This is a genomic window from Halorubrum californiense DSM 19288, assembly GCF_000336875.1.
Taxonomy (GTDB): domain Archaea; phylum Halobacteriota; class Halobacteria; order Halobacteriales; family Haloferacaceae; genus Halorubrum; species Halorubrum californiense.
This window is the reverse complement of record NZ_AOJK01000063.1, coordinates 1-57,671: the sequence shown is the minus strand read 5'-3', so window position 1 is coordinate 57,671 and position 57,671 is coordinate 1. Positions and strand designations below refer to the sequence as shown.

48 protein-coding genes, 1 tRNA gene and 1 pseudogene (1 of these 50 running past the window's edge) are annotated in these 57,671 nt (G+C 52.7%); 28 read left to right on the top strand and 22 right to left on the bottom strand.

Annotated elements, in window-relative coordinates; genetic code table 11:
* From C463_RS18750 to C463_RS20180, 8 genes are all read left to right on the top strand, one after another.
* Nucleotides 1–588 carry the 3' portion of a hypothetical protein gene (locus tag C463_RS18750; RefSeq protein ID WP_152422413.1) on the top strand. 198 nt of this gene lie to the left of the window's left edge, so the window shows 588 of its 786 coding nt (coding positions 199–786); its start codon lies off the left edge, out of view; it ends in the stop codon at nt 586–588.
* Nucleotides 588–3,563, top strand: a complete 2,976-nt coding sequence (locus C463_RS18745) for a hypothetical protein (RefSeq protein WP_152422412.1) — start codon at nt 588–590, stop codon at nt 3,561–3,563. The genes C463_RS18750 and C463_RS18745 overlap by 1 nt, the downstream gene beginning before the upstream one ends.
* Nucleotides 3,563–4,348 (top strand): hypothetical protein, encoded by a 786-nt coding sequence (locus C463_RS12040; protein ID WP_008444122.1) that lies wholly within the window; start codon nt 3,563–3,565, stop codon nt 4,346–4,348. The genes C463_RS18745 and C463_RS12040 overlap by 1 nt, the downstream gene beginning before the upstream one ends.
* Complete coding sequence (locus tag C463_RS17985) at nt 4,345–9,915, top strand: DEAD/DEAH box helicase (protein WP_080510843.1); 5,571 nt, start codon at nt 4,345–4,347, stop codon at nt 9,913–9,915. Before C463_RS12040 ends, C463_RS17985 begins: the two co-directional genes overlap by 4 nt.
* A 1,432-nt stretch (nt 9,916–11,347) precedes the next feature.
* On the top strand, nt 11,348–12,001 hold the full coding sequence (locus tag C463_RS20185; protein WP_080510842.1) for a phospholipase D-like domain-containing protein: 654 nt from the start codon (nt 11,348–11,350) through the stop codon (nt 11,999–12,001).
* Nucleotides 12,002–12,153: 152 nt separating this feature from the next.
* Nucleotides 12,154–14,334, top strand: a complete 2,181-nt coding sequence (locus C463_RS12020) for a hypothetical protein (protein ID WP_008444118.1) — start codon at nt 12,154–12,156, stop codon at nt 14,332–14,334.
* Nucleotides 14,335–15,045: a DUF6884 domain-containing protein gene (locus tag C463_RS18735; RefSeq protein WP_152422410.1), complete on the top strand. Its 711-nt coding sequence runs from the start codon at nt 14,335–14,337 to the stop codon at nt 15,043–15,045.
* Between the two features lie 45 nt (nt 15,046–15,090).
* The gene (locus C463_RS20180) at nt 15,091–15,330 is read left to right on the top strand and encodes an endonuclease NucS domain-containing protein (RefSeq protein WP_080510841.1); all 240 of its coding nucleotides are present in this window, start codon (nt 15,091–15,093) and stop codon (nt 15,328–15,330) included.
* Nucleotides 15,331–15,375: 45 nt separating this feature from the next.
* On the opposite strand, the gene C463_RS18730 is transcribed toward C463_RS20180, so the two are convergent.
* The 5 genes from C463_RS18730 to C463_RS12000 form a co-directional block, all read right to left on the bottom strand.
* Entirely contained in the window at nt 15,376–16,602 is a 1,227-nt protein-coding gene (locus C463_RS18730; RefSeq protein WP_152422409.1) for a hypothetical protein, read from the bottom strand.
* A 68-nt stretch (nt 16,603–16,670) separates the two neighbouring features.
* Nucleotides 16,671–17,828: a BREX system ATP-binding domain-containing protein gene (locus tag C463_RS12015; protein ID WP_049905883.1), complete on the bottom strand. Its 1,158-nt coding sequence runs from the start codon at nt 17,826–17,828 to the stop codon at nt 16,671–16,673.
* The gene (locus C463_RS12010; protein WP_008444115.1) at nt 17,818–18,714 is read right to left on the bottom strand and encodes a hypothetical protein; all 897 of its coding nucleotides are present in this window, start codon (nt 18,712–18,714) and stop codon (nt 17,818–17,820) included. Before C463_RS12010 ends, C463_RS12015 begins: the two co-directional genes overlap by 11 nt.
* Entirely contained in the window at nt 18,711–19,745 is a 1,035-nt protein-coding gene (locus C463_RS17970) for a tRNA-guanine transglycosylase (protein ID WP_080510839.1), read from the bottom strand. The genes C463_RS12010 and C463_RS17970 overlap by 4 nt, the downstream gene beginning before the upstream one ends.
* A 253-nt stretch (nt 19,746–19,998) precedes the next feature.
* Nucleotides 19,999–20,658 (bottom strand): queuosine precursor transporter, encoded by a 660-nt coding sequence (locus tag C463_RS12000; RefSeq protein WP_008444113.1) that lies wholly within the window; start codon nt 20,656–20,658, stop codon nt 19,999–20,001.
* Between the two features lie 180 nt (nt 20,659–20,838).
* Here C463_RS12000 and C463_RS11995 point away from each other — a divergent pair, with 180 nt between their 5' ends.
* The 3 genes from C463_RS11995 (at nt 20,839) to queC (ending at nt 22,860) form a co-directional block, all read left to right on the top strand.
* Nucleotides 20,839–21,300: a 6-pyruvoyl trahydropterin synthase family protein gene (locus tag C463_RS11995; protein ID WP_049905882.1), complete on the top strand. Its 462-nt coding sequence runs from the start codon at nt 20,839–20,841 to the stop codon at nt 21,298–21,300.
* A complete protein-coding gene (locus C463_RS11990; RefSeq protein ID WP_008444111.1) occupies nt 21,300–22,076 on the top strand; it encodes a 7-carboxy-7-deazaguanine synthase QueE in 777 nt (258 codons plus the stop codon). Before C463_RS11995 ends, C463_RS11990 begins: the two co-directional genes overlap by 1 nt.
* A gap of 94 nt (nt 22,077–22,170) precedes the next feature.
* Nucleotides 22,171–22,860, top strand: a complete 690-nt coding sequence (gene queC, locus C463_RS11985) for a 7-cyano-7-deazaguanine synthase QueC (protein WP_008444108.1) — start codon at nt 22,171–22,173, stop codon at nt 22,858–22,860.
* A 320-nt stretch (nt 22,861–23,180) separates the two neighbouring features.
* On the opposite strand, the gene C463_RS11980 is transcribed toward queC, so the two are convergent.
* The 3 genes from C463_RS11980 to C463_RS11975 form a co-directional block, all read right to left on the bottom strand.
* Entirely contained in the window at nt 23,181–23,492 is a 312-nt protein-coding gene (locus C463_RS11980) for a hypothetical protein (RefSeq protein WP_008444106.1), read from the bottom strand.
* On the bottom strand, nt 23,489–23,875 hold the full coding sequence (locus C463_RS18725) for a hypothetical protein (RefSeq protein ID WP_152422408.1): 387 nt from the start codon (nt 23,873–23,875) through the stop codon (nt 23,489–23,491). Before C463_RS18725 ends, C463_RS11980 begins: the two co-directional genes overlap by 4 nt.
* A 559-nt stretch (nt 23,876–24,434) precedes the next feature.
* Nucleotides 24,435–25,115, bottom strand: coding sequence for a DNA-directed RNA polymerase subunit epsilon (locus tag C463_RS11975; RefSeq protein WP_193365867.1), 681 nt, complete (start codon nt 25,113–25,115; stop codon nt 24,435–24,437).
* Nucleotides 25,116–25,306: 191 nt separating this feature from the next.
* Here C463_RS11975 and C463_RS17965 point away from each other — a divergent pair.
* Nucleotides 25,307–25,450: pseudogene (locus C463_RS17965) on the top strand (7-cyano-7-deazaguanine synthase); the annotation flags it as partial.
* 38 nt (nt 25,451–25,488) lie between these two features.
* On the opposite strand, the gene C463_RS11970 reads toward C463_RS17965, so the two are convergent.
* Nucleotides 25,489–25,818 carry a hypothetical protein gene (locus tag C463_RS11970; protein WP_008444103.1) on the bottom strand — a complete coding sequence of 110 codons (330 nt, stop codon included), beginning with the start codon at nt 25,816–25,818 and terminating at the stop codon, nt 25,489–25,491.
* A 124-nt stretch (nt 25,819–25,942) separates the two neighbouring features.
* On the bottom strand, nt 25,943–26,296 hold the full coding sequence (locus tag C463_RS11965) for a hypothetical protein (protein WP_049905880.1): 354 nt from the start codon (nt 26,294–26,296) through the stop codon (nt 25,943–25,945).
* 156 nt (nt 26,297–26,452) lie between these two features.
* Between C463_RS11965 and C463_RS11960 the strand changes: the two genes are divergently transcribed.
* Together C463_RS11960 and C463_RS18720 are read left to right on the top strand one after the other, a co-directional pair.
* A complete protein-coding gene (locus tag C463_RS11960) occupies nt 26,453–27,832 on the top strand; it encodes a PD-(D/E)XK nuclease family protein (RefSeq protein ID WP_008444101.1) in 1,380 nt (459 codons plus the stop codon).
* Between the two features lie 194 nt (nt 27,833–28,026).
* Nucleotides 28,027–28,899 carry a hypothetical protein gene (locus C463_RS18720; RefSeq protein WP_152422407.1) on the top strand — a complete coding sequence of 291 codons (873 nt, stop codon included), beginning with the start codon at nt 28,027–28,029 and terminating at the stop codon, nt 28,897–28,899.
* Nucleotides 28,900–29,022: 123 nt separating this feature from the next.
* Here C463_RS18720 and C463_RS17960 read toward each other — a convergent pair whose 3' ends face one another.
* Both C463_RS17960 and C463_RS11955 read right to left on the bottom strand, forming a co-directional pair.
* Complete coding sequence (locus C463_RS17960; protein WP_008444100.1) at nt 29,023–30,258, bottom strand: competence protein CoiA family protein; 1,236 nt, start codon at nt 30,256–30,258, stop codon at nt 29,023–29,025.
* A 102-nt stretch (nt 30,259–30,360) separates the two neighbouring features.
* Nucleotides 30,361–31,077 (bottom strand): hypothetical protein, encoded by a 717-nt coding sequence (locus C463_RS11955; protein ID WP_049905879.1) that lies wholly within the window; start codon nt 31,075–31,077, stop codon nt 30,361–30,363.
* 142 nt (nt 31,078–31,219) lie between these two features.
* On the opposite strand from C463_RS11955, the gene C463_RS11950 reads away from it, so the two are divergent.
* Nucleotides 31,220–32,584 carry a hypothetical protein gene (locus C463_RS11950; RefSeq protein WP_152422406.1) on the top strand — a complete coding sequence of 455 codons (1,365 nt, stop codon included), beginning with the start codon at nt 31,220–31,222 and terminating at the stop codon, nt 32,582–32,584.
* Nucleotides 32,585–32,662: 78 nt separating this feature from the next.
* Here C463_RS11950 and C463_RS17955 read toward each other — a convergent pair whose 3' ends face one another.
* Nucleotides 32,663–35,056, bottom strand: coding sequence for an MBL fold metallo-hydrolase (locus C463_RS17955; protein WP_008444096.1), 2,394 nt, complete (start codon nt 35,054–35,056; stop codon nt 32,663–32,665).
* A 265-nt stretch (nt 35,057–35,321) separates the two neighbouring features.
* Between C463_RS17955 and C463_RS11945 the strand changes: the two genes are divergently transcribed.
* The 4 genes from C463_RS11945 to C463_RS11930 all read left to right on the top strand — a co-directional run bounded on the left by C463_RS11945 (nt 35,322) and on the right by C463_RS11930 (nt 43,070).
* Nucleotides 35,322–36,515, top strand: a complete 1,194-nt coding sequence (locus C463_RS11945) for a DNA repair exonuclease (protein WP_049905878.1) — start codon at nt 35,322–35,324, stop codon at nt 36,513–36,515.
* Nucleotides 36,512–39,820 (top strand): AAA family ATPase, encoded by a 3,309-nt coding sequence (locus tag C463_RS11940; RefSeq protein ID WP_008444090.1) that lies wholly within the window; start codon nt 36,512–36,514, stop codon nt 39,818–39,820. Before C463_RS11945 ends, C463_RS11940 begins: the two co-directional genes overlap by 4 nt.
* A complete protein-coding gene (locus C463_RS11935; protein ID WP_008444088.1) occupies nt 39,821–41,191 on the top strand; it encodes a DNA double-strand break repair nuclease NurA in 1,371 nt (456 codons plus the stop codon).
* The gene (locus tag C463_RS11930) at nt 41,184–43,070 is read left to right on the top strand and encodes an ATP-binding protein (protein ID WP_008444086.1); all 1,887 of its coding nucleotides are present in this window, start codon (nt 41,184–41,186) and stop codon (nt 43,068–43,070) included. The genes C463_RS11935 and C463_RS11930 overlap by 8 nt, the downstream gene beginning before the upstream one ends.
* A gap of 117 nt (nt 43,071–43,187) precedes the next feature.
* On the opposite strand, the gene C463_RS18710 is transcribed toward C463_RS11930, so the two are convergent.
* On the bottom strand, nt 43,188–43,781 hold the full coding sequence (locus C463_RS18710) for a hypothetical protein (protein WP_152422405.1): 594 nt from the start codon (nt 43,779–43,781) through the stop codon (nt 43,188–43,190).
* 116 nt (nt 43,782–43,897) lie between these two features.
* Between C463_RS18710 and C463_RS18705 the strand changes: the two genes are divergently transcribed.
* From C463_RS18705 to C463_RS17945, 3 genes are all read left to right on the top strand, one after another.
* The gene (locus C463_RS18705; RefSeq protein WP_152422404.1) at nt 43,898–44,650 is read left to right on the top strand and encodes a hypothetical protein; all 753 of its coding nucleotides are present in this window, start codon (nt 43,898–43,900) and stop codon (nt 44,648–44,650) included.
* Between the two features lie 368 nt (nt 44,651–45,018).
* Nucleotides 45,019–45,300 carry a helix-turn-helix transcriptional regulator gene (locus C463_RS17950; protein ID WP_008444082.1) on the top strand — a complete coding sequence of 94 codons (282 nt, stop codon included), beginning with the start codon at nt 45,019–45,021 and terminating at the stop codon, nt 45,298–45,300.
* Nucleotides 45,301–45,667: 367 nt separating this feature from the next.
* Complete coding sequence (locus tag C463_RS17945) at nt 45,668–46,648, top strand: restriction endonuclease (protein ID WP_080510837.1); 981 nt, start codon at nt 45,668–45,670, stop codon at nt 46,646–46,648.
* Between the two features lie 363 nt (nt 46,649–47,011).
* Here C463_RS17945 and C463_RS18700 read toward each other — a convergent pair whose 3' ends face one another.
* Together C463_RS18700 and C463_RS11915 are read right to left on the bottom strand one after the other, a co-directional pair.
* Nucleotides 47,012–47,593, bottom strand: coding sequence for a hypothetical protein (locus tag C463_RS18700; RefSeq protein ID WP_152422403.1), 582 nt, complete (start codon nt 47,591–47,593; stop codon nt 47,012–47,014).
* Between the two features lie 160 nt (nt 47,594–47,753).
* Nucleotides 47,754–48,167: a TRAM domain-containing protein gene (locus C463_RS11915; RefSeq protein WP_008444080.1), complete on the bottom strand. Its 414-nt coding sequence runs from the start codon at nt 48,165–48,167 to the stop codon at nt 47,754–47,756.
* A gap of 336 nt (nt 48,168–48,503) precedes the next feature.
* Between C463_RS11915 and C463_RS11910 the strand changes: the two genes are divergently transcribed.
* Nucleotides 48,504–49,868, top strand: coding sequence for a restriction endonuclease (locus tag C463_RS11910; protein ID WP_008444079.1), 1,365 nt, complete (start codon nt 48,504–48,506; stop codon nt 49,866–49,868).
* A 134-nt stretch (nt 49,869–50,002) separates the two neighbouring features.
* Nucleotides 50,003–50,194, top strand: coding sequence for a ribbon-helix-helix domain-containing protein (locus C463_RS11905; protein ID WP_049905903.1), 192 nt, complete (start codon nt 50,003–50,005; stop codon nt 50,192–50,194).
* Nucleotides 50,195–50,300: 106 nt separating this feature from the next.
* On the opposite strand, the gene C463_RS11900 is transcribed toward C463_RS11905, so the two are convergent.
* The 4 genes from C463_RS11900 to C463_RS11885 form a co-directional block, all read right to left on the bottom strand.
* Nucleotides 50,301–51,188 carry an SDR family NAD(P)-dependent oxidoreductase gene (locus C463_RS11900; RefSeq protein WP_008444077.1) on the bottom strand — a complete coding sequence of 296 codons (888 nt, stop codon included), beginning with the start codon at nt 51,186–51,188 and terminating at the stop codon, nt 50,301–50,303.
* Nucleotides 51,185–51,577 (bottom strand): hypothetical protein, encoded by a 393-nt coding sequence (locus C463_RS11895; RefSeq protein WP_008444076.1) that lies wholly within the window; start codon nt 51,575–51,577, stop codon nt 51,185–51,187. The genes C463_RS11900 and C463_RS11895 overlap by 4 nt, the downstream gene beginning before the upstream one ends.
* Nucleotides 51,578–51,776: 199 nt before the next feature.
* Nucleotides 51,777–52,412 carry an SOUL family heme-binding protein gene (locus tag C463_RS11890; protein ID WP_239638906.1) on the bottom strand — a complete coding sequence of 212 codons (636 nt, stop codon included), beginning with the start codon at nt 52,410–52,412 and terminating at the stop codon, nt 51,777–51,779.
* Nucleotides 52,413–52,492: 80 nt separating this feature from the next.
* On the bottom strand, nt 52,493–52,822 hold the full coding sequence (locus C463_RS11885) for a hypothetical protein (RefSeq protein WP_008444070.1): 330 nt from the start codon (nt 52,820–52,822) through the stop codon (nt 52,493–52,495).
* A gap of 191 nt (nt 52,823–53,013) precedes the next feature.
* On the opposite strand from C463_RS11885, the gene C463_RS11880 reads away from it, so the two are divergent.
* Both C463_RS11880 and C463_RS11875 read left to right on the top strand, forming a co-directional pair.
* Nucleotides 53,014–53,484, top strand: coding sequence for an FKBP-type peptidyl-prolyl cis-trans isomerase (locus C463_RS11880; protein WP_080510836.1), 471 nt, complete (start codon nt 53,014–53,016; stop codon nt 53,482–53,484).
* A gap of 605 nt (nt 53,485–54,089) precedes the next feature.
* On the top strand, nt 54,090–55,031 hold the full coding sequence (locus C463_RS11875) for a carbohydrate kinase family protein (protein ID WP_008444059.1): 942 nt from the start codon (nt 54,090–54,092) through the stop codon (nt 55,029–55,031).
* A gap of 29 nt (nt 55,032–55,060) precedes the next feature.
* Here C463_RS11875 and C463_RS11870 read toward each other — a convergent pair whose 3' ends face one another.
* Nucleotides 55,061–55,918: a transcriptional regulator gene (locus tag C463_RS11870; protein ID WP_008444058.1), complete on the bottom strand. Its 858-nt coding sequence runs from the start codon at nt 55,916–55,918 to the stop codon at nt 55,061–55,063.
* Nucleotides 55,919–56,035: 117 nt separating this feature from the next.
* Between C463_RS11870 and C463_RS11865 the strand changes: the two genes are divergently transcribed.
* Both C463_RS11865 and C463_RS11860 read left to right on the top strand, forming a co-directional pair.
* Nucleotides 56,036–56,392, top strand: a complete 357-nt coding sequence (locus C463_RS11865) for a hypothetical protein (RefSeq protein WP_008444055.1) — start codon at nt 56,036–56,038, stop codon at nt 56,390–56,392.
* A gap of 54 nt (nt 56,393–56,446) precedes the next feature.
* Complete coding sequence (locus tag C463_RS11860; protein WP_008444049.1) at nt 56,447–56,716, top strand: hypothetical protein; 270 nt, start codon at nt 56,447–56,449, stop codon at nt 56,714–56,716.
* 750 nt (nt 56,717–57,466) lie between these two features.
* Here the strand turns inward: C463_RS11860 and C463_RS11855 are convergent.
* Nucleotides 57,467–57,542: transfer RNA gene (locus C463_RS11855), tRNA-Cys, on the bottom strand.
* Between the last annotated feature and the right edge of the window lie 129 nt (nt 57,543–57,671).

Genomic DNA, 57,671 nt, shown 5'->3' with positions numbered 1-57,671 from the left:
CAGAAACAAGATGGGTATATCATTAAAGACAAACACTTGGAAGCTGTTTCTCCCCGAGTAGCACTTTTAAAAGGCCTGCGTGCGCAGACCGGAGAAGACGCCGCATATCTCGGTATCCTTGATACCCTCACTGAAGAAGATGAACGGTACTTCGATACTAAAAATCAGTTAGAGGACCTGCTGAGCACAAAATGGAGTTCGATCAGCTGGACAAAGAACAAAATCAATTACTGGGCACGAACTATGTCCATGTTGGGAGTAATTTCACCCGTCAATAGCGATTCTGACGAGAATTACACCCACCTACTGTCGATTTCCCAATCGTTGCTTTTGGATCTACTAAAAGATAGTTTTGCTCCAAACACACCAATCAAGATAGAGTCAATGATGAAGAAAATCGAGAAGACGTATCTACCGGTATATGCCACAACGAACAGAAATACAATGGCTCAATACTTCGAGCAGGCTCTGAAACAGGCAGAGTTGAACCATTCTATTGAACTTGATCAGGCAAGTGACTTTGGAGGAGTAGTCGAAATTAACGGGCAGAAATATAATGAGCTGACACTCCGAGTGAGTGATAATTGATGAGTACTATATATCCGAAAAACTGGGATGCAGAGGTTGTTGACAAATATATCACACAGGAGGCCCAACAAAAGAATCGAGACGAGTTTGAAAAAACTCACGTCCCGATCAATCGAATCCGAGTTAAGGAGAACAAAGCCTTCGATACTTGGTCTAATGAAGCCGAGAGTCTCGTATCAGAGGATATTGTTCTAGAGACAGTCACAAAATCAACAAAAAAGGACACAAACAGACTATTCTTTGTCGTCGGAGAAAGTGGGAGCGGGAAATCTGAACTCTGCCAGTGGCTAGATTATCAGATACAAGATGAAACCGCGACAGCCGATGATGATGAGTTCGCGCATAAACCGATACTCATTCCACGACACATCCGTGAACCACGGGAGGTCGTCGAACTTCTCACCGAAGATCTTGAGGGATGGGACTTTGAGGACGCAAAGTATTTGCGAGATCTCCCGATGGAGGGTATTTATCGAGAGGTAACAGGAAAGATTATCAATCGGTTCAAAGGAAGTCAGGAAGCGACCGTTAATTTCCTGAAAGACGACGCGTTTGAGTCGAAAGTTCGATCCAACTTAGAGACATATGTCGATGCGTTCGACGATCCTGACGCAAGTGTTAGTTTCGAACCGATTGAGCAGGATGAACTCGGTTCCCTGTTAGAAAAATTCCCAGATGTAACAAGAGAACACGAACACCATCAGGTTGAACCATCAGAGTATCTCTACCGCGAAATCAAGACGGGGGCTACCGAAGCTGTTTCAGACATGCTCTCCGCAGGTGACATCCGAGATATCCTTAGGGATATTGACGAGGCTTTTAAATCTCAAAATCGCCGACCGGTACTGATCATTGAGGACCTAACTGGTTTCACAGTTTACGACCATCAAGTACTATCATTCTTTTCTGATCTAGGAACTGCCCATTTTGATGTGGTCATTGGAGTAACGACTGGCGTCCATCAAAACGTAATTGACCAGCGTCGAGCGGATGTCGCTTCACAGGATACCATCGATGACCGAATACAGGCCCGGTTGGAACTTACTGAGGACGCCGAAGACGGTTCTGGCTCTCGGACACTCTTTTTACAACAGGAGAACGTCCATATCGATCTCGCAAGAAATTATCTCAAAGCAATTAAGGAAGATTCAGATATTGAGTATCAGCCGTCTCTACCCCGAGGACAATCTGAAGATGACATTGAAGAATCATTCGGCAACTGGCTGTATCCGTTCAACCGGGAATTCCTTGACCGAATTTATCACAATCTACAATCGAAGAACGTTACCAAGCAGACACCAAGAATATATCTCAATTTCGTAATTAGCGAGTTGCTAGATAATCAAAACCCACCATTTGAACATGCTGAGAAACTCAAACAGCGACTCGGAAACATCGACAATAGGCTAGATCCTAATTATAACGGCCCAGACGAACAGGTTTTGAAGTGGTACGGAACCGACGAAGGTGAACAGTACACAGTTAACGCAGAAATACCCCATTCGTTCGATATTGATAGCGATGGTCGGGCACCCACTATTGGTGGATTTGAGGAAATTTGTCCCGAGTGTAGCGCAGGGATCAACGTAACCGGAGAGAAGTGGACCTTCCCAGAATGCGGGTATGAACATGAAGATGGGCCTTCGTTGAGCGGTACCTTCACCGAGCAACGAAACGAGTTATTAGCATGGGTTCGAGGTGAGTCAGATTTCAATCAGACATCAAATATTGAGGATGGGGCTCAACGAATTATTACTTACTTCTTTGACAAGCCCAATAGCCTACGCATTCCTGGATGCCGGTCGAGCGACGCGGCATATCTCCGTTGGACAAAAGGATCTGACCGGGTTCCGATACACGTTCGTAATGCGGATCAGCCCAGTTACACCCAGATCGAACTCACGAGAGATATGAATCAGTCCATTCTCTTAGATCTGCTTCGTATCGGAGTTTGGGAGGATACCGACCTCAGAAGTCTCGAACGGAAAGACAACATCAACCTCGAACAGTTGAGAGAATGGGCCAATAATGCCGTCACTGACCTACGAAAAGATCTTGAAATGGACATCAAAGAGACATATGGTGTGACATTAGACGAAGTCGCTCTCTTTGGAAAATATCTCCTCAACGTATTCTCGGGCAACGGAACCGAATTTAACGCAGAAACGCTCGCAAGGCCCGTGTCACAGAGAGCCATCTCACAAGTATACACACGAACAGACTTCGGTGGAAATGTTAAATCACTCAAAGATAATCTAGAATTATATAATGGCCTGTTCCATGCGCGGTTCCACCTTCGCCGAAACATGGTGGAACACGATCGCCTCGAAGACGCAATAGCCTCACTTGATCTGGAACAGTTGATGATCAAAATCAGAAATATAGAAGGAAAAACTACTGGGTTCAAAATCGGTGAAACCCGGAGAGAAAGCACAGACTTGGACGGGTTCTTAAAATCGAATTCATATAATATTCGAGGCCTGGCACGAGATATCAATGAGTACGATGAGGTATATGCCGACGACCTATCTGCTGCGAGATCCGACCTTACAAAACTTCATGACTCTTTACAGGGTATGAATAGCTCTCTCGATTTGTCTGGGCTTGAAGACGCGTATAAGCCTCTTGGAAGGCCAAAACCAGATGTGTTGGATGAGATTAGCGCGTTGGACGACGAGGAATTAGATGACTATCTTGAAGATCTCTCTTCTGTGGTTAATCGTGCCAGAGACTGTGAAAGTGTCTGGGAGTTCCTAGATATTCAACGAGATGTTGGGAGAATGAAATACAGCCAGTGGTCAGAGATCCACTCGGCACTGAGTGATTTTGTTGACGAGTTAGACACAGTTGAACAGGATCTAAAGAATACAATTAAAGAGTTAGAAGAAGAAGCGTTTGACCCAGATAAAACGCCGTATGAGGGTGTACGGACGGAAAGTCAGAAACTAGTCAGCGAACTTGGTGAGGATCTCTAATGGGGCAGAAGCACGCCAAAGATTCCGAGTTAGTACAAAGTCGGATAGAGACGCTGGTCAATAAAAGCAAAGAAGCGCAAGACCTGAACGAAGACCTCGCGGATATTGAGAAGAAACGCGAACGCGCATCAAATAAAAACGATGCATTTCGTGATCTAAAAAACAAAATTTCTGAGACACGCGAACAGCACCAAAAACTCGATACTTGGTCAGACTATGCAAGCAGAATGGACCTTGAGATCCCGAAAGACAATATCTCGAACTTGGAATCTGATGTCGAACGTGAGCTCCGGTCACTGACAAGCAAGGGTTGGGATGATTTTGACGATGCTACTGCCGTTCGAGATGTCATCACGAAGTTTGAGAACCATCGAGAAAGATTTCGTGAACTTACCAGTACAGTTCGAGAGACTGTTCAGGATGATGTTACCGAAGAGTTGGATTCGGTAGATCGAACTTTGACGCTACTTCAAATACCGGATATCGGGGATAACGAAGCCTACGAAACGTGCCGTAATTACCAGTATTTTCTGAACAAACTAGCAGATGGCAAACCAAGAGATGATATTACACCTGAGAAGTGGGAGTCACATCATGACAAGTTTCATGAATTGAGTATTGATCTTGGCGACGACCTGACCGGCGATGCAAAGGATGTCATCTGGTCACTGTTAGAAGATGAGACGGTGACGCTCGCAGAAATAGACGAAGCTGTGTTGGACGATCTTAAGACATTCAAAGAATTCAGCAGGCGGCTTTCGATCCAATTCACAACCAACCCATGAGTACTTTCGACCCAATCGAACTCGGTGAGCATGCACAGGATAGCTACGCAAAATACCTCATTGGGGGGAATCAGCGGGGCTATCAGGGTCTCCTTGATCAGTTCGTAGCCGATGAGGAGCGATCGAAAGAACAACAGCTGATCCGATCGAAGGGCCCGTATTTAGAGGGAGTACCAGCCGCTGCTTGGAGTGATACCCCGTGGACGGAGTTCGCTCGCAATGTAAGCGGCGCATTTGCACCCAACGGGCTAGATAAGCCTATTATCGACGCGTTCACGGAAGAGAACTTCAAATATCTACAGCGTCATCAAGAAGAGGCTATCGAGTGGCTTTCCGACGATAAGCACGCCCTCATCGCAGCTGGGACAGGCCGAGGAAAAACTGAGTCTTGGTTCATTCCGATTCTACAGTACGCACTACGGGCCAAACGAAACAAGCTAGACGGCGTCCCAGTCAACGGAATCAAGGCTGTCCTAACCTACCCAACGAAGGCGCTGGCACAGGACCAACTCAAGCGCTTCATCGAGTATCTCTGGCTAGTCAACGAGAAAGCCGATTTGCCTGCAGACCAAGAGATTACTATAGGAGTCTACGATGGTGATACCCCTTACAGTAATTATGTACCAGGAAGCAATAAGGACACTTTCACGTACCTTATCGACGCCTTCGAGCACTTCGAACTTCCGAGTACAATAGCTGAAAAAACGGCCCTCGATAAGGAAACACTCGAAGAAGTTCCACCGAACGTCTACGTTGAGAGCGAGAAAAACGAGTATCGGCTCAAACTTATCGAAGAGTATGGCGGGCACACCCTAGACTTTGTACACTTGACTAGGGACAAGATGCATAAATCTCCGCCGGACATTATTTTGACAAACCCGGATACGATTAATTATCGGCTTTTCAATGTCAATGACGAGCAGGCCCATCGAATGTTTGTGGACCAGCCGAAGTTCTTAGTCTTCGACGAGGTCCATACGTACGAGGGGTTGTTCGGAGCTCATGTGTCGATGCTCGTCAAACGTCTCCGTCGACTCCGTGAGGAGCGAGGTATCGACGATCCGTTGCGGATGGTCGCGTCTAGTGCGACGATCGACGAGAGAGAGGAACTCTTCCAACGTCTACTCTCGATTCCAACTAACGAACGTGATAAGTCATACACACTCATTGAAGAGGTCACACCAGACGAAGTTCTCACGGATCCGGGTCGATTACCCGAACCGCTGACGAAACAGCCCTACACCGCTGCGGAATTTGCGGGAAATGCCACACATGACCGTAGTGGGGAAACCAACCAGATTCGATCCCGACTGGGATTGGACTCCGATACGGACATTGAGACGGCTCTCGAAGAAGAAATTACAGAAGGATCGTTGTATTGCCTAGAGCATCTGCATCGTGTTCTCCAAGATTCAGACAATGAAGCGTACGACATCCCTGCCGCTCCTACTCCTGAAGACTTTACGGAGTATATTGAGAGAACCTATGGTATCTCTTCAGACGCAGCAGAAGTGGCTGCCAGCAATGTCCTGACATTGTTCGAACTCGCAGATTATGAAGTCCGGATTCACCTGTTCAACTGGCCTGTCGACGGCTACTACAAGTGTGTTCACTGCCACCGAATTTACTCGAAACCGCAAGCATGTGACTGTCAGGGCCATGAGAAACAGACGTCTTTCGTCACAAAAATACGACTCTGTCAGAACTGCGGCGAGCAGGTCTATGAGGCGTGGTACTGCCCAGACTGCGCCACAGTACGGCCAGTAACTCAAGAGACAGAGGGTGAGTATCTCTACGCATCAAAACCGGAGTGTAACCATCCCGATCACGGAGATCTCACTCGAATCTATTGGACTCCGGAATACACCTGTGAAGATTGTGGGCAGACAGAACACCCGACGGAGGGCCTGAATAATTGTAAGTGTGGTGGCGTACTGACCCGAACATCAGAGGGTACCGTATGTAAGAACCCGACATGTGATATTGAACAACCACAGGCCGATAGCGGTTGCTCATATTGCGGTGGCTCTCTAACTTTGGGCGAAGATATCGCTCGAGAGTGTAGTGACCCAAAATGTGACCACCACAACGAGAATCAGGATGGCCTCAATTGTAGTGGCTGTGACGCTCCCCTGATCCCAAAATATTCGCTATCCTGGGTTTGTACGAACGAGAACCACTCAAAGCGCCTCAGACCTCGTGATCTACAAGACGGCTGTGAATGCGGACGGAACACCTTCGTACTCCCTGCCTATATTGATACTCAAGAGGCAGATTTTTGTGAGGCTTGTAACGAGGATCGCTCGACAGACCTCTATTATTTAGCAGGAACCGGGTGTAATATCGAAGAGCACTCTGATTCAGATATCGTTCGGATAAACAAATCCTTCGGACTCAAGTCTGCCTACCGCGATTCGAACGGGAATGTTCGGCTTGATTCAACGGGGAAGGCCTCACACGCACTACCCTGCTATCACGGCCGGAGCCGCAACTATGACTCACTCATGCGGTCTCCCAATAACGCAGGGGTGACCATGAGTCAGTTCATGCTCCGAGAACTGGCTGACACGAACGACTCTCAGTACCAGTCAAAGATGATGTCTTTTGCAGATTCTTACCGCGATATGGAGCGGATGGCTAACGACTTCGAAGAACCAGAGCGGGAACTCTTCATTCAGCAACAAATCCTTAGTCATGTAGAAGACCACGGACCAGTCTCGCTAGAGGAACTCCTTGAAGGGACGATAAATGAAGCCCGAAGCTATTGGGATGAGATGGATGCCAGCGACGATATCATCAATGACGTAATCGGCTACGGGAGATGGAGAGGATCGCTACTCGGTGAACTCATCCCCGGAAACTACTTACTTGTAAACGGGAATATCGGGCGGAAGTATGGTCGCCTAGTGAACGAGGGTATGATTGATATCTCGTTCAACATAGTTCCCGAAACACCAGCACAGCGATCCCTTTGTCGCCATCTTTTAGAAGACAATCGCCAGCCGCGACAGAACCTGCTGAAAGCACTCCGTAAAGATGAGACGATCGAAAATCCGGTCGGTGTACTCAATCGACTGAAAGAACGCGGAGTAGTTACCGAGGATAGCCAATTTGATCGAGTCGAACTTTCTCTTGATGCGGTGAATGTACACTTTGTTGGGTCTGACCATAGCATCCACTATGATTATCATAGAGACTCGTTTGTGAGCACTGCTGGGATACAGGTCAGAAATAATTCCAAGAGTGGGCTCGTCGACTACCATTCAAGCTATCACGATCGAGCCACTATGGAGTCGCCGTTTTTTAATCGGACCGCATACCGGGCTTCGACAACGAACCCACGACTACTCACCAGCCAGGTCTACAAAGGTGATGTCCCAGCTGACGAACGACGCCGGATCGAACACGAATTCAAACATGACTCAGTTCCGAACTTCCTCTCTACGGGACCGGCGATGGAGATCGGGATTGATATTGGTGACCTAAACACGTTGTTGCTTGTTGGGACGCCACCAAACACTAACGCATATCTTCAGCGGATCGGACGTGCAGGGCGTGATGCTGGCAAATCACTGGTCACAACAGTTAGCAAGCGGAATCCAATTGACTTCTACTACCATAAGAAACCAAGCCAACTCATTAGTTCAGGAGAAAAGCCCATTCCACTTGACCAGCATAACGAATACGTTCTGAGTGTCTCACTAACTTGGGCAATCATGGACTATATCGCTGCCCGGTATCATATACCGTGGCAGCAGGTAGACAAAGTGGAGGGAAAAGAGTTCACGAAACCAGACCCTGATGAATGGAATCGCTACCGAAATGATGAGCCACGAACAGCGCCCCCGACGGATTACAAGACGTTTACGTATCTGTATAATCGTCCTATCGATCAGATCGATCACGGGCGGATATTCACCATACTAAAGCGTATCGTTGAAGCCGACGAAGCTATACGGCCGTGGCTTACGTCCTTACTTGATTACAACTACTGTCGGAACTGTAATCACATCTTTTCGGTAGGTGTGACGGGTAAATGTACCGAGTGTGGAGAAGTAGATGTCACACACGCAGCGACAGAATACAAGGATCTCATTAGCGAAACACTCGAGAAGTTTAGCGAACGGTTGGTCTTGGCTGCATTCAACTACCGACAGCGACTTGAGTCAGAACTCAACGAATTTAAAGAAGAAATTCGTCAGAAGGAGGACGCGTCAAGTGGGCTCGGGGGTTTCTCGAGTGGATTTGATGAAGATGACCAATCCGATGAGTCGGACGAGGAACTGCAAGCAGATATCGATCGGCTCAAAATTCAACGTGATACCGTCCGAGAGCTCATCAACGAGTATGAAGGCTCGAAATTCTCTGATATCCACAAGCGCTCGGGTGTAGCTGCGTATGTCCCGAATATTCGGTCGTTCAGTCAAAGCGTGAACGTCAAACGGCGGTCCTTAAGCGAACACGGACAGTTAACAGTGGACTCAAAAGATGCTTGGAATCGGGACTCCGCAATGGCGTTGCGTGAACTACACCCATACGCATACGTTCTCCGGAACAAACAGGGCTACGTTGTCACACGAATCGTAAAAGACAACGAAGGGACTCGTGAGCTAAAAGAGGAAGTCGGCGCTGAACAGCTACGATGTGATCGATGTAACTTCATCACTAGTTGGAGTGGGCAACAGGCCTGTCCTGACTGCGGGGCAGGCCCTACAGACCTCTCAAAAGTTGAACCACTAACAATAAATGAGGTCGAAATTACTCAGGACAGTGTTACAGAGAACGACATGGACATCACGGACGTGTATTCCCTCTCGGACTACAGTACCAACCCTCGAAGCACGTTTGCCCAGATGTCTGCTGAGATATCAAAATTTGATACGCAGCGATCGCTACAGATTACGACCGCTGACGGTGATTCCCTCTTTACAGTAGATTACGGTGAGATCGGAATCATAGAAACGGTTGACAGTTACACAGCTAGCTACGATAGCGGGGAACAGGACCCGACACCACAACGGCTAAATCTGTGTATGGAGCAGGATTGTGGCAGTATTGTCGTACCGCGAGAGGACGGAAGCCGCCGGTGTCTCAGTAATCCTAACCACGACCCAGCTAAGCAGACAGAGGTTGCTGTCGGCAGAAAGTTTGAAACTATGGGTATTCGCATACGGAGTGGCTCCCATAATGATACGATGTTACATACATTAGCCCACGGATTGCGCCTTGCTCTCCAACGAACGGGTGGGGTCGATATCCGGAGTCTTCAGGAATCGTTCGAAGAGGGTGACGAGGAAGCATTCGTCTTCGAAAGCACTGTCGGCGGTAACGGCGTAACGGACTTGCTGTTCGGTACCGATGATGGAGTCTATACAGAACTTGTCGAGGCCCTAGAGGTCATGTACACAAACATCGATGGTTGTGATTGCGGTAGTGGTTGTCCTGAGTGCCTCTATCAGTACGGCTGTAGTGAGAACAACAAGGATCGTACGTTCTCGAAAGAGGGGTTCCGAGATCTGCTCGCTGAAGTGATGACTCAGGATCCCGGTAAAATCGTCTTAGATTAAGTATTTCCCAAAAATATCATGGAATATTCATTCTTGAAACCGCTAATCAAATCATCTGAAAGCGGGGTTTGGGGTGTCTCCCCAGAATCACTAATATTAGGAAGTATTTCTCGCCAAAGAACTGGGGCCGTAGAAAGCCAAGCACTCCGACGATACTACGATCTAGAGGTGCTCCGGACGAACTATGAGCCAGAATGGAATTCATTCCAACAAGGTATCGAACAGTTGTGTGCCGCGTGGTTTCCACCGGCAGTAGCTCACGCAGCAAGTACTGTTCCTCCGGATTCTGTACCCGCTTTCGTCGCTGGCGCAGCCTACTTCGACACTCCAAGTGGCATCACCAATCTGCTCGTTCAAGGGCAGGAGGCTATAGAGACGACAGACGCTGAGGATGTTGTGACAATGTCAAGACGCGATGTTCACGGCTATATTGACTCCGCTACGGAACGAGAACTTGCTCAATCCCTGCGAATCATTAGACCGGTCAAAGATGGCTATCGATTGAATCGTGAAGTTTTCGCACCAATTGCAGAAGGGTTCTCGAAATCTCGGTCGGAGGCAGCATATGCAACCCTCGATCGATTACTGTCTCATCTTGAAATAGAACAGCACAATTCGATTGTACCTTCTATTCTCGAAACGTTTGATATTCAGCCGCCAACCCCACGGCCGACCGGGATGAATGGCGCACTATCGGTGTACGTTCGGAATAATGCATTAGAGGACTTAGTCGAGGCCCTATTTGGAACAGAGTTGGAAACGGTGGTAGATGATTTGATCTCTCAAACCGAGCGAAAGCAAGCGCAACTACAAAAAACACTTGCCCTGAAAAGGTCATCCGAAACCACTACAGATTCCATAACCTGGCCATTTCCACCGTCTATCGCCGGGGTTTGTGCACTTGCTAGTCAGCGGGATGTTCCACTCGCAGCCGGATGGGTGGCAGAACAGACTGACCAGCACGAATTAGGCGTGTATACTGATCTACAGGACGCAGGTATCGAGACGACCTATGATGATGGTGTCTTGTTTTTCGAGAAGGTATATCCTGTTCCGGTGGACGAACCACCTTCCGTCGACGAGTATACTAATTGGGTTCAAACCCGACTGGGGGATCTTCAAGACCGCCTGGTATCACTCCACATTCTGCAGTCAGGTGTGTCAGGGATTCAAAAACAGCAAGAGAATCGTATCCTCACGACTGCGATGTCGTTCATGCAGTCGTTCACTATCAGCCCAACTCGGTTCATCTACACAATTTTCGATCCGGAGTTTCACGCGGATGCCTACAGTATCGAAAACTACGTCGGCGACAGCAGAGAACTTGAACAGGAAATAAAAACGATTCGGCGGTGGCGTCAAGAACGCCCTCACGATTCAGAATCGTTCGCGGAGATGATTCCGGAAGTTATCAACCACCCGCTAGAGGCTGATGGNGGAAATAAAAACGATTCGGCGGTGGCGTCAAGAACGCCCTCACGATTCAGAATCGTTCGCGGAGATGATTCCGGAAGTTATCAACCACCCGCTAGAGGCTGATGGTGATGTCAAACCCGTAGTTCGGATTATGTGTCCGTGGACAAACTTTGCGATTCAGGACTATGTCTCACAACTATCGCGGTTATTCGATAATGATATTGAGGTCAGACTGTTGTTCCGGTTACCCGAAGGACATGAGTGGTCTCAACTGAAACGGAACCTCTTGTCCCGGCTCGGTGATACCGAGGGTAATCTTGAACTCCGGAGCTACACGCGTTATAAAGAATATCACGACCACACAGAATTGCGTGAGTTGCAAAAAAATAACCAATCACATTTGAAGAAAACCGGTGTTCACGCCAAGTTGTTCATCGCAGGATCTCCACAGAACGGGAATTTGCTTGTTGGGAGTGCAAATCTAATGGAAAACAGTCTTTACTATAATCCGGAGGCCGGATTACAAACACGAAATCCCAACGTTTTGGAGACTGGTATAAGTTACTTTGACATGATTTGGAAGATAGCAGCACCGGACCGAATCCCCGAGGAAGCTTACACCGGAGAGACACAGTATTCGTTTTTTCCAAATGTCTATCGACCGTGGTAGTCTAGATCAATTTAGAAATATGTGTCTCAGATATTTCGATATCCAATATAAATATTCCAAGCCCTATTTTTGAGCGGACTCACGAGCAGACCGTATCAATTGGATGCTTCTAAATACATTAAGAAGCAATCCTATCCTGGTGAACTAACTCTGTGAAGTTCTATGTCCCCGAATGGGAGGACGCAGTCGACGCCCGCTACGACTTCGTCCACGACGAACTCTCTAATCTAAACAAGCAGGAGCGGGAGCGTCACTTCATCTGGGATATTTTTGACTATGAGACAACACCAATTGACGGTGTGCTAATTTCCCGTGAGCAGGTAGAAGACAGTCGGCGGAAGTATGACCGAGTCACTGAGCATGGTGTCTACGATGACCCACAACTAAATATTCCGGACTGGCTTCCAACCATCAGTGACTGTGGTGCATGGGGTTACAAATCGCTCCCATTCCCCCGGTACGGGAACGAGGGAATGCTACAGTTCTATGAGAGCCTTGACGTGACTGTCGGAGTCACTATTGACCACCTCGTGTTGGGTTCGGGTAAAGAGAAAGGCCGTCTCTATCTCGACGAACGAGCACTACATCCTGATTTTACCGAGAGCGATCTGCCCAACGAACTCACTGAGCAAGTGGACGTCATGGTTGAGGAGTGGCCCGTGGAGTGGCCCGACCTTGTCAAACGATACGAGGAATCGGTCTACGATGTGTCCACTGTCGAACCGTTTACTCACGATGATTTTGAGGGTACGGTACACGATATCCTTGGTCGCATGGATGAAGATCCACGTGCGGTCTACCGTGAAGATGACAAGCAGATTCGCTACGAAATTACTCTTGAGAACGCAGTAGAGATACGCGAACTATACGACGAGGGAGATTGGTCGTTCCGACTTATGGCTGCGTTTCAGGGCTGGGATCCGACCACCTACGGAGAGGCACTCGACGATGTCTTGCAGATGGGGTACCAGTACGTCGGGGTCGGTGGCGTTGCTGGGAGTCAACTCGAGCAGGTCGAGGAGATCGTCACGGACGTAGGACATCGAATAGCGCAGTTTGAGTCAGAACACGAGACGAGAATCGATACACACGTATTTGGGTTCGCAAAGACGGATGGCTTTGAGACGATCGGTCGAGCACAGATGTCCTCGATAGACAGCGCGAGCATGCTCCGGGCGGCGTGGACAGGTGGAAACAACTATCACTTGAATTCTGACGAGCGGTTCGATGCCATCCGTGTTCGGTACGCAGCGCCCGGTGATGACCTCGAGATTGCCGTCAAAAAATCGATGCTGGGTCAAGAGGTGCTACATGCGTTACGAGCTTTCGACGACGAAGCCTCCATTTCGACCCACATCCGTAGTTGGTACACGGAAGCGAACCTCGTACTTGATGCCCTTGTTGACTACCTAGAGGTACACCGACACGATGAGAGATATGATGCGAGACTCCTCCGAGAGATTACTACTGAGTTCCGTGACGACTTCGAACACGGATACGAACTACAGGCGAGTTTTGGTGATGATGTTCGGAAGAAACTCGTGAAACTACTACGTGCGGATGATGCTGACGACCCCACTGATTTTGATGAGTATCTTAGGATCATCGACACCGCTCGTGAGGTCGCTGAGGGGTTCCCACGGACTGTAGATCGTGTTGAAGCACTCGAAGAGAGTTCCGGTGAAGTTGCGACGTTCAAACAGATTTGGACAGTGTTAGAGAATTACGCTTCATCAGAACTGATCGAGGACGAGGATCTTCTTGAGGGATACCGGAAGACGCTTCGTTCCCGTCCATGGGACCGATGTGATTGTCCGATCTGCGAGAATTTGGGTATTGAAGTTGCGATATTCCGGGGGAACAACCGAAATCGCCGCCGTGGGTTCCATAACACGTACCGGTTCTATCAGCAGTTCAAACACGATTTGCCGAAGATGCTGGTTGTCGTGCCTGCCGATAGCTCTCTATTTGGTCGAAATACTGTAGAAGAATATCTCTCAGATATGTATGAAGATCTTTGGGAGGTAATCCATGATGTCCCAGTCGCGGAGATTGGTGTTCTTGACGCAAATGGTGTTCATGAGTGGTGGGAACCTGGCCCCACAAGCATCTCTCTCGATCCTATCGGAATCTCGGAAGAACTTGAACGAAAGTCCGGTCGTTATGACACAGTCCTTTATTACGACCCCGAAGGGGAGACACGGTTTGATATTGATTCTGTCGAGTTTGTGGACAAGCCACAAGGGATTTGGGACCGGATCCTGAAGAGGTTGGGATACGAATCCGACTTTACCCCGAATAGAGACGTACAGATCCAATTGGAGGAGTTCTGAATGCGGATCCTGATTATCGATCAATGCTCTGGGACAAAATCTCACCCAGCAGATTATCCTGTCGTAGATCAGGAAGGAACAAAGAACGAGGACGTAGAGAGCCTCCTACAGAGTTTAGGCATCGAAGGGATTCGAGCGAAGGACCTGTACGACGGAAAGCAGCAACGTCGAATCACGGAGGCAGTCCACGCGCTCACGACGAAAGGTCACAACGTGGAGCGGTTCTTCGTCAGCGCGGGCTTCGGACTTGTCAATGAAGACCAGCGTCTGCCTCCGTACGAAGCTACGTTTAATTCGATGTCCCAAGCGGAGATTGCTGAACGGGAGAAACGATTTCAGCTTACTCAGCGGTTGAGAGAACTGATCAACACCGGAGACTTTGATATCGTCTTCCTCTCTCTCGGAGCGAAGTATTACGACACGATCGATCTTAACGGGCTTCTCAGTTCTACGCCGGTAGAAACGGCTGTCGTCCTGTTTAATCAGGAAGAAATGGATGAAAAATACGAACAGGCTATTTCTGTACCTGCACGGACCGAGGAAGGCAAAGAGTTTGGCTCAACAGTAGTAGGTCTGAAAGGGACTTATCTCAAGAATTTTTCAGCAGCTCTCTGTGGATCAAGAGATTCGATCACTCCTGAAGAAGCGGCTAAGTACTGTCAAACTGACCATTCAGCGGGTTCTCAATCCGGAATAGACAACTACTCTTGAGATTTTGAATTTCTAATGTAGCAGCTAACGGATAGAAATCCGGTCATCATCGAAGTAAAACAGCCTACTGCAAAATATACTCATGTCGATCAACTCCAACGGTGTGTCTCCTATTTTCGAGAGTCGATCGATTCTCACGTCAGAGGTATATTGGTCGCGCCATCGATCCATACAACAGTAGAGAGACTACTCCGCGATCAAAATCTAGAATGGGTTAAGTTCGAGGAATATCAACGAATATCTACATCGCCAGGACAGTCATCAATTGATGATTGGCGTGATTGAGGATCCACTTTGTACACTCTGATAGACAAGTTTTGTTCATTTGGTTCAGATACTATCTTCGGGAATCCACATCTGAGATTCCTTCTCCTCAGAGAAATCCAATTTTGCAAGAGTATCTAACCCTCTTGACGTGAGAAGACCAGTGTGGAATAGCACAGCCTTGTACTGGTATAGCGTATTCGTATGATAGTGTTCCTCTTGATCGAATACCTCTAACCGTATTTCTTGATCTCGTAGAGCAGCTCGCCGTATCTTCGGATCCGTGCTGAGAAACAAGTCGATAGCGAACTCCGGGCGACGTTTCGCAAGACGTTTTGCGACTTGATCGACACGAAATCTCCCGGATCCCTCTTCAGTGATATCATCTAAAACGTGTAGTAACTCTTGTGTGGGGGGATATTGAAGAATCGCGTCTCGTGCTACAATCGCCATCGCTGGTTCAACGTCGATCAATCGCTCTCGGGAACGGCGATACTCGCGGATCTTGTTCAAAGCAGCCACTACACCATCATAACAATATGAAAGAGTCCGAACTGACTCAGTTCCTTTGGGAGTCAGTCTCGGGTTTCCACTCCCAGTTGCGACCAAACCCAATGCCTCTGCATCTAATCTTGCATGCGACACGGTCTCGATAACATACTCTTCACACAGCGTTTCGGTGTTTCCATCGGCAGTTACTGCGAGTATGTACCCGAGCGCGTTCTTCGGGTGATTTTTCTTCAATTTGGACGGTACATCCCCCCCGATTCGAGCATGGAACCGAACCGTCTCGGTAGAGGGAGTCGTCGATGCGCCAACTGCTCGGGGTTTTTCAGCGACTTCAACGTCACCGGTTTCGTCAACTAGGAGGACTCCAACGTCGAGTTCTCCGGCCAATCGACGGTGGATCGATTTTATGCTGCGCTTCGGAACAGCTGCGAATCCAAGGTTTACCTCATCGAGATGTGCGTGTGCCTGGGTTATCGCCTCTGAGACGTTAACGGAGCCAGCCGAGTGGCCTTTCGCTTCGATGACAGACAGTAGCGGAGCAAGAACCTGTTCTGTACTCGTTTCAAACGCACTCGGATTCGGTGCGGCCACAAGTGCATCTGGACGCCCTGATGAGAGGTTCAGTGCGTTGATCGGTGAGAGCCTCTCGACCGTTTCATCTGCGACATTTGTTTCTCCCCACTGGTTCACGAGAAACTGCGCATCAACGATTGCGTACCCGTGCTCGATACTGTCGGTAACGAGGTAATCTTTCGCCGCTGCCAGCACGAGCGGTTCAATCATCTGATAAACCGAGATCTCGACCAGAAATAATGATTGGGATCAAGTAAACCCCAGTAGAGCAGCGGATCCTAGGAGACGATTTCCTGAATGATTTCTGTGTCTATGTTTTCCCGTCCTCGTTTGGCTGCGTCATCGACCGTGTAGCTACAGATGGAAAGTGCCTGGCGAACGTTCCCCTGTGAACTCTGTAAAATGAGTTGGAGGCTGTCTTCCTCGAAGACATCGGACACTGAAACCGATTTATCGGAGGCTAGGTCGAGATAAGAATCAACGAGTTCCTCCAAGTGGTCCTCTGTCATTGGTCGGAGAGAGACTTCTCGACCGATTCGCTCGGAGAACGCGTGATACTCGCTCATGATGTCCTGCCAGACCTCCGGAGCACACCCGAACATCATGCTGAGTCCGGAACTGTTCTGATCCATCAAATGTCTTAGACTGTTGAGTGTTGCCTGCTCGTTCTTTGGAGAGAGTCGCGCTACGCTCTCAAACTCATCCACGAAGACGAACACGCCGGTGTATCCGAGTTCGAGGAGCATGTTCTTGAGCGCAGTAAATGCACGCACACCCATCGTGTCGTCGTCAAGTGCGCTGTGAATCTCCATCTCCTTCCGCTGCTCGTACCGAATGCCCTCTGCGGTGAGCCACTGCCATGCGTAGAGGTTGGTGTCTTCGTACACCATATGTACGATCGCCCGAGCGAAATCTGCGAACTTCGTGACATCACTCAGCAGTTGGACAGCTTTCGGAACGAGTTCTGAGAGCAGAATTTCTCCCTCGTCGAGCAGCGATTTCATTGAGGGAGCTCCCATCGGATTCGCTTCGGTGTGCTCTCGGGCGACATGAGCGAGGAATTCGTACGCAAGTTCCTGTACGCGGTCGAAGCCGAGATCATACATGAACTCGTGATAGACATCAAGGAATCCTTCGCCGGGTTGAGCGACGTATCCCACAAGTACGTCTTCGCGGTCACGGACGAGCGAGCGTGCGTATTTGAGGGTATGAGATTTCCCATTCCCGTATTTACCAGTGATCACGAGGTGTTTCGATTTGCCGGTGCTAAGAACCGTAGAGACAGTATCGCTTACTGCATTCGCCACGTGATCCTGTCCACAGTAAACATCCGGGTTGTCTGCTGGCACTGGGCTATAGGGGAACGGGTTCTCGTCGAGACCAAGGGATGAGTAGTCGCGCTGTTCGTCTGTAATCTCAAAATTGTCAGTCGTCATTGTTGTTGTTGAATTGGAGGTCGCGGTCGTACACCGCGAGGTAGTAGTATTGTTTACCGGCCTGTTCGACACCACGCATCACCTGCTCTGAAGACTGATCGGTAGTGACGAGTTCACCGTCAACATCGGCTAGTTCGATCGTTTTGAGTCCATACCGTGCCTCCTTCGCACCGGTGTCGATCGGTGCTCCGGAGAGCTCTATCCGACCGATATTCTGTTGTGCGAGCGTCCGCAGGGCTTCATCGAACGCAGCACGGTCACAACTGAGCCGCTCACAGGTATGCTCACGAAGTTCAGGGATCGAGAGATACCTTTTCTTCAGATTCACGCCAGCACTCTCCTCTAGGCTGTCAGCAACGGACAGCAGCACGTACGGGAAGTTGGGTGGCACATCGCTTTCTTCGACTGTATAGAATGTACCGTCGAACGCATTTCTCTGAATCGCGCCGAGGCGTTGCGCCCAGGCCCCGATGACGTCTAACGATGTCTCGTTATACTCGTACGGAGTAAACTCGGCTTGGTCTTCGAGTAGTTTTAGTGCCGCATCCGGTTCGATGGTGTTGCTACCTTCAAATAGGCCCAGAAATTCTCCATAGTGGGGACTGTGTGTCTTTAGAACTGAGTTGACTCTCTCCCAATCACTCGCTTCAACGGCATCGATAAAGCGCTCACCGATGGTCGTTGTCGCGTAGGTTTTCTCGTCAGATATTTTTTCAGTGAGACTGATACGCGTGGATTCGAGGATAGTCTCTCGTGCACGCCGTTTGCTCACGTCGAGTGCGTCAACGACGTCATCCGTCGATTGCGCGCCGTTCCGACACAAGTGAGTTATCTCAACCAGCCGACCGAGGTTAACTGGTCGAACGGTGGGACGTTCGTCGCTCATGCGAGCCTCCTGACTTGCTGCTTCGCTAGTTTGTAGGCTCGGGCCGTTACTTCGTTGCCACGGAAGCGAAGATCGAGGTATGATTCAACGTCCTCGCCTGCTTCTACCATGTACCGGAAGCGACGAAGTTCGAGTGTGAGCGCCCATAAGTTGTGCTTCACGAGAGCATCACGGTCCTCGCGGACATCGTCAAGCGTGCGATCTTTACAGACCGGACAAGCACAAGGAAGGTATTCGAGATCCTCGATATGTCGTAGTTCCTCACCTCCGAACCCGGGGATCAGGTAGTTCCGGTTACCAGCACTTCGGATAAACGCACTTGAGTCGAAACTGTCCACTCCGCAGTAGAGCAGTAGTGGTTGGTACACGAGGCCGCCCAATCCGTACGCATGGAGATGCTTGTCAGTTGCTCGCCGTGCAGCTAATATCAGTTTTGTTACCTTCTCATAGTCGGTCCTGATAGGAACGAGACTACCGAGGGCGTATCCGTCGAATTCACCGTTCTCCTCAAGATAACGAATACCGTTCCGTATTGTCTCAGGGTCGTACCCGTGTACACTAGCAAAAAGTAAGCCGTCACCGTCATGCGAATTGCTCGCGGCAAGGGCCCGCTGAATGTTCTCTTCTGCCCGTCGGTCGTTCTCTCGTTCTCTATTCTCGCGCGAGAGTGGAACGTCGACTGTTCCAAGGATATCTGCTTCGATTGCCTGCTGTGTTTCGAGCGATTTCTTTGGGGTGGTGTCTAGTTCCTCAGAGCGGAAATCAAATCCACCACTATCGGCGAAAATAATAGTTGATTTGGGTCCCCCCATCTCACTTCGCAGGGTCTGACCGTCCTGTATTCTATCCCATTGTGGTTCCCGCTGACGTATCGACCGAGCGTTAACCATCGCAGTCGAGAGGTCAGGGATCTCATTCGTGTACTCTGGGGGGTTATCGCTTGATCGCTTCCCGATATTACGGACTGGGAAGAGAACAGGTGTCTCTAATTTTCCGTGTGGCGTTGATAGTGTTCGTCGTCTGTATAACATGTAACGAGCTGCGATAAGCTCAGCTGTGACTTATATCTTTTCCCGACTAGAATATCCAAAGACGGTGCTCAGTCTACGAAAGTAGATGTGAATTTATCCCGATAATACAACATGCTATTTAATTTGCCGTAGTTCCGGGCTCACTCACCCATCTTTCACTACCTCCTACGTCGAACACGTCTCCCAAGCACTGAATTCCATATCTTCGCCTCATTCAGCAACGAAGGTTGGCCCCCATTCAGCACATACAGAGCTAAGCCGGCCGTTCCACGAACTCCGTAACAGCGTAGAACGGGAGCGTATCAATCAGCGCCACAAGCAGCTTCACGATGTACTGCCCAGCGACAATCGACACAAGCGCCCAACCCCAGGTCGGGTCCCCACCGAGGCCGAGTGCCGGAAAGATAGCGAACCCGAGCGTGATGAACACGACCGTGTCCACGCCCTGACTAATTGCAGTAGAGCCGCAGTTCCGGAGCCAGCGATGCCGACCAGCCGTACGATTCTTCAGGTTAGCGAAAAGTCGGACGTCGAGATGCTGGGCGAACGCGAGCGCGACGACGGAGGCGAGGATGATCGATGCCGAGCCGCCAAGCGTCGAGACGAACGCGGCTTGCCCACCGTAGAACGGCGCGGATGGCATCCAAATGGCGAGGAAGACGAGCGCATACGCGATGACGAGCGTGACGACGGTGCCGTTGACCACGGTCGCAGCGTACTCTTTCCCGTGGTACTCGACGAGCAAGTCCGAGGCGAGGTACGCGACGCCGAACGCAACGAACCCAGCGGGGACGGCGACACCGCCAAGCCCCGGCAGCTCGATCCACGTCAGTTTCGCTGCGAGGACGTTTGCGAGGACGATTGAGCCGGCAAACACAGCAGTAAATATCGCACGAGTATCCTCAGTCTCCATCAGCTGTCACCACCGTCTGTGACCGGACAGTTGCGTGTGGTGCTATGATGCGGCTCGACCAGGGGGGATACTGGGGGGCAACGGGAGAGTCCGCGGAGAGACGATCGTGAGTGGTGCTGCTGTTCCATCGATAGAGTAACGAAACTCAATATTTATATATTCCCCGAATATTCTTCGAGTATGGCTCGGAGTATATCAAGAGACGAATCCGAAGCAGATGTGCTTCAGGAAGCAGGCCAACGCACACTCCAAATCGGAGCAGACAACCCCATCCGAATTAGCTCGGGCCACAGAATCCTCCACCACGACGGGAAGTGCTCGCGGCCACACGGCCACAACTACGAGATCACCGTCGAAGTGACCGGCGAACTCACCGAGGAGGGGTGGGTCGTCGACAAGGGCGACGTCACGGACGTCATCGACACCTGGGACCACCGGTTCCTCGTTGAGGAAGGCGACCCGCTCGTTGACGCGTTCGAGCAGGCCGGCGACGGCGACGCCCTCGTCGTCCTCGATCACCCACCAACAGCAGAAGTAATGAGCGTCCTCCTCGAACAACGAATGCTTGAGGCGTTCCCGGACACCGTCTCGGACGTCTCCGTGTCGGTGAGTGAAACCGGTGAGCTCTGCGCAAGCTACTGATGCCCGTCGCAAGCGATGTGGGGGAACCCGCAACGGACGCTGACGCGGCTGGGGAGGGCCTCCCAATCAACGAGGTGTTCTACTCGTTGCAGGGCGAAGGAACGCTCGCAGGCGTCCCCTCTGTCTTTGTGCGGACGTCTGGGTGTAATCTGCGGTGTTGGTTCTGTGATTCCTACCATACGTCGTGGGAGCCGACCGGGGCGTGGCGCGACGTCGACTCGATCATCGAGGAGGTACAGTCCCACGAGCAGGCGAACCACGTCGTGCTCACCGGCGGCGAGCCACTCATCCACGAGGAGTCCGTCGAGCTCTTAGAACGGCTCGACGAAGAGGGGTATCACGCGACGGTGGAGACCAATGGGACAATCTACCGGGACGCGCCGATCGATCTGGCGAGTATCAGCCCGAAGCTGGCGAGCAGCACGCCGACACCGGAGCGTGACCCCAAAGGGGAGGGCGAGTGGGAGGAGAAACACGAACAGAATCGGATCGACATGGATGCGTTGTCCCAGATGGTCGACGACTACGAGACGCAACTGAAGTTCGTCGTGACGGACGAGTCGGACCTCCCAGAGATCACAGACCTGGTTGACCGAGTACGAAAAGCGACGGCGACGACCGTTGCCGATGATGACGTCCTGTTAATGCCGGAGGGCATGACGCGCGAGCAACTCGACGGGACGCGAAGCGAGGTCGCCGAGCTGGCGATGGAGTACGGCTACCGGTACACGCCGCGACTGCACGTGGACCTATGGAACGACGCCCCGGGAACATGAGTACGTCACTTTCAGAGGTCGGTCGGCAGAGCGCGGTGCCGCGAGTGCGGTGTGGTGAACAGAGCGATAATCGATTCGACGCAACCAAGCAGACATGAGCAACAAAAGCGCGGTCATTCTGGTGTCCGGCGGGATGGATAGTGCGACGGCTGTGTACGAGGCGATCGAGCAAGGGTACGAGCCGTACTTTCTCCATACGTCGTACGGGCAGCGCACGGAGGACAAGGAGTACGAGTGCGCAAAAGCGCTTGCCGAGGAGGTCGATGCGGCTGACTTTCTGCACATCGAAACAGGGCATCTCTCCCAGATCGGCGCGTCGAGCCTGACTGACGAGGAGATGGACGTGGCCGACGCAGATCTTGAGAGTGACGAAATCCCGACGTCGTACGTCCCCTTCCGCAACGCCAATCTGTTGTCGATGGCGACGTCGTACGCGGAGGCGACTGATTCAGAGGCGCTGTTCATTGGGGCGCACTCCGAGGACTTCTCCGGGTATCCCGACTGTCGCCCCGCCTTCTTCGACGCCTTTCAGAACGTGATCGATGTCGGCACGAAACCGGAGACGGAGATCGAGCTGAAAGCGCCGTTCGTCGAGTGGTCGAAGACGGAGATTGCGGAGCGGGGGTTGGAGCTCGGGGTGCCGTACGGGATGACGTGGTCGTGTTACCGAGACGAGGAACCGGCGTGTGGGACGTGTGATGCGTGTGCGTTCCGGCTTGAGGCGTTTCGGAATGCTGAGTCACGCGATCCGATTGCGTATGCTGAGCGGCCGGAGTTCTCGTAATTTATCGGTCAGGATCTACTCCACACTCTCGGGACTCTGTATTGAAACTACAGGTGACCACACTGTGATCATATTGCTCTGCGCATACAAGTGTATGACCGAAGGTCAGCGTCGGAGTTACCAAGGAACTGCTTGATGGCCCTGACGAGCACGTCGGAGACGAAGGAAAGTTGGTCAACCGGAAACACGCGACCCGAGCATCGCTTCGCAGAGAGGATGAACTCAGTACCTTACGCGGACGCCTGTAATATCCAACTTGATACAAAGAGTGGCAAACAGATCCAATCAGGTACTTCCTGAAGGAATCGTGGAGCCGAGTGCTACTGGTCGTCTGGGTCGTAGATCTTCCGAATCCACGCCCCTTGTGCGAGCTTCAGTTGAATTTCTTCGCCGGCATCCCACTGGTTGTCGAAACCGCCGAATACGTAGCCGCATCCTTCGTCAAGTGTGATGTCGTCGTTGAACACGACGCAGGGGCGTTCGACTTCCCCTCGGTCGGTGTTACCGAGCATGACTTTCTGTTGGGGTGTGTGGCTCCGGAGGTCGATGGTGTAGTTGACGAACGCTTTGGTTTTGACGAATCCGTGTGTGCCGTCGAACTCGTCGATGTGGATGAACGGTGGGCTGCTCATCGGTTCTCACCGCCGTGAATGATGGTGATCTGCCCACTGGTTTGGACGGTGGGTTGTGGGTCACCGCAGGAAGGGCAGCACGTGTCGGTGATCGGGTCTACGAGGTCATCGCAGCTATCGCACATCACGAAGCCCGCCTTTTGAAGCCGACCGTCGTTGTTGAGGACGGTTCGCAGCCAGCCGTCGCGGACGAGCAGGAGTGCGTCTGTAGGTTCGTGGAGTCGAGCGTGGCTGCATTCGGCTGCGGGGGCGTCAACAGGTGTGGCGACGCGCCACGCTTCTTCGATCGATCTGTCCGCAGGAGTTCGTTCGTGCCAGCGGTCACGGGCGTGTTGTTTGATCAGTGGAAGATACGTCTGGTCGAGGTTGGTGTGTACGGACATTTATCGAATGGGTCTGGTGTAGTACATCGCCGTCTGGGAGCCAGTGGCTGCGAAGCAGAGTATATCACACGCTGACCAGCGTTGCCACTGGCCGCGTCGATATGTGCTATGGTGACTGAGACCCGACGAAGCAGTACTCCGAAGAGGACTGATTCCTCTCGGCGATGAGCCGAAGGGCCTCTAAGGGGTGTCGCTGGCTAACGACGAGAAACAATGCTTTCGGGCGCGAATTGCGCGCACGGACTAAGATACCCATTCGAAGGGTTTGCTAGACGGACCGAAGCCTATCGGCCATTCCCGTGCGCGATGATTACGAATCCCCTTCCGAAGCCACAGTGGTAGTTCGAAGAGACCTACCTCTGTTCAAGGGGGCCGAATCCCGCGATAATTCGCGCGTTAATTGGCAGCCAAGCCGTCTTCTCGCCTTACGGCGATTCTGACGACCGACGACCCTCACTACGCATATTGTCGCAAGGAATACTTAAAGAATAATTACTACAGAGGATTCTAGCACGGCATATAATGTCTGAAACACATATATCGGCAGTCAATGGGGGGATTATCCATTGTCGACATCGATACCAGTACCGGTCGTGGCATCTGATTTGGATCGCCCGCCGGGGGTAAAAAACGCCTCTTTTTTCAGTTCACGTTTGACGAGTTGGGAGACACTGTATAGATCTGCCTTCGAGACGTCATGTTGATCCAAGATTTCTCGGTAGTCAGGGTCATCAAGCATCCGTGTCGGCAGATCATCCTCATCAAGGTCCGACAAGGAATCGTCAGGGAACCGGCGGGAGCGATCCCACTCGACAACCACTTTAATTGTCGCTAGGGCAACTTTCTCAAGCCGTTTCTGCCGGCCAAACCGATCCAAATTCATCGTTGCCATCGCAGCGACCGCTGTACGTTGCTGATGAGACGGGAGATCAAGAGTAGAGCAGAACGATTCAGTAACACGCCCTTTGTCACGAGCTGCTTCACGAACACTGTGGTTACCGTCGGAACGATGGCGGCCCTCGTTGTGCCGGATGAGTTTCGTTACATCCCCACCAGCGCTTCCGATCCCAACACGAGTCTCACCGAACGCATCGTACCCAGTCGTGTACTTCTCAGATGAATGATCGAGTTCTTGTTGACGGGATGATTGTTGCTCCGGAGTCTCCTCAGCAAGATATTGGTCAGTCTCTTCTGACTCGTCTTTGTCCCCATCTACATCCTCGCTCGTTCTCTCACTCATAGCTGACCCCAAATACTGTAAATACAACTACCAAACAACGCCTTAGTTCTTGACCTAGTTCTGTATATTCTCCTGCTTGCGTGGCCTTCACCAATATCGGTGTGAAGACAAACCGGGAGTCGTCATTACGTTATCCTCTCGTGATCATCATGGGAAACTTGTGCTGTCTGAATCAGTGGTTCTCTGGTGAGTTAGAGTTCGGTGTGCCGTATGAGATAACGTGGTCGTGCTACCGCGATAAGGAGCCGGCCTGCGGGACGTGTGATGCGTGTGCGTTCCGGAACGCCGGGTCAAAAGATCCAATTTCGCACGCTGAGCGACCTGAATTCTCGTAATATCCTCTTCAAGAGACCATCGCTGTATATTCTTGTGATTAGGATCCGTTGCTGGTATCGCCCGTAAACTCATCCTCTCCGTTGAGTCGTCCCGTGACCCCATTCATAGCATAGATGAGTGTTGCTGCGACGTCGAACGCCTCTGGTCGTGACAGTCCCGAGATTGGCTTGGTCACGAACTCTTCACCATCCACATTTACACCAGTAATCGGAGTTACTGTATAGTCGCCATCGCCCATCGTCCCGTCAAGGCGAACGAAGATTGTCTGATCGTCATCCCATATCCACTCAACGTAGTACTCGTCATGAATCTCCTCGCTCCACCCTGACGGGTAATAATCAAGATGCTCAGTTTCGCTTTCAGGCATGAGACGTACATTGATGTCGTCTACAGCAACAAATAAATCTGGTTGCGCGTCACTCCGTAGGATGGTTCCACAATAGTAGCGTACGTGACTTACACAAGGTGAGCTACCCCTTCTACAGAATGGGTTAGAACTCGTCCTGTAATTTGTCCATCTTACATTGGACACAGAGGTCATCGAAAAAGCAGGAGATGTTATCGTACGGGCAGTCGCGGTCCTCGACGTTGACTGAGAGGCGACGTTTTTCGTTTTTCCAAATCGACTCCCAGACGTCGATGTCCATGTCGGCTGAGCTGAAGACTACTTCTTGCTCTCGGTCGATGATTTTCGCGGTGGTGACCTCGTGTTGATGTTCCTTGACGAGCGTTATCGCCTCTGTGTAGGATGAACACGGGATCACTCGTGTATCGGCATGGTCATCAAGGAGTTTCACTCTGATTCGCCCGTCATACTCCTCGGTGGGCTCTATGTGATCTGTCATGACACGGGAGTTCTCAAACCCCACGCAAAAGCATTCGTGTCTGGGTTTCTAGCCCCGTTACCGTACAGGAGAATACAGAGGCGGGACGGGAACGAACGTCCTGGCTCGTTAACAGTGCCAATCAGTTTGAAGAACCGGTAGGAACGTAGCGTACCCATGGCTGATGATTCTCCGGAGCTTGAGCGTGAGGAGTTAGAGAAGTTTGTACAGCAGTATATGGAACTTGACCGGCGGACACAACGTCCGCAAGGTATCTATTCGATACTCTCTGCGTCAAGAGAGAAGAAATACCAAGATACGCTACAATATTTCTTAGATCCGCGGAAATCGCACGGGTTCAGATACACGATACTCAGTCAGTTTTTCGAGTGTATTGATTTCTATGAGTTCAATTTATCTGGCCAGCACATCGAGATTGAAGATGAAGTGTGGATTGCGGGCGACGAAGGAGAAGGGCGGATTGACCTGATTATTGCTGGTGGGAGTGCGTTGGGTGACCATCCACGCTGGGCGGTGTTTCTTGAATTGAAGGTCGGTGCAGAAGAAGGGACAGAACAAACTCGCAAGTACGCTGAGGCGGACACGTGGGATTTCAGTTGGTTTGACGCAGATACCATAGAGGTTGAGAAACTAGAATCGACAAAATACGTATACCTGAAACGCGAGGCTGCTGACAGTCCGACAGAGTCCATATTTGAGGCTGTTTCATGGGCGGACCTCGCGGAGAGTTTTGAGGCCGGGACACAGGCGTCGCTCTTTGAGTATCCGAACCGGAGTGTTATTCAGTTCACAGATTTTATTCAGTCGCTGAAAGAGACAGAGGGTATGGACTCAGCTATTGACGAGGACGAACTCAATGAACGCCTCAACGTGTATTTCGAGCACAGCGACCTGATTCAGCAAGTAGAGCAGGCGAACAGCCAGTTCGAAAGCGACTTCGATGATGTAAGCACCTATCTACAGGACAACTGGATCGATAAACTCGTCAGTAAGTACAACATTGAAAAATCTGGGTGGACCACTTCAGTATCGAGCAACCCAGAGTATCAGAAGCTCTTCCCGGCGTATTGGGATCAAGACCCGCTGAACAGCACCAGCACAATTCAGTTATTCTACCGCCATTCACCGACGACTGAGCTACTCCGAAACCAAACGCTTCGATTCAGGCTTCGGCTGCCACCCGCCCGAAACGTCCATACTGAGACGCAGGACAGCGGGCGCTCGTTTAACACGTTGTTTGCTGAGAAGTGCCTCTCCACGTACAACGATCGAACCCACGACGCACTAACGAAGATCGGTGTTGACGATATACGACTAGGGAGTGCATCGGCGCTCGTTGTCAAAGACTACCCGCTTGATCCGAATAATTTGGTTGGCTCATACTTCGACCAGCTAGACACTGCTGTCTCTGAGTTCTGTGGTCCCCATAGTGAACTTCCGATAGTGATGAACGATGTGTTTGAAGAGGTGTATGAAGATGTGTTCGATGAAGATCCTATCGGTGAGTTCCTCGGTGGTCTGTCTAAGAGAGAATAGGTAGTCGTCGGTCTACTTATTGCGAAGCATGGTTTTCCCTACTGATTTGTAATAGGAGGGCGATGAAGGTATGTTGTCTTGATTTTGATAATTTGCGCGCCACAGTTTTCATTCCGGTATTTGACAAGTAAATTGGTGTATTCAAGATGAAAGCAGCATGTGCTTGCTTGGCATGTAGTGGAGGCGGTGAGCGTATGGCTGAGTTCTTTGACCGGGGTTGGATTGTTGGGCACTACGACAACAAAGCAAGCTACGATAGTGAGGACTACAAGCAGCGTGGCGCAAATCAGCTTGAGTTGATGCGTGACTGTGCAGAGTCTTCTGAGCCACAGTTGTGCTCCCTCCGAGTGGCAAAGAAAATCAATATTCCTAATAAAAAGACATCGGAAGGACATCCGATTACCTCTGAACACCGGAAAATCGGGGTTGTAGAACCCGGAACGACTCCATTATATGGGTTCCACGCCGACGAAGGCGGCTATAGGACATTCCCTGTTGGGCAGGAATCGGAAGCGCAAGATGCGTTTGATCAATCAGCAGCAGATTATCTGTACAAGATCGTTCCCATGAGTGGTGAGCCTCAAGTGATGTCGGGTTCCGAATACCGACTTAACGAATACGAGACGCCGAACACGTTCTCGCCTTGGAATACCTTTGCTCCTCAACTTGAGGCACTATACAATAGAGACGATCTTCCTGAGTTGAGTCCTACATCATACACCAGTGATCAGACAGAATTACTGTGCGAGGAATATATTCGAGAAGTCATCCCGGAATTCTTCCCGCTAATTCAGACTGGTGGGAGTACAGGGACGAACCAAGGTGTCGATATACTGGGCGAGGCATCGGGCAAGACCATAATTGGCGAAGTTAAAAACAAGAGTCAAATCGAAGATGCTGTCCTTACGACGCTTCGGAATTATAGCGCAGATGAGGTAGACGCATATTATTTCGTCAGAGGGGGTGGCTCTGCTGATGGTGTGAGTGTCATATCGATTGAGACCGTTCTAGAGGAACTTTCGAACAAATACAACGGTCAGATGCTTGAGCGAATGACAACATACTGAATTCGATTCAACGGTACCTCCTCGGGTATCCCTGCCGCAGGTGGATCAATAAAGCGGGCATCAATTCTCAAAACTCAGACACCTCAGGCGGAAACTTCACACGGTATATTTTAACAGAGCTACTCATTTATGCCAGACTATTACTTTCGCACAGAATTTGAGCAATTCTGGTGTATTTGATGAGTGAAATCGAACAGACATTGGTTTCTCTTTTGAATAAGTCGTTAAAACAACTACATTAGATTGGGCCCGAGAAAGTGTGTACGAGAGTGTGCCGAGTGTGCTGTTTAGAACGGTGTCTGTTTCTGAGTGACATGAGGGTGTTCCTCGGGAATTCGCTAGTTCATAGCAGATCTCTTTGACGAGCATCCTCAGTTCGGCTACATTGTCGTCGTTGAACAGGGTTGAATGTGTCTGCGTTTCGTCGGTGAATTTTTTGAGCATGAGTGAACCATTATTTGGAGGATTTGACCTGAATACCATATCGAACATCGCACCGGGAACGGTTCGAAATGACTGACTGATGTATGATGGTCGACTCTCTATTCGTGCATCTTTCCGTTGAGCCAGCACATTATCAGCGAACTCGTCCATATGCTTGCTAATCTGGCCATCAACCCACCCATGATAGAATTTGCGAGAACCAGGCGTGTCTAGCGAAATATTAAGATGAATCTCCCGATTAAGCTCCCAGTCTGGCGTTGTAGATTGTGAAGTAGTATCTGGATCGGGGAATTCGGTCAATGAGAGTTGACCGTCGGTGTGATTCGGAAGCTGAGAAATGATCTCTTCTTCGCTCAGATCAAGCCGGGTGGCGGCTGAGGCAAGCTCATCTGCTGTGTCGCCATGGGGGACACCGTATGGCCAGACTGGGATCGGTGTTGGGAGGTCAACGTCGTCGTAGTCGGGATGTGTCCCTTCATAATTTGTTTCGAACAACCAGAGAACGCTGACACCGCCAGTAAGGTAACGGGCGCTTGTCTCAGTCAAGTCCTTACTGTCGTTTCGGTACTGAACCTCAACAGCGATACCTTTGCCCAGCGGATATGACGGCTGATCAAATTCGACGAAGACATCAGCACGACGGGGTACATCGTCCGTTTTAAATTCAATATGTACCTCCGCGTCGGGATACACCTGCTGTAGCTTATCGACAGCAATCGACTTCATGGCGAGGGGAAGCGCTGATTCGCCGCCGCACGATGACTCTGGTGGATGGTAGAAATGTCGTGCGATATCAGGTCCATCGCGGACGTGAAGTGGTTCATTACAGACCGGACATTTCACTTTTTCATCGTCACCGACGCTGACAGGGATCCGTGGTCGGTTATCATGAGGATCGACCGCAATGAAGGGCATCGTACTGTAAGTTGTATCACGTGATCACATAATCTTCCTGACTACCGAAGTTGGGGTATTCAGATAGGACCCTGGCCCAGCAGAGAATTACTCTGTTAATTTCTAGAGGAAAGATCCACCGTCGTCGTATGGATGGAACTCAAAGGAGAGTTGATCGGAAACCTCAGCAAACGCCTTCATAATCGGTATCTTCGTTTCAGCTGCTTTTGCTGCGCTCTCCCACCCCTCACCGAAGCCATGGGTAATCTCCCACTCATCAACTCCGGGTGAACTGGCGGCTTCTATTCGATGAGATATCTCCATTCCATCAGTAAATAACGCAGCCAAAGGTTCAATTTCTATATTGATTGTTGCGTTTCCGTATCCACCATCACTTCCTTCTACCCGAGAAATCTCTACTTCGACCGATCTTTCGAGTTCGTCCTCAATAGCATTAGTGAGAATCTCGGCATCATCTTTGCTCCCGCCGATTTGAGAACGGAGGTTCTCAATTACACGATCGTCGATATCACCGCGTCCGTCCAAATACGCAAGTAATTTATCCTGTTCTAGATTGGACATCGATGCTAATTTCGAGGGGTCCAACTCAGGAATATCCTCGTTGTCCTCCGCCACTCCTTGCTGATTCGTGTATATCAGGCCTGCCACACGGAGGGGTTTGACAACGCCCCAGGGTAATTCGTCTTCATGTTCATAGCCGAGTTTGAGAATGAAGTCCGCGGCTTCAGTGTCAACTTGGTAGGTCATGTTGCCGACATCAGATGGTCGAGCATTGATGTAGTACCCCTGCTTGTTGACATATGTCTTGAAAGTCGGCACAGTACGACACAGTAGCTAATTGTATTTGAACTGTCGGCTCCAAAACCTCTCGACTCGGTCTGTTAGAGTCGAAATTAAATGGAATCTCACAATATAACCACAAACACTTATCCGATACTTGTCGGTAGTCATACCAGTACTAATGACTCAGTTTGGGCCCCGCCACGAGAAACTCCTCGACGCATGGGCAACCACTATTGAGACAAATGGGCGGGGGAATGGCTTCGATTTTACATCGCCAACACGGACCAACGTACTTGAAAAGAAAGTAGAGGCCTTTCTTGACTCGCCGTCTGAAGACGAGTTTAGGGATGTGTGGCATAGCGAGGTGATTCGGGGTGCAGCGTTTGGTGGATCAAATGCGGTCCTGAATAATTGGAATCAGCCGATAGATGCGTTGGCTGAGTTCATTAGAGAAATTAGGGATGCCACCTCATATAATCCAAGTTGGGAACGACAGATTCCGGAATACGTTATCCCAGCAGTGCGTGAATTTTACGGCAGATGTGATCCTGAGACGAGACCGATTCTTAGCTCAGCTACGCAACGAGGATTGTCCACGTTCGGATTCGGGACGGTCGAATCCTTTTCTGATGTAGCGGGCGCACTGAGTGATTTTCAGGAGCGGTACTGCGAGCAGATTGGCCATGTGACTGCGGGAACCGAGCACGAAGTGGCACTCTCTGATGAAATCGAGCAGTTCCTTCATCTTGTGTCTACGTCCGACGAGGCAGAGCTCCGCAAAACACTCGACATGGCTGCGCCGATGTATGAGACGTTTTCCGGATGGGACGCCCTCCAAACTCACGGTAACCCGATCGAACTTCACGGTCTTTCCACGGTACTCGATTCCTTTTCGGCGGCCTCGAATAGTGCGGCATACGAACGGGATACGCCGCTTGAACATTGGGGCGATGATCACTGGGAGACGTGGAAAGACGAATATTGCGCATACGTTTCCGGCGAGGTCCTGTCGAAATACGATCTAACCGAACTGCAGGCCGCCGATGTAGAACCGTTCTTAGACGACCTGTCGGTCGCCGAGCCACTTTCTGATGTCATTCCAATCTACCTGCTCGGCGGCCGGTGGCAGCCGTGGGATACCTTCCAACAGCTATCGACGACAAAACCGGACAAAGCCGCGACTGTACTCTCAAATTTGCTGAATGAGGATGCTGGCCCACTGATGGACCGGCTTGAATCGTTCAACGACTTGTACAGTGAACTCTCTGATTCGGGAAGCGAGCGGATGTCTGTTGCAACGATGTTACTGATGATTGTACACCCGGATCAGTACGTCATGTATCGGTACCAGATGTTCGATGATTTCTTTTCTGAATTTAGTGACTACAGTGTTCCATACGGGTTCAACCCCGGTGATTACGTATTAATGCTTGACGCGCTCCGGGGCGTACAAGCCGATCTTGATACCACAACCGATCACGACGTCCGAATGTTGGATGTCCACTCTCTTCTGTGGCTCGTTCACCGAAAAGGTCCGCCGTGAGTACACTCTGAGGTATCATCGCCCGACGCGATTGGCAGATATACCGTTCAGCCAAGAGTTCAAAAACCTAAATGTAGACTATGTGTCCGTCCCCGCGTACCATCGAACCGCGGTAGCGACGATGTCTTCACGTGATTGAGCAGTCGATGAAGGATGTTCGGTAACGGCGTCGACGAGGGCTGGGTCGACGCGGATCGTTACATTTGGTGTCTGATCGTCTTTGTCGAGTCCGACAAGATCCCCAAGGAGTTCTCCGTAGGCCGTGGTTTTGAACGAATCAAGATCAGTGAACTCATCGGAGTCCGCAACTACACCAGCTAAGGCCTGATCCACTATCGACGGGTGTGAGGAGACACTAGTTTCCGGTTCAGTCTCTGTTCCACGAAGTCGGTCACCAAGGTATGCTGTCGTCGCGTCGGTAGCAACATCAGCGATGGATATCGGACCTTTGTCAGTCTCTGCTATGAGGTGAGTGGCAAGTGCAGTTGTTAGCGGCTCTAACACAACAGAGAATGCCCGATTACCTTCCTGCTCAGGCGATGTAGTGGGAGATTCTGGTGCGGGTTGAGACTTGGTCGTTTCTGTTTCCGGAATTTCCGACGTGGATTGAGTGTCGGTTGTTTCCGTTTCCGGCTTCGAATCCGACGACACGGATGGAGCATCAGGAGAATCCACATCCTCCTCACTGTCTGCCGACGTAGTAGCGTCCGAATCATCCGACTCAGCGGTTGAAGGAACTGAATCAGATTGTGATGTATTGTGATCGGCATCACCAGCGCTATTGGCAGTCTCATCATCAGGTGACTCGGTTTCGTCTGCCGATGTCGCTGACTGCTGACTACGCCGTACGATTTCTTTGAGATCTGCTTTTGAGAGCTCCCCGGATTGTATTGCGGACACAACCCAGTCATCAAGTTGGTTGAATGATGCGCCAGTGGTGCGAACAAGCCCTACGGATTCGGCTGGTGGGCCTTGTGAGTCGGATTTAGCGGAGTCGTGTTCGTCGTCTGGGGTCGTAGTCATGGCGGGTGAGTCTGATCCGCTGGCGGTTGTTGTCGAGGAGCCGGTATCGCTATCAGCGGCCTCTGTTGTGGTCGGGCCGGTATACGCCGTCTCCTGGGCCAGTACCTGTTTCACGTGCTCGATGTCAATGCCTTCAGCAGGAAGATCGACCGTTGGGGAACGTGATAGACTGGGCAAATCGACATCGGAAAAGAGATCTGTTTCAGTTAATGCACCGACGCTTTGCGTCGTGGCTTGTGTTGGGGTCCGACCGCCGTTGGGAGCCCACGGCGGTGCGCGCCACTGTCCATTCGCGTACAGCGTGTACTCGCCAGAATCCGATGGTGACCACACGTTACTATTGAGATGATTGAATTGGTTACCAGCCCCGCGATGCGTGTGCGTGATAACGGTGTGCTGTGGGTTAGCCGACTCATGTACCGATTCTAGGGCGTCGTATTCCGGATGGTTCACGATGCGGAAATCATGAACGGTACACTGTCCGCTCCGAATCGGAGATTGCCCGGACCCAATCAGCTGTACGACACACGCGTCTGGCTGGTCCCGTAACACGCCATATAGTCGGCCAGAACTACGTTCACTCGGAACATCTGGGCCAGCGATCGTGATTATCCCACGTCCCAGAGCCTCATCAGTATGGGAAAACTCCGGGACAGGTCGGACAGCGTCAGCCTCGTACTCCAATCGCTCATACAGCTTTGCGGCCTGCCCCACGACGCGTACTCGGACTCCAAGTTCAAATCGCTCAATCAACGCGCCCAATAGATACGCAACGTGAACACCCACAATACCGCTTGTCGTGACGAGTGTCTGCATCCCGCTATGTGCTTGCTGTAGCGCAATGCCAAGCGCCTCAGACAACTCTGAAGAGAAGTTACTGCTCGTCGCCACGGTGAGAAACAAAACATCTACGTCTTGAATTGACTCAAGTGGGAGTCCCGGATAGCCGCCTGCTCGAGTGAGTGTAAAATCACCCGTCGCAAGAATATACCCGGTGTCGACACCCTGATCCTTCTCAAATCGGAATAGGTACCCCACTGCCCCTGGGACGTGGCCGGCAGGAACCGGATGAAACGCTACTTCTGATCCGACCGACGTCCACTCGTCGACCGGTTCGATCGCCGCTACCATCGAATCATCCGCTTCAACGCCTGTCTGTTGTGTTGCGATATCGAATACGTCGCCGATGATCTTCGCCGTTGCTGGCGAGGTGTATACTGACGTGTTGGCGTCTGTACACTGATCTAGTGACTGGTAGTGATCGGAGTGAGCGTGGGTGAGACAGACGGCATCAATCGTTTCGTTCGGGTTCAGTATCCGATCAAGTTCAAGTTCTGCACCGGCATCGACTAAGATGGTTGTTGGACTATCGGTGTTCGCAGATTGAAATCGCAAGAGAAAGGACTCGTTCCCCCCGTGCGGGTTCGCATGATGATAAGAGAGATTCACCTGAACTTCTACTCTATTCGCAGGTCATAATGATGTGTCGGTTTATATATGATCTCTCAGATGGTTATTCACCGCAATAAGAGGGAGGCAATTTCATCGAACAAACGACATCTACGAGCAGTCTAGAGCGTAGAAATTCCCGCTGTGAAGAGTTATAACAAGTCACTCTACACTCTACTGCGATCACAACGGTAGACTCGCCGCAGTCATCCACTTTCACTCCGGTTACTCGACTTTTATATAGCCACGCTAACATCTACTGGTAGTGCCTAGAACACGTATCCTCCACATCAGTGACACCCATCTGGGGAAGCGACAGTATGGATCGGATATTCGACGTGAGGATTTTGCGAACGCATTCGAGCAGGCGATTGAGGTCGCAGTCGATCGTGATGTTGATGCCGTAATTCACACAGGAGACTTGTTTGACGATCCGGTTCCGTCGCTCCCAACGGTGATGCGGGCCGCTGATGCGTTGAAACCGCTTGAAGAACACGGAATTCCGTTCTACGGGATTGTGGGCAATCACGAACGGAAAAACGACGAGCAGTGGCTTGATCTGCTGCGGCGGACGAGCGCTGCTGCTCGGCTTGGCAAAGAGCCCACGATGGTCGGTGAGGTTGCGCTGTACGGGATCGATGCCGTGCGGCCGAGCGTGTGGGACAATATCGACTTAGAACTCGAAGAACCCCCTGCGGAGGCAGCGTGGACGATTCTGTGTATGCACGAACTCCTCACGCCGCTTGTTCACGGAATGGGGCGTGTCTACCCAGCTTCCGAGGTTATTGATCGAGCCGGAATCGAACTCAATGGGCTTGCGCTGGGCGACCTCCACCAACCGGCGAGTTCGGTCGTAGACGGGACTGATGTCTGGTACGCGAGTGCGACAGAGCGTGGCGGGAAAGATCAGGAAGAGACGGGCGTCGTTCAACTCCTAGATATCGACAACAGCGGGATTCACCGCCGACAGATTGAGTTGGAGACGCGGCCGTTTGAGGTGTTTGAGATCACATTCGGTGAGGACGACGGGGCAACCCATGCCCGCGACGTGCTTGAGAGACACGACCTCGAGGGGGCGGTGGCCAAGATCGAGTTGAGCGGCGACCGAGCGGCGGTCACCGCAAACGAGGTGACACAAATGGCGCGTGAAGCCGGTGCGGCTGTCGTGAGCGTCGACGACAACCGCGGACGCGTCGATCTTGACGTCGAGTCAATCGAGGCCATGTCGCTACAGGGGCTCGACGGGGCCATCGAAGAGAAACTCGCGGATGAGGACTTTTCGACGGTTGCGCTCGACGTCGATCAGCAGGTTCGGAAAGCAGACGAACTCGACACGAATGTGAATCGTGTCGCGGACACCTTCGGTGAGTCGCTCCGTGATGCGCAGCGCGAAGCGTTTGATGATGCCGGACCGGAGGAGACGCCGGACGGCGTCGAGTCGATGGAGGCCGACGAATGAAAATCACTGATCTACACCTACAGAACATCCGGAGTTACGAGGACGAGTCGATCGCGTTCCCCGAAGGAACGATGCTCGTCCACGGGGAGAACGGTGCCGGGAAGACGACACTGCTGATGGGAATTTTCGGCGGACTCTTCCTCTCGAATATTCGGAACGTCGGATCGAACGATTTCAAGCTTGACGATATCGTCAGGCGAGGTACGAGAGAAGGCGAGATCGAGTTGACGTTCGAAGTGGCAGAGACACCGTACACCGTCACATGGTCGATCGATACGGAGGGGCAAAACAGCGCAGAGCTTGACTCGCCCGCACTCTCGGAGCCCATCTCAGGGATTCGTGATGTTAGCTCGGAAGTCGTCGATGTGGTCGGCATGGACGAGGACAGTTTCTCTCGTTCGGTGTACGTACAGCAGGGCGAAGTCGATAGCCTGTTTGACGACGACGCTCGGGCGGAACTCATCGATGATCTACTCGGACTCGATCGGATCGACCGCTATGAGCTCCGGGCGAAGGGGGCCCGTCGTGCGATGGGTCGCATTGCGAGTGAGAACGAGCAATCCGCTGAGAACCATCGTGAGACCATCGATGATCAGTTCGATCATGATGTCGAGGGCTACGAGGCTGCTATCGCCGACAAGGAGGCGGAGATCTCGGAGCAACAAGCAGAGATCGAGGACGTAGAGGAGTTCCTACAGGAGCTCCGAGATGCGAAAGAGGACGTCGAGCAACGGCTTGAGAATCACGACGAGTTGCAGACCGAGCTTGAAGAAGCCGAAGATGAGCGCCAGGACCTCATCGAAGAGCGAGCGGCGAAACAACGGGAAATCGAGGACGCCGAGACGGCAATTTCAGAGGCCGAAACGGAGATCGATACGTGCCGCAATGATATCGACGAGAAGCAGGAGGCACTCGACCAGCTCGATAACCCATCGACAACAGACCCGATAGATGCTGATCTGTCGACGGAGGAGCGTGCTGAGGAGGCGCTGAGTGCCGCACAAGAGGCGGTCGAGACGGCACAGATCGAACAGACAGATCGGGAGGGAACGCTCGACCAGGCGGAGACGGAGCGAGACCGACTCATCGACGAACGAGATGCGTTACGCGAGGAGGCCGAAGAGCTCGAAGCGGATCTTGACCACCTCCTCGCGGAAAAAGAGGATATCGCGGATGACGTTGAGGCTGCGGAGGAAGAGGTTACAGCTGCCGTCGAGACGCGAGACGCTGTAACAACCGAGTTCCTCCCAGACGACTCCTGTCCGGACACAATCACTGACGAGACGCGTGAGGCCGTCGACGCACGCATTGAGGCGTTGACGACAGAGAAAAATGAGCTGTCGGAAGAGCGTGCCGCTGCTGAGGCGTCTCTCGACGCAGCCGAAACGACACGCGAGGAAGCGCAGGCGGCCGTCACGGACGCACGTGACGAGATAGACCAGTTGTCAGAAGACCTCGCGGAGGTGGAGTCGGAACTCGAAGATGCCCGTGAGGCGAAATCGGAGGCAGAAAATCAATTCGAGGAAGATCTTGAGAGTCTCGATGCCGACCTCGATACCGTTGATTTGAGCGTATCCGGCGACACGCTACAGAGCCTCATCGACGAACGGATCCCGGAAGCGAAAGGGGAAGTGCAGGACGCAATCGAGACGGCGAACACGACGGTCACCGAACTCGAGGCTCGTACCACGACGCTTGAGGAGGACCGCGAGGAGCTACAGGCACTCGATGGAGTGGCGACGTGCCCGAAGTGTGGCCAAGATGTCGATCCGTCTCACGTTGAGTCCGAACTCGCGGACATCGACGTCGAACTCACTGAGGTAGAAGCCGAACTTGCCGAGGCGAGAGAAGAACGCGATGCGCTTGTCGACCGGCGAGACGCTCTCGACGAGTGTCGTGAAGATGCGATCGACCTGCGGGGATTCCGTGACGATACGGTTGACGTGAAAGCTGAGCGCGTGAGTACGCTCGAAGACGAGCGTGAGTCGTTACAGGACGATCATTCCGAGGCAGAGTCCGAGCTCGCCGACGCTGAGGCCAAACTCGAATCTGCGGAGTCGGAGGTCGATGATCTCGAACAAACGATCGCTGACCTCAAATCGGATATTGAGTCGCTCGAAGCGGAGATTGAGGACGGCAAAGAGGTCGTGGCGGCCTTCGAAACCGTTGAGCAACGTCGACAGGAGCGGGATGACCTTGCAGACGAGCTCGCTGATCTCGAAGCTGAACAAGAAGAGCTCGAAGCCGAAATCGCTGACGCAAACGCAGAGCTCGACGGGTACGACGAGCAGATTGAAGCCCAACGCGACGCAGTTGCTGAAGCCGACGCAGCCCTCGAAGATGCTCAGCAAGCAGTTGACACCGCGACGGAACAGCGCGAGCTCGTTGCCGACGTGGTTGACGCATACGAATCGATCGCCGAGTTGGAGACCACAATTAAAGGCCACCAGAAGGATATCGGGCACGCACAGGACACGATCGAGACCCTCAACGGGCAGATTGCTGACGTTGAGGAGGAGATCGATGCGCTCAGCGATGAACTCGGGTCGATCGACGTCGAAGCACAGCGAGAACAGTTGGAAACGGCAACGCAGAAGATCGAGGACCGCGAAGCCACGGTAGAGGAACTGAACGCGGAACTAGACTCGCTCAAGGAAGCGCGGACAGTGCTTGTAAACGACCTTGAGAATCTAGAGTACTTCCGCGACCAGCTCGCACTCGAGGAGGAAAAGCGCAAGTGGGCCGAAGAGCGGTCTGACGAGTTCGATCGCATGATGGCGGTGTATCGAAGTACGAAGGCGGACCTCCGTGAGCAGTACCTCGCCTACATCAACCAGTACACGAACGACATCTTCAGCGACATCTACAAGAACAGTAGCTACCAGCAGGTGCGCATTCTTGAGGAGGGGCCCGATGGCACGCCATACGCGATTCAGTTGCTTCGTGACGACGGGACGCTCGAACACCCGAGTAACGCCAGCGGCGGGGAACGCGCCATCGTTAACCTCGCGCTCCGAGCCGGCATCTACAAACTCATCGCCGAGATGCGCGAGGGGGACAGCGGTCGCCTCCCGCCGTTCATCCTCGATGAGCCGACGACGTTCCTCGATAAGGGCCACATCGGGCGTCTCGAACAGATGCTTGACAGCATTTCCGAGTGGGACGTCCCGCAAGTGATCGTCGTCTCGCATGACGAGCGACTTATTCAGGGGGCTGAACACGAGATCGAAGTCTCGATCGACGAAGACACGAACGCCAGTAGAGTTGACGTACATCGAGGTGGACGCATCCTAGGTGACGAGTAAATGGACGAACGCGCTTTCGACGTGGTGCGACAGCTCGCCGAACGAGTCGACGCTGGCATCCCACGCGAGGTGGACGATCAGGCCGCACACGCCCGCGACCTGTTCAGCCTCCTCATCCATGATGGGGGTACGGTCGAACCGATCGGCGAGCCGGAGTACTTCAAAACGCGCAAGGCGGAACTCGGGACGTGGACTGATGACCCGTGGACCGAGCCGACATACGGTGTCGATGCCAGTACGACCCGGCCGTTGGAATACAACAACGGACTCGTCGTCGACACAGCACACGNCCCGTGGACCGAGCCGACATACGGTGTCGATGCCAGTACGACCCGGCCGTTGGAATACAACAACGGACTCGTCGTCGACACAGCACACGCAAAACTCGGGGTGAGCGGCGCTGACAGCGATCGAAGTGCCGAGCGCCGAGGGACAGTGGTCACTGGGGTGTACCTCGAAGACGACGATGTGACGCTCCGCCACGAACAGACCGAGCGCGGGAGTGTCGAAGGCGAGATCATTCGCATCCCCGAGATGCGCCAACGGGCGAACGTCACCTCCATTCTCACGTCCACGGTACAGCGGCTCGCAGAGGGGAAACACGCCCGGCGATGTCTCGACGTGGTCGACGGGCCACTGTTCCTCGACGGGTCTGTGTACCCGCTCAGCGTCATCTATTGGACGCTGCTTGACCGTGCCGGACGAGGCGCACCAATCGGCAACTGGGATCTTCCCACTGACGTCATCGAGAACTACGTCGCAGTCGTCGATGCGTGTTTTGAACGCGATGTTCCCGTGTTGGGCGTCGTGAAGACCTCCTCTATGGGTGAACTCACAGATTCACTCAGAACGAAGATCACACAGCACGATCTCCGGGGCCCACACGGGACGCTACATGACGTTCCGTGGCTCCGCGACCACCAGTTCATCGGGGAAGTGCTCCGTGATGACAGTCTTGACCACCTTACGTACACCTCCTGGTTCGTCCAAACAGACGTCGAACTCCGGGGCAACTCATTCGATCTGCTGACAGCCGTGTCCGATGAGCTCAGCCATGGACAGCCAGACGCGTACCGGCGTGCGTTCGCGTATGTTCGCACACCAAAAACGGGGAACGTGTTCCGAATCGAGACGCCGGCACTGTTCCTCACTGATGAGGAGCGTCGAGAGCAGGTCCTCCTGAAAGCGCTCAAAGAGATCGCCCGCCAGAGCGACGTGCCGCGAGCCGTCGCGCGCGCCGACCGCATCGCACGCATCAGCCCCGACAACCGCGAAACGATCCGCGACGCGCTCCAAACGGTCGAGTCTGCGTTCGACTACAACCGCGACGGCCGTTGGAGCCACCTCGAAGATTCCCGAAGCTATGAGTGACAACATCGACGACATTCTCAACAACGACCCGGTCGCAGACGAGTCCGAGGAGTCCGAACAGACACCAACCGATGAAGAAGGCACGACGGACACCGAGCCTGACGGTACTGAAGTGCCGGAGCGAACGGTCCCGAGTGGCGTGTCCACTCCCGCTGATGACGAACTCGGCCACGTTCTCGCAAGTGAGGAGATCCACGTCAGCAGACGGGACTACCAGGTGAACGCGTTCATTCGAACGGGTGCGAGAGAGGGGATCCGCCTGGGCGATTACGTACAGATTCCGTACCCGGACGAGGGTAGCGAGCTGTTCGCAGTAACCGATTCGCTGCGCTACGAGCCGTACACCGATCTCGACGACAAATCCGACGCTCACAACCAGATCAGCGCGCACGTTGAACTCGACGAATCGGAGTATGTACAAGTCGCAGAATTAGAACCGCTAGCGATTCTCAAGAACGTAGGGTCGGATGACATTGAGAGCGGCATTGTCAATCGAATTCCGAAGCCAAACTCCCCAGCACGGCTTGCCCGGGACGAAGATTGCCTCCGAACCGGGCTGAACATTCCGGGTGAGGGAATCTTCACCGGGTGGCTCTCTGTCGGCGGCGAGCCGATGACCGTGAACAACGAGAACTTCCCATACTACCTCAGTAACCCCGGGATCGATCGGGAGACCGGAGACGTTGAAGACGGTGAGCCCGCCGTGTTCAGACACGCTCTCGTTGCAGGCTCGACCGGGAAGGGGAAGACCCACTTCACGAAAAACGTGTTGCGACAGTTCGTCTCTGAGAAGCGCTATCCGATTCGCCACCACGATACAGGTGAAGAGGAACAGCGCCAGCTCAATCTCGTTATCATCGACCCCGAAAACGAGTACTGGGAGATGCGCGAGGACAACGACGCTGTCGTGAACGATGACGCGGTAAAGCAGGAACTTCGCCGGCACAACATCAAACACGGCGGCGTCGACGACCTCAATGTGTTCGTCCCGCAGGTTGCCGGCACGAATGCTCCTTCAACGATGGAGAGCCGTGAGCTCTCGATCCCCTTCGAGATCGTTCGTGGCCGGCCTGAAATGCTGATGCCGTACACGCCGACCGAAGTAACACGCGGCGCAATCGAAGACTGTATCAACGCGTACTTCTCGTGCTTTGATTCGCAGGGCGGCTACCCGGATCGCTCTGTGGACCGTCCGAAGTACGCTGATTTCCTCGAGTTCCTTGACGACCACGACTACGATGAGAGCCGGCTCCGCGAGGAGAACAACATTGCCGGGGGAACGTGGAGTGCAGTGAATCGGCGTGTTGACCGTGACACGTTCCGACAGGTATTCGATCAGGGAACAGCGTTCCTCCCGGACATCTCCGATACGGTGTTCCGCGAAGGCCAGGTGACGGTGATCCCAACGAGTCACCTCAACGGCGGGAAAGAGAGTCTCACTGTCCTGTCGATCCTCTCGTACATCATCGAGAACAAAATCGATGATTATCAGGTAGACCCGGCAGTTCGTGACACGCCGATGCTCGTCGCGGTTGACGAAGCGCACAATTACCTAGCGAGTGCGAGCAGCCTCCGAGAGGAGTATATTCTCCGACGGGCACGCGTCGCCGTCAAGCAGGGGCGAAAGTACAAACTCGGACTGTGTCTCATCACACAGAACCCAGATGACGTCGATGACGACGTGATCAAGCAAATCAATACGAACATCTTCCTCGGACTGAAGGCGGAGGTCGTCGATGATGTGCCCTCGATCCCTTCCGAGTTCAAGAAAGATCTTCCGAACTTCGGCAAAGGACAAGCAGTCGTGAAAGCACCGGATGTCGAGGCCGTTGAAGTGAAAGGCCTCTCATACTGTGTCACCCGACACGGCAACAGATGATCCCGGCGTGTGCGATGTCTGATGCGTGCGCGTCCCGCCTTGAGGCGTTTCGGAATGCTGGGAGTCACGCGATCCGATTGCGTACGCTGAGCGGCCGGAGTTCTCGTAGTCTGGCGGTCACCATCTGTAATCGTCGTGGGATAGTTCCTCCTTGGGATCAACGTTTTTCGGAAACCCATTGCCGTCAAGCGGTCTGAAAATATAGGAATCATCAAGATATCCATTGTTGACCGCTTCACGGAGCTGCGACAGCGACAGAGGTTTGCCTTTGTGTAGGCTCTCTAGGATCTCTGCCTCTGCAAGACCTGGGTCGCCGTATTTGAGATCAAGATCAAAATCAAGGATCTGATGGTCGTCAGCAAGCGATTTTTCGATGCCATCATACATCAGCGTTCGAAATAACTCATCCGTCGAGTGGTCTGTTGAGTCGGGACGTTGTTGACAGAGTCGAAACGCGAACGCTATCAGGTCTTCAGCAGCGTTGAAGATTCCTTTGTCCGGCTCACCATTGTCAACGACAAGCTGTGTCACATCTCGGTCGTTAAGCTCCGCCGTGAGATATTCTAAATCGTACAGCGCGTTTCGAGTACGGTCTCGGATCCGTTGTCGGGCGTTCCGTTCACTACCATCTGTCAGATTTTTTCGCCCGGTCAGGTAGTCACGGTCATCACGTGTCAGAATTCCTCGATCACGATCTGGTGAAGTCATCATCCGAATTAGAGTACACAAACAGATCTATATAAAATATTCTGCTTTTTCGTAATCGGAATCAGGTTACGACATTCTCGATACCATCACTCTGTTCTAACCCGTTGTAGCTAGCACACATGACACCGCTAAAACCTACAGAAATTGACCCGCGTGTGTGTTGCCCGATCGTTGCTGGTGACTACATGAGGGCCACCGGCTTCTTTTTTGAAGCAGACAACACCTATCTCGTAACTGCTCGCCACAATGTACTCCCGACAAGTGGGTCACAACTGGAAACTGGTGATTTTAAAATGGATTTTGAGATGCCCACCACACACAGTAAGATTGATATTTACTTACAATCTGACGACACATTCGATGTTGAAACTCTCCACCTCTCAGACTCCCCGTATGTCGCTATAGATCCACATATCGATATTATCGCTATCCAACTACCGTTCAACCCGGCAAATTATGGAAACATCGTCTTTAGACCCGATGATATTGACGGTACCCATTCAAAATCACAAACGTTCGATACTATCGGATTTCCCGGCGACTCGTTCCCTACGGCCAACGAATACGACACTGACACCTACGCCGAACAGATAAGTAGGCCATACACACTCTCGACAAATGGTCCAATCTCCACGGAAAAATTACAGATTAGAAGCATTGAAAACGTCGCTGTCACCCATGTCAGCGGTGAAACTAGCGTTGATGCTGATTACAAAGGATTGAGCGGAAGCCCAGTACTTGGTCAGGGACTCGCAGGAATACACACACTAAACCTCCCCGCGAAAGCCAGGGACCCAGAAACGGGAGAGGAGATCGATAGTATGCTTACATCATACTGGCGTGCCAATACTCTCCTCCATCTGCTTGAATAGTACTGATACGGAAGTTGAGGCACCGAATAAATAGAAGCTTCAAACGGCACTCTATATAAGGACATATTTCGGGGGACTTTCCCCGAGTATCCTGATTGCCAGCCAGCGTTCCGGAATACTGGGTCACGTGACCCGATTGCGTAGGCGGAGCGGTCGGAGTTTGTGACCGCTGGTGGCTACACGTCTTGATCCCGCCTTTGAGTAGCAGAATACGCTGGTAGGTCGAGATTATGAACTGACCACGAGAATAGTCCTCAATTTTACAAGGTGTTCGAAACGTCGCACAAAATGTAGGCGGCCACAGTATGCGAGAGCCCACTATTCCAAGATCAATAGTATTTCAAAAGACGGATACACACTACTGAGATATGTATGACCTCACTGGGTTTCAGCGAGATCTGCTGTATGTAGTTGCTGGCCTCGATGATCCACACGGGCTCGCTATCAAAGACGAACTTGAGGATTATTATGAAAAAGAGATTCACCACGGCAGACTGTATCCGAATCTCGACACGCTTGTCGAGAAAGGACTTATTGAAAAAAGCCAGCGCGATCGGCGAACCAATGAGTACACGACCACTCGTCGAGGGACCAGAGAGATTGAGGCACGGGTTGAGTGGGAAGGTCAGTACGTCGACCACGACAGCTGATTGGCCCTATCGTAATCGAGATTAGAGGGCTCCGTGGCGCTGTCGAAACCGTTCTTCAGACGCAATATCGTATGAAACAGTTGGCCGCTGAAGAGTGCGTATCGGTCACGCGTCCCGTCCACGAACAAGAAAATTACCGCATCAGAGGTTCTATTGAAATCCTCAGAAGATGATATATTCTGGCTTGGTTCGTTCAATACAGGGAACTCACAGACCAATGAAGAACGCCGGCCTCTCCACACTATATCAGAAACTGCGTACAAGATACAGAGTAGATTTAGAACGCCACAGGCACTAAAGGTTTCAACACAGTCGGTAGAACCGTTCACAAGGGCTTACTTTCGTGGCATTAGAACACAACAGATACATGAATGATAAATACAGAGCTGAGGAACTCCTCGAACGGGTGGAGAGCGGCGAGCGCTCGCGCGAACTAGTCGAGGAGCTCAATAACCTTCGAGATACGGAAAATGACGATGCCCGTGATCTGATTGCCATTGGTTTGTATACGATACTCGCTGAGGAACCCCATCTCTTTGTTCGGAATCCTGACGATCTTTTTGACGATCTTCACTCGGTCGATGAGGTAACTCCTCCCGGTGCACGTATTACCTTCTCTTGGGTAGCAGAAAACCCACCAGACAAGCTAACGGAATATATTGATCCGGAACTACTTGAACTCCTCAATCATCGAGACGACCTGATTCGAGGTTCAGCATGCCGCATTCTCGCTCATTTTGCGGGAACTGACATTAATACAGTTGAAGGCACAGCCGTCGGTCTTAGGCACCTCCTCAAGGACGAGAATACAGTAGTACAAGGGCATGCTTGCCTCGCACTTGGTCACTTAGAGGATGAAACTGCTCTCCGACAGATCAAGCAACTCCAATTAAGTGATTCACAATACACTCGTGCTGTTGCCGAGTGGGCGACGGAAAAAATCCAAACCGGCGGGAGAGGGGAGTCGATCCGATGGAAACATAAAGACCTGTTTGAGTGTGAGCCTGTCGAGTTTGAACGAGTAGTTGCGGCCCTTTGGTCTGAGATGGGGTACTCGACTAAGGTGACTCAACGTGTGAAAGATGGTGGTTATGACGTTGATGCAAGGAACGGAGACGAGCGAATTCTGATCCAAGCAAAACGCCATCAGAACCGGGTTGGAGTCAAAACGGTCAGGGAAACTGCGGGCCTGCTGGAGATCGAGGAGGATGCTGATCGGGTCGTAGTCGTTACGAGTTCTAGCTTCACCAACACCGTTGAGAAAACCGATCGGATTGAGCTTCTCGATGGAAAGCAACTATGTGATCTTTTAACTGCTCATAACATCCCGCGAGACGAATACTCGTGAAACGCTTGCGCTCTGTATTCAACACGACTCTTTGAAGATATCCGTTGATTGGCAGGNGCTCATAACATCCCGCGAGACGAATACTCGTGAAACGCTTGCGCTCTGTATTCAACACGACTCTTTGAAGATATCCGTTGATTGGCAGGTATCCGAGCGGTCAATACGCAACTCTCATCGATCGGCTGTTTCAGGCGAGAATTCATCAGAAGAATAGGGCTTCAACGGCTCTATTGAAATCCTTATGAAGTGATATATTCTGACCGGGGTGTGGTCAGTACAGGAGACTCACTAATCGCTCAGTACAGAGTGTATGCCGAATGAGACCACCGACAAGTCGTGTATGGCAAATCAGACGATGAATCTCTACAAATCTCGAAAATCCTCGCCATCCAATTCAACGGCCAATTTATATGTTGACCTCACACAACGTTTCGCGTCCGCTAGGAAGTCGTCGTAATTTTCTATACTAAGGCTTTCATTATGCTGATGAACGTAATTGTTCCTCTTGTTGATTACACGCTGTAGCTCTCCGTGAACGCCCTCATTAATAATCCCGGTGTACAACAACATCTTGACACTCCTCGAAGCCGATAGATCTTCCTCAAAAAATTTCTTTACTTGATTACTATCCTGGTGCTCTGTATCGACGATTTCCTGAATCAACAAATCTGCTGAGTAGGCCTCAATAACTCCAACAGTGAGAGCATATAAGGAAAGAATGTCTTGACGAAGATCTCGGGGAATTGTCGTCTCATCAACGACTGTCTCTAGCTGATCTGGTGGTTTGTTCGCTCGAAGCTCATCGACATACTCTTCGATGTTATCATATAGATCTTTGATTTCACCCACAGGATCATGAGTGCTCAAAACAGTACCATTTCCGTCCGCAGCAGTGAACTCCATTGATGTAAACGATGGCGGGAGCGGGGCTTCATTCCCATTCATAAGTAATAATTGAGAAGGAACTGTAATAATAGCCCAACATACGAGTGCTTTTAGAGGTGTCTTCACTCACTAAGCAGGCTTCAGCGAACGGCTGTTTCAGACAATGATGTGTCTGAAGAATAGGATTTCAACAGAGCCGTTTCAACAAAGCCGCTTCAGACTACTCGTAGTAACTGACGCGCTCGATAACTTCCGCGAAGGCGACATTTTCGCGTACATCGGTAATCTCGATAGTAACACGCTCGGTCTGTTTGGTGTCAGGAACAATAACGACGAACCCGCGCTCAACACGCGTGATACCGTCGCCTTGGTCGCCGATATCTTCGATTTCGACGGTGCGTTGTTCGCCCGCCTCGACAGGGGGCGTCTGTGGCGCTTGCTCTGGTTCTGGGGTAGCGTCAGTGTTGTTTGCCTCGTTGGTCGCGGGTGCCGGTAGAACAGCCAGACGGTACGTCTCGTCCGCCTGTAGCTCGCCAAGGCGGAGCTCTTGCTCCGGTACCTCAACCACATATGATCCATCGCGCTCTTCGACCTTCCCCGAGAACAGACACCGAAGCTCCTCTGAAATCTTCATTTGAATACCTACACTGTAGACGTGACGAAGAGCACTTTACTCTGCTGTGTATCTCTAGCAGACGGCATTGTTTTGTCGCGCCCCCAGCAAGACTACATATGTACCTCCGTGATGCGGTCGGTTCTCGACAGATACTGATACTCTCTGTCGGGGTCGCTATGATAGCTGTCGGACTCATTGGTCTCATCTGGGTCTGATGTTTCAGTAGCGAGAACGTCGAATCAATAGGGCTTCAGCAGCGCTGAACGGTTACAACTGCCGCGTTGAATACCAGCCCATCCACTGACTCTCAAGGAAGGTATATACGACGAAGCGCCAACATAGCGCACGTCTCAAATGCCGGTTCTCGATGACCTGTCCGGGTTCGAGTTCGAGGACGTGATGGAGGACGTGTTCCGGAACCTCGGGTACGAGAACGTCCGCCAAGCCGAGCGGACCGCCGATGAGGGGCGGGACATCCTCATGGAGGAGGTCGTCGACGGGACGCGCCACGGGGTCGTCGTCGAGTGTAAGCACACCGGGACGGTGGGGCGGCCGGTCGTACAGAAACTTCACTCGGCGATTGCGACGTTCGAGTTCAACGGGCCGAAGCGTGGGATGGTAGCGACAACTGGTCGGTTCACTGGCCCAGCGATCGAGTACGCCGAGCGACTCGAACGAAACGACGACCCGTATCCGATCGAACTGATCGACGGGGAAGACCTCCGTGAGATTGCTGACGATATCGGGTTGGATCTGTACAACGGCCGGATCGAAATCCTGTGCGACGAGACGCTCCGCCCGTACGATCCGGCGACGGCAGTGGCTGCCCCCGTCACGGCAGCGTTCCGCGATATCGACAACATCGGTTCCGCAGACCTTCCTGAGCCGCACTCGGAAGTCACGTTCCGCCCGGTCGTCGCCGTAACGGCAGACACGAACGCGGTCTTCGAGACGTCGGTCGGCGTTATTCATCGGATCAACGACCGATCCCGGTTCGTCGTCCACGCAGAGCGCGGCCAGGCACACGCCGCGTCGAGTGACGTGTCGAATCTCGTGGTGGAGAACCTCAACACGACGGTTTCGCTTGACACGGATGGGTTCGAGACCGAGTTCGATGCGATTGAGGAGCGACGGTTCGGGCAGACCCAGACCGAGTACAAGGAGTGGGCGGTCGAACGGCTCCGCGATCAGCACACGACGACCGTCTCCTACACGGGCGACAACAACGTCACGTACACCAAAACTTGCGAACCGAACCGCTCCGACGTGTCCGTCCAATCGATCGAACCGGTGTATCTACCACAGGTCCGGCAGACAACCGACCTCGGTGAATACTCGTATCCGTACGAATATTTCGCAGCCGGGCCCTCACGTGTCACCAGTGAAGACGGCATCCACCGGTGCGTTCACTGTGNCACCGCCGGGACGGACGCCACCTACACATTTTGTGCGAACTGTGGGAGTATCAACTGCGACTCGCATATCAAATCCGAGCGGTTGGAAGGAACACCAGTCTGTACCGGCTGTGCGGTGACCGACCGGTTCGCGCTCAAAACGAAGTACTTCTACGACGAGACGAATCGGGACGCGTTCCAAGACCAATACGACGCGATGCCGTTCTACGAGAAAGCTATGGAGAATACACTGCTCACCGGCGGCGTAGTCGTGCTTGCCGCACTCGTGCTGCTTGGATTTCTCGCCACCGTTGGTGGGATTTGACTCCGCTTCCGGGTGTTGGGTTGGTAGCGGTGTTCGGTGTTATCGAGTGCTATGGGGCGTGCGTGGTGAGGCCTCCGAATGAGTCCGGTGTACTGTGCGACACGCTGAAGATATTCCTCTGTGAACACAAGCGTATGCCGAAGGTCAGCGTCGAGATTCCCCAGGAACTGCTTGATGACCTCGACGAGCACGTTGGTGACGAGGGAAAGTTCGTCAACCGAAGCGATGCGGTTCGGGCATCGATCCGAAAAACACTCGATATGCTCGATGAGATCGATAGACGACACGGGCGGGTTGAGACGGACGACGACGGTGAATCTCATTAGCTATACCTACAAGAGCATCTCAGCGTGCGCCTAGGCGTCCCATGAGCGACGCTCCTCTAAGAAGTACAGATACGTCGGAGGCAGGGAGAGGGCATGCTACCAGTTGCTAGTTCCTGGTCGACGATGGCCAGTCGGGTGTAATGCCGACCAGTTCGGCACTTATTCGCCAGAGTCGTCGTCGAACCGCTTGGTTCGTTGCCTCGGGGTCGGGGTCTTCGGGACCATCGCTGCCAACGTATTGGCCACTTACAGAACCATACCGAGGGTCCACGAGAAGCATTTGGAGGCGTTCGGCGGCCGCCTGTTTTGAGGTGGCGACACCCGGAACCAGCCCGGCGATCCGTACCAGCAGTCGCGTTCGGAGCGACGCCTCGCGGAACAGGTCTGTCGACGGAACGAATCCCGGATGAACGCAGTTGACCGTGACTGCGGCGTCATCCGGAAGCCGGGCATCAAGCTCGACCGTGAACGCGATGTTCGCCAGCTTCGAGCGCGCGTACGCGTCAAGTGAGTCGTACCCGTCCGTCAGTTGGAGGTCGTCAAGATCGAGTGTCGCGCGCCGATGGATGTCCGAAGCGGTAACGACAATACGCGGATCGGGTGCGTCACGGAGATGGTCGAGCAATTCGTACGTCAGGAGGTAGGGGGCCAAGTGGTTCACCGCGAGCGTGAGTTCGATTCCGTCCGGACTCTTACGACGTGACCCGGCCGAGAGTCCGGCGTTGTGAGCGAGGACGTCGATCCGGTCGTACTCGCGTTTCACGGTTGCTGCGAGGGCTCGGACAGTGGATTGGGACGCGAGGTCAGCCTGATGGAACGCGATTGTTCCGGCAAAGTCTTTGGACCGTTCTACAAGGGTGGCTCCCTTCGACTCGTCACGGCCGACGACTGCGACAGTCGCACCTCTCTTTGCGAGGTCAACTACTGCCACCCGTCCGAATCCGCTCGTTCCGCCGGTGAGAAGGATCGTGCGGTCGGAGGGATCATCGGTCATGACTCGTGTCGACGTCGCCGGTCCAAGAGTGCGAGGAGCACGTACACAGCGCCGATCACGCGGACACCGCCGGTGAGGTGTTCGTTCCACTTCACTGACTCAGGGTCTTCGTACACGAGCGGCCCCGCGATTTGCTCGTACAGTCGCGGGAGGAAAAGCAAGACGGCACCAAAGATTCCGGAGATATTCATTAGCCACGCGTAGAGGCGACCGCCACGGAGCGCGGCGAGCGCGATAACGACTCCTTCCACCCGAATCAAGGGACTAAACCACGAATGGACGGTGTTTTCTTCAGGATTCTCGACCGCAATCGCTTCGAATACGTCCACGATCCGATCCGGAACGAGCGTCGTGAGAACGCCGAGCGCACCGAGAAACTGCCGTAGCATACGTGGTGTTTCAATCTGACGTAGCTTAAGCGTCGGTGCCAGCAGAATCGACTCCGCACGTCGGCGCGGGTGCTCGATTGACCATCTCTCTCGTTTCTGGTGTTGCCGTTACCACACAAGCCGTAATCCATCTCTGTGCGCACTCTTTCTCCCACGCCTTGATGTACAGTTCAGAGGAGCGTTCTCACGTCACCTACCGTCACTCCCCCTCGACGACTTCTACCGCCACTTCATTTCGTCGCATGAATGGTGGTGTCCACGGGTCATTATACCGGAGGAGATAGGGATCACCCTCCGGTTCGATATCTTCATCTGCAAGCGTAGCAAGCAGCTTCTCCATCCGTCGTTCGACCCGCCATTCCGGGGCATACCAAGAAAACTGATCCACAGCGACCGTCTTCTGTGGTTCAGTGACGAGTGTGACATCTGGGTCCGTCGGTTCCGGTGCCGTTTCAGTCGTATACTCGGATGGCAGATAGAACGCCATCCGAATCGTCTCAGCGTCGGCCCCGATCGCCGCTGATCGAACAGGAGCCGTCATCGCAATTGAGTCCCCAGATTGGGTTTCGACAGGGGCCGTCATCGAGATTGATTCATCCCCGTGGTTGGCTCCCGAGATGTACTCGAAGAGGCGTTGAAACGCAATCCGTTGCGTCGGCGCTGCCGTTTCAACAAGAACTGTCTGCGGATAGTGCCGAATGTCAGCGCCGTTAATGGTTCGTAGCTGCTCGTACGGGACTGACTCTGCCTTCTTAGTCGAGTAGAGTCCCCCCCCAACCCAGCCGGCAAGTACCACACCACCACCAACGAGTATCGTTTTCGTAATTGATCTCACACAGCACTATTGTCGTCTATCGTGATTAACGAACTGCCCAACAAGGTTGAGCTCTTTCGCTGTCCGACAAATATACCGCTCTATGAGTGGTGACGGAGGGTTGCTGTGATCTCTCCGGGGTTCTGTGTGGGCTCAGCCCACTCATCAGTATCTGTGGATTCGATGTAGAGTTGGAGCATATGAGACCCTTCGAGAAGAAAGACTGACGCTCTCGTGTCTGGGTCCGACAGATGTTCGAACGCCACCAAGAACCAGTCTTGCGTTCCGTCTTGTGCTATTTCGACGTCTGTCTCACTGACGTCCCATCCCGTCGGAATATCGAGCTCGGAAAGAAGAGTATCACGCGTCTGCGCAGCCGCATCAGCGTCGGGATCCGTGAGACTCGAGAGACGCTTCCGAAGTGCTGTCATACGATACGGCCGAGTAGGCTATTGTGGCGTGTATAGCTTGTGCATCAGGTCGAGTATCTGAGAAGTTGAGTCGTAGGACTTCACCGCCTCGCTGGTGGCGTGGTCGGCAGGAAGGTGGACCCCGTTCTGAACACACCAGAGGGTAATCTATCAATGATGTAGGCTTTCCGTGTGGGACTTCTTGTCCTTGTATGACGATAGCTACTGGCGATTCTGTGACCCTTGAGTACACGGGCCGGCTCGACGACGAAACAGTGTTCGACCCCTCCCGAAAGTCTGTCGCCGAGGAAACGGGCCTCGCCGAGGCTCAGCCCGAGCGAGAGTATACGCCGTTGACGGTCGAAATCGGCGATGAACAGGTTATTGAGGGGATGGAAGAGGGACTAATCGGCCTCGAGGCTGGGGAGACAGAAACGCTGACAATCCCACCGGAGAAGGCGTACGGTGAGCCCACCGACGAGAATATTCAGGAGTTCGAAACCGAGGAACTCCGAGAGATGCTCGGCGGCCAGACGCCTGAAGAGGGTTCGTATCTCGAGGCCCAGAACGGGAGCCAAGGCGAAGTTATCCACGTCGACGAGGAGGTCGTCCGAGTGGACTTCAACCCCCGCCTCGCCGGCGAAACGCTGACCTTCGATGTCGAAATCGTCGACGTCAACTGAGATCGAACGGTGGCGGTGTCAGCGGTCGGTGATTTCTGTAGGGAGGAAAACTTGCTTCATCCTGTTACTTACCGGTGTGGCCCCCAATTGAACGTATAGCTTGAGTATGGAAAACGGTGACTCTCTCCAATCAGTGCCTGATTCCCCTCACAGGAGTCAATTCATTCAGTGTGCTGCTTGCGAATCTGCTCTTCAATCACCGGGAAGAGAAAGCGTCTCGTTCCTGCTGCTCGACCAATTAACGATTCCGCTCGTCGGGTGTGACAACCATCTCGACGAGTTCTGTTCTCTCTGTGGGCTTGCGACCGAAGGTCGCGCCGAACTTCTCAATCATCGCCCGGCTGGCGGAGTGAATTGTCCGAGTTGTCGTCACGCACCGCATAAGCCACAACAACCAGTCATCCCAGTTGGAAACGGTGGCCTGGCAGTACTCGCATGCTCAACCCACCAGTCCGACATCTTCTCTCGGTTCCGCACCGGCCTACAGGTACGACAGCATCTTACTACCTCACTTGATGGAGCCTCTACTGACCCGTGACGAACCAGAGACAGACACACAGAGATAAATTCCCGGATAATCTTGAAGACCTACTGTCGGAAGAACGATGAGCGATAGTCAGCAGGGTCTGTTGGTCGTCGGCGATACGACGATCGATCTCTACCCGGTGAACGGGACATCGATCACGCCCGGAAGCCGGTTTGAGTGGCACATCGGCGGAACAGCGACGAACGTCGCACGATGGGCGGCTTCACTCGGTAGAGAGACCAGCCTCGTGACGAATATCGGGACCGACGTCATGGGTGAGCTGGCCGCCCAGTATCTCACGGCCGGCCCAGTTGACACGACATACATGACACGGGTTGACGCGACATCACCGCTCACGCTGTATGTCCCAACCGAAGACGACGAACAGTGGAACGCTTGGGTGACCGGGAGTTGCTACGGCTTCACCCTGCCCGTCGATCCGGCGACGCTCGTGGCTCCCTACGAATGGGTCCATTTGGAAGGTGTCACGTTGCCGACTGAGGTGAACCAGGCTGCGGTTCGACAGCTCGCCGAGGCGGCCACAGAAAACGGCACTAACGTCTCGTTCGATCTGAACGGACGCACAAACCAGTGGGCCACTCCTGACGCCTACCGGCAGGCCCTCGGGGACGTGCTACAATACTGTGACCTGATCTTCGCCGGGACGGATGACCTCGCGGTGGCAGGCATCGATCGCACACCAGCGGGAGTCCTCGAGCTGCTTCCGTCGAATCACTCCGCGATGGTGTTCATCACAGATGGGTCGGAAGAGACGACCGCGTTGACCGTGGATGACGGCGAGATCACTGAGCAGGTGACCGCGACTCCGCCACCGACTACGGTCGCTACCACAGCCGGAGCTGGTGACGCGTTTGCTGGTGCAGTCCTCGCCGCACGGGACGACGGCATCTCGGATATCGAAGAGTTGGTGACGATCGGGAATACGGCTGGCGCGGCCGCAGTGGCAACAATCGGCCCGTTTGATGCTGATGACTCTGGTCCGGCAGATCATTTGCTTTAATTAGAGATTCGAATCGACACAGTCGTTCTTCAGAGAAATTGATCCGTCTGCTCTGAGCGTTCGAACCGATCCTCCGCTGTCCCCGGAGCGCATCCGGCTTCTTGGAGATTGGTGAGGACCTGGTTGATATTTGCAAGCGTGGTAGACAGGTTCTCGGTCGTACGACCGCTATTGAGGAATCCATCGCTATCGGTATTTTCAACGAGGAGATTGGCGTGAGCGACGTCGTTTCGGAGGTCTGTTATCTCGTGAAGTTGAGAGTCGGCTTGCGCCGTCGTTGAGAACCCACAGGCTTGCCAACAGGCTTCGACGTTCGAGATGATGGTGTTTAGCGTAGAGAACTGTGCGTAGTGGATCTCCTCCAACTCAACGTTAGCAGCTTGTGCGTCTGTGTATCGGTCCTCGATGTCGTCGAGCTCATCAACAGTGACTGGCGTCTGTTTCCAATTGGGTGCGTGCTCAAGAATGAGTTCGCGGAGGTGCTCTTCGAGATAGGTGATGCGGTCGAACAGGTAGATGCGTACTGGGGCCGTGTTGAGGTCGGCACGGGTGAGGACCCCAGTAATGCGGCTGTGGCCGCCGAGAAAGTAAACCGGTTCCTCAATAAGCGCAGCAAGGACGTCCTCAAACGCGGTGTCTCCGCTCATCATGTAGTCAATTGTGAGCGGGGTGAGATGCTCCTCGAGTGTATCGCCGTCATCGTCAGCAGTGACATCGTCTTCGTGGATGAACCCGACCGCGTCGCCCTGTCGTTCGATCGGAGCGGCGTCGTACCCGTTCGTTTCGAGCCACTCGGCAGCAGTACTTGGTGGAGTGTCGTATGAGAGATGCTCGACAGAGCCTGTTGCGAGTTCAGCCGCTGTACAATCGTAGAGATCTCGGGACACAGGTTCTGCTGTAGCGGGCGGGCTATTCAAACTGGGGAGCATGGCCCGTAGTGGGACAGATCACCACCTCATTCACCACAACGTTAATGTCCATAGAACATATATTTGTAAGTAGTTATGCTCAAAGGGCATTTCAAGTCAGCAGGGGCGAGTATCGAAGTCGGTGCTGCTGACTACCTCTTTCCCGTAGAGGAATTGGATGCGACTGTCCACCAGTATCGGGATGCCCAACTCGCGCTCGACGATGTCGATGGAGAACGCGTGATTCTTGTCGCACCGACGAACCTGGCATCAAGTTACCACCTTACCCAGCACGCGCTCACGGCGATTCCCATCGAGAGCCTGTCCTCTGCGATTCAGACGCGGCTCGCCGACACGATCGATGCCTCGTTTGAGACGTTTGAGCTCATCCAAATCGGCAAGTGGAACAGTAACAGTTCGAACCACTCACTGGCCGAGTTCACCGACGCCTGAACGTCGATCTGTCCGCGTATCGGGGCGACCCAATCCACCCACAACATAACGACTATGACTGACACACTCGCCGAGGAGTATCCGGAGGCCGCCCCGTACATTCAGAAAGCAGTCGATGAGCACGGTGAGGAATGGGTGTTAGAGAACTACTACAAAGAGATCTATCCACTCAAGCAGGTGATGTCGGTACCTGAAAAGGAGGAACTCCCGTTCTACGACGAAGCCGAACACGAGACGATGACGGAAGCGGAACGGACAGAGATGTACCAAGCATGGGGTGAGTATCGGGAGAACCTGCGGACTGGGACAAAACCAGGTGAGTGACTGCCCGAGCTACTCGCCAGCGACAGTGGGCATTCGAATCCATTCCTAATTCTTCTTAATAGAGTCGCTCTCCACTATTGACACAGTACATGGAAGAATGTAGATACTGTCATGAGAACCAAGTGGTCCCAGTCCTCGACAAGAAGATGGAACAGCAGCCCCGTGCCGGAAACAAATATCGCCGGTCCTGTCTTTCCTGTGGGCGCTGGCTTCCAATGTGCTCTGCGGAATATTATCGGGCCCATCACAACCCCCATGTGCTCCCAATTGGGGAGAATGAGATTGTTCCGCTCTCTGATGTAGGCGTCACTGAGAGAGATCAGATATCAGGTCTTGTCGGTCGAGACACTGAGGGAGATGATGTTCCCCGGCACTCTAGTGATGGACACGGCGTGGTTCGAGACCGTGAGACACGAGACGAGATTTTGATTGAGTGTGTTCTTGATATGATTGTGGAGGGTTTTCTCGACAAAGAGACAGCCACTCAGTATCTGTCTCAGCGGTTCAGCGAGTCGAATTCGTGATCGTAAGCCCGACCGTAGTGTTGAGTGCTTGTAGCTCCTCGACTCGGTTTTGAATAATTGGATAGATAACTCGATGTGGCTTCGGGCCATGCTTTCGCCTCAATACCACGGGAAATCCAACGCGACAAACCCATCTCGTTGGTTCTATCAATATCTATAGATGTGTCGGTGAAGATGTGGATACGCCCAAGGCATAGTCGTCTTGGGCTTTAGGGTAACGTGTGAGAGCCAAGGGCCGGATTTGAACCGGCGTTGGGCGGCTCTGCAGGCCGCTGCGTCTGACCGAACTCTGCCACCTTGGCGCCAGCCGAACGTACCGCTGTCGAGCGTTTAAGTTTAGCGGTCGGATGCGAGCGCGGCGGCTCGTTGGATATGAAAAAAAGCCCACGGACGCGATGTCCGTGGGCTAAACTGGGAGTAGTCTCCCGATG

Coding starts and splice junctions, on each gene's coding strand:
- C463_RS18745 (WP_152422412.1), top strand. CDS start 588: ATGAGTACTATATATCCGAAAAACTGGGATGCAGAGGTTGTTGACAAA.
- C463_RS12040 (WP_008444122.1), top strand. CDS start 3,563: ATGGGGCAGAAGCACGCCAAAGATTCCGAGTTAGTACAAAGTCGGATA.
- C463_RS17985 (WP_080510843.1), top strand. CDS start 4,345: ATGAGTACTTTCGACCCAATCGAACTCGGTGAGCATGCACAGGATAGC.
- C463_RS18735 (WP_152422410.1), top strand. CDS start 14,335: ATGCGGATCCTGATTATCGATCAATGCTCTGGGACAAAATCTCACCCA.
- C463_RS18730 (WP_152422409.1), bottom strand. CDS start 16,602: ATGATTGAACCGCTCGTGCTGGCAGCGGCGAAAGATTACCTCGTTACC.
- C463_RS12015 (WP_049905883.1), bottom strand. CDS start 17,828: ATGACGACTGACAATTTTGAGATTACAGACGAACAGCGCGACTACTCA.
- C463_RS12010 (WP_008444115.1), bottom strand. CDS start 18,714: ATGAGCGACGAACGTCCCACCGTTCGACCAGTTAACCTCGGTCGGCTG.
- C463_RS17970 (WP_080510839.1), bottom strand. CDS start 19,745: ATGTTATACAGACGACGAACACTATCAACGCCACACGGAAAATTAGAG.
- C463_RS12000 (WP_008444113.1), bottom strand. CDS start 20,658: ATGGAGACTGAGGATACTCGTGCGATATTTACTGCTGTGTTTGCCGGC.
- C463_RS11995 (WP_049905882.1), top strand. CDS start 20,839: ATGGCTCGGAGTATATCAAGAGACGAATCCGAAGCAGATGTGCTTCAG.
- C463_RS11990 (WP_008444111.1), top strand. CDS start 21,300: ATGCCCGTCGCAAGCGATGTGGGGGAACCCGCAACGGACGCTGACGCG.
- queC (WP_008444108.1), top strand. CDS start 22,171: ATGAGCAACAAAAGCGCGGTCATTCTGGTGTCCGGCGGGATGGATAGT.
- C463_RS11980 (WP_008444106.1), bottom strand. CDS start 23,492: ATGAGCAGCCCACCGTTCATCCACATCGACGAGTTCGACGGCACACAC.
- C463_RS18725 (WP_152422408.1), bottom strand. CDS start 23,875: ATGTCCGTACACACCAACCTCGACCAGACGTATCTTCCACTGATCAAA.
- C463_RS11975 (WP_193365867.1), bottom strand. CDS start 25,115: ATGAGTGAGAGAACGAGCGAGGATGTAGATGGGGACAAAGACGAGTCA.
- C463_RS11970 (WP_008444103.1), bottom strand. CDS start 25,818: ATGCCTGAAAGCGAAACTGAGCATCTTGATTATTACCCGTCAGGGTGG.
- C463_RS11965 (WP_049905880.1), bottom strand. CDS start 26,296: ATGACAGATCACATAGAGCCCACCGAGGAGTATGACGGGCGAATCAGA.
- C463_RS11960 (WP_008444101.1), top strand. CDS start 26,453: ATGGCTGATGATTCTCCGGAGCTTGAGCGTGAGGAGTTAGAGAAGTTT.
- C463_RS18720 (WP_152422407.1), top strand. CDS start 28,027: ATGGCTGAGTTCTTTGACCGGGGTTGGATTGTTGGGCACTACGACAAC.
- C463_RS17960 (WP_008444100.1), bottom strand. CDS start 30,258: ATGCCCTTCATTGCGGTCGATCCTCATGATAACCGACCACGGATCCCT.
- C463_RS11950 (WP_152422406.1), top strand. CDS start 31,220: ATGACTCAGTTTGGGCCCCGCCACGAGAAACTCCTCGACGCATGGGCA.
- C463_RS11940 (WP_008444090.1), top strand. CDS start 36,512: ATGAAAATCACTGATCTACACCTACAGAACATCCGGAGTTACGAGGAC.
- C463_RS11930 (WP_008444086.1), top strand. CDS start 41,184: ATGAGTGACAACATCGACGACATTCTCAACAACGACCCGGTCGCAGAC.
- C463_RS18710 (WP_152422405.1), bottom strand. CDS start 43,781: ATGATGACTTCACCAGATCGTGATCGAGGAATTCTGACACGTGATGAC.
- C463_RS18705 (WP_152422404.1), top strand. CDS start 43,898: ATGACACCGCTAAAACCTACAGAAATTGACCCGCGTGTGTGTTGCCCG.
- C463_RS17950 (WP_008444082.1), top strand. CDS start 45,019: ATGTATGACCTCACTGGGTTTCAGCGAGATCTGCTGTATGTAGTTGCT.
- C463_RS17945 (WP_080510837.1), top strand. CDS start 45,668: ATGAATGATAAATACAGAGCTGAGGAACTCCTCGAACGGGTGGAGAGC.
- C463_RS18700 (WP_152422403.1), bottom strand. CDS start 47,593: ATGAATGGGAATGAAGCCCCGCTCCCGCCATCGTTTACATCAATGGAG.
- C463_RS11915 (WP_008444080.1), bottom strand. CDS start 48,167: ATGAAGATTTCAGAGGAGCTTCGGTGTCTGTTCTCGGGGAAGGTCGAA.
- C463_RS11905 (WP_049905903.1), top strand. CDS start 50,003: ATGCCGAAGGTCAGCGTCGAGATTCCCCAGGAACTGCTTGATGACCTC.
- C463_RS11900 (WP_008444077.1), bottom strand. CDS start 51,188: ATGACCGATGATCCCTCCGACCGCACGATCCTTCTCACCGGCGGAACG.
- C463_RS11895 (WP_008444076.1), bottom strand. CDS start 51,577: ATGCTACGGCAGTTTCTCGGTGCGCTCGGCGTTCTCACGACGCTCGTT.
- C463_RS11885 (WP_008444070.1), bottom strand. CDS start 52,822: ATGACAGCACTTCGGAAGCGTCTCTCGAGTCTCACGGATCCCGACGCT.
- C463_RS11880 (WP_080510836.1), top strand. CDS start 53,014: ATGACGATAGCTACTGGCGATTCTGTGACCCTTGAGTACACGGGCCGG.
- C463_RS11875 (WP_008444059.1), top strand. CDS start 54,090: ATGAGCGATAGTCAGCAGGGTCTGTTGGTCGTCGGCGATACGACGATC.
- C463_RS11865 (WP_008444055.1), top strand. CDS start 56,036: ATGCTCAAAGGGCATTTCAAGTCAGCAGGGGCGAGTATCGAAGTCGGT.
- C463_RS11860 (WP_008444049.1), top strand. CDS start 56,447: ATGACTGACACACTCGCCGAGGAGTATCCGGAGGCCGCCCCGTACATT.